General features: G+C 62.9%; 42 protein-coding genes and 5 pseudogenes (1 of these 47 cut by a window edge). 25 read left to right on the forward strand and 22 right to left on the reverse strand.

Going from position 1 to position 43,506, the window contains the following annotated elements; genetic code table 11:
• The 10 genes from SCLO_RS21135 to SCLO_RS21180 all read left to right on the forward strand — a co-directional run.
• On the forward strand, positions 1–434 hold the 3' portion of the coding sequence (locus tag SCLO_RS21135; protein WP_020818500.1) for a type-F conjugative transfer system protein TrbI. It extends 220 nt beyond the left edge of the window; 434 of the gene's 654 nt are visible here — the last part of the coding sequence; its start codon lies off the left edge, out of view; the stop codon is at positions 432–434.
• Entirely contained in the window at positions 415–951 is a 537-nt protein-coding gene (locus SCLO_RS21140) for a S26 family signal peptidase (protein WP_020818499.1), read from the forward strand. Before SCLO_RS21135 ends, SCLO_RS21140 begins: the two co-directional genes overlap by 20 nt.
• A 47-nt stretch (positions 952–998) precedes the next feature.
• On the forward strand, positions 999–1,604 hold the full coding sequence (traW, locus tag SCLO_RS21145; RefSeq protein ID WP_021223066.1) for a type-F conjugative transfer system protein TraW: 606 nt from the start codon (positions 999–1,001) through the stop codon (positions 1,602–1,604).
• Positions 1,604–1,873 (forward strand): hypothetical protein, encoded by a 270-nt coding sequence (locus SCLO_RS21150; protein ID WP_020818497.1) that lies wholly within the window; start codon positions 1,604–1,606, stop codon positions 1,871–1,873. Before traW ends, SCLO_RS21150 begins: the two co-directional genes overlap by 1 nt.
• Positions 1,870–2,892: a conjugal transfer pilus assembly protein TraU gene (gene traU, locus SCLO_RS21155; RefSeq protein WP_020818496.1), complete on the forward strand. Its 1,023-nt coding sequence runs from the start codon at positions 1,870–1,872 to the stop codon at positions 2,890–2,892. The genes SCLO_RS21150 and traU overlap by 4 nt, the downstream gene beginning before the upstream one ends.
• A gap of 11 nt (positions 2,893–2,903) precedes the next feature.
• Positions 2,904–3,650 carry a type-F conjugative transfer system pilin assembly protein TrbC gene (gene trbC, locus SCLO_RS21160; RefSeq protein WP_020818495.1) on the forward strand — a complete coding sequence of 249 codons (747 nt, stop codon included), beginning with the start codon at positions 2,904–2,906 and terminating at the stop codon, positions 3,648–3,650.
• Between the two features lie 17 nt (positions 3,651–3,667).
• Positions 3,668–5,482 (forward strand): conjugal transfer protein TraN, encoded by a 1,815-nt coding sequence (locus SCLO_RS21165; protein ID WP_029986356.1) that lies wholly within the window; start codon positions 3,668–3,670, stop codon positions 5,480–5,482.
• Between the two features lie 145 nt (positions 5,483–5,627).
• Entirely contained in the window at positions 5,628–6,449 is an 822-nt protein-coding gene (locus SCLO_RS21170; protein ID WP_025160430.1) for a conjugal transfer protein TraF, read from the forward strand.
• Positions 6,450–6,523: 74 nt separating this feature from the next.
• Positions 6,524–7,915 carry a conjugal transfer protein TraH gene (locus tag SCLO_RS21175; RefSeq protein WP_021223064.1) on the forward strand — a complete coding sequence of 464 codons (1,392 nt, stop codon included), beginning with the start codon at positions 6,524–6,526 and terminating at the stop codon, positions 7,913–7,915.
• Between the two features lie 16 nt (positions 7,916–7,931).
• Positions 7,932–10,733, forward strand: coding sequence for a conjugal transfer protein TraG N-terminal domain-containing protein (locus SCLO_RS21180; RefSeq protein ID WP_020818491.1), 2,802 nt, complete (start codon positions 7,932–7,934; stop codon positions 10,731–10,733).
• Between the two features lie 6 nt (positions 10,734–10,739).
• On the opposite strand, the gene SCLO_RS21185 is transcribed toward SCLO_RS21180, so the two are convergent.
• Positions 10,740–10,946, reverse strand: a complete 207-nt coding sequence (locus SCLO_RS21185; protein WP_020818490.1) for a hypothetical protein — start codon at positions 10,944–10,946, stop codon at positions 10,740–10,742.
• A gap of 99 nt (positions 10,947–11,045) precedes the next feature.
• Between SCLO_RS21185 and SCLO_RS21190 the strand changes: the two genes are divergently transcribed.
• Positions 11,046–11,510: a hypothetical protein gene (locus tag SCLO_RS21190; RefSeq protein WP_020818489.1), complete on the forward strand. Its 465-nt coding sequence runs from the start codon at positions 11,046–11,048 to the stop codon at positions 11,508–11,510.
• A gap of 46 nt (positions 11,511–11,556) precedes the next feature.
• On the opposite strand, the gene SCLO_RS21195 is transcribed toward SCLO_RS21190, so the two are convergent.
• From SCLO_RS21195 to groES, 3 genes are all read right to left on the reverse strand, one after another.
• Positions 11,557–11,943 (reverse strand): SpoIIAA family protein, encoded by a 387-nt coding sequence (locus SCLO_RS21195; protein ID WP_020818488.1) that lies wholly within the window; start codon positions 11,941–11,943, stop codon positions 11,557–11,559.
• Positions 11,944–12,101: 158 nt separating this feature from the next.
• Positions 12,102–13,721 carry a chaperonin GroEL gene (gene groL / locus SCLO_RS21200; protein WP_020818487.1) on the reverse strand — a complete coding sequence of 540 codons (1,620 nt, stop codon included), beginning with the start codon at positions 13,719–13,721 and terminating at the stop codon, positions 12,102–12,104.
• Positions 13,722–13,777: 56 nt separating this feature from the next.
• Complete coding sequence (groES, locus tag SCLO_RS21205; RefSeq protein ID WP_037485676.1) at positions 13,778–14,092, reverse strand: co-chaperone GroES; 315 nt, start codon at positions 14,090–14,092, stop codon at positions 13,778–13,780.
• Between the two features lie 272 nt (positions 14,093–14,364).
• Between groES and SCLO_RS24075 the strand changes: the two genes are divergently transcribed.
• From SCLO_RS24075 to SCLO_RS21220, 3 genes are read left to right on the forward strand one after another with little or no spacing between them, the layout of a single operon-like run.
• Positions 14,365–14,601 carry a hypothetical protein gene (locus SCLO_RS24075; RefSeq protein ID WP_021224284.1) on the forward strand — a complete coding sequence of 79 codons (237 nt, stop codon included), beginning with the start codon at positions 14,365–14,367 and terminating at the stop codon, positions 14,599–14,601.
• The gene (locus SCLO_RS21215; RefSeq protein WP_020818485.1) at positions 14,598–14,867 is read left to right on the forward strand and encodes an usg protein; all 270 of its coding nucleotides are present in this window, start codon (positions 14,598–14,600) and stop codon (positions 14,865–14,867) included. Before SCLO_RS24075 ends, SCLO_RS21215 begins: the two co-directional genes overlap by 4 nt.
• A gap of 8 nt (positions 14,868–14,875) precedes the next feature.
• A complete protein-coding gene (locus SCLO_RS21220; protein WP_223308157.1) occupies positions 14,876–15,247 on the forward strand; it encodes a hypothetical protein in 372 nt (123 codons plus the stop codon).
• Positions 15,248–15,370: 123 nt separating this feature from the next.
• Here SCLO_RS21220 and SCLO_RS21225 read toward each other — a convergent pair whose 3' ends face one another.
• The 3 genes from SCLO_RS21225 to SCLO_RS21235 form a co-directional block, all read right to left on the reverse strand.
• Positions 15,371–15,889, reverse strand: coding sequence for an Hsp20/alpha crystallin family protein (locus tag SCLO_RS21225; protein ID WP_025160432.1), 519 nt, complete (start codon positions 15,887–15,889; stop codon positions 15,371–15,373).
• A 104-nt stretch (positions 15,890–15,993) separates the two neighbouring features.
• The gene (locus SCLO_RS21230; RefSeq protein ID WP_020818482.1) at positions 15,994–16,467 is read right to left on the reverse strand and encodes an Hsp20 family protein; all 474 of its coding nucleotides are present in this window, start codon (positions 16,465–16,467) and stop codon (positions 15,994–15,996) included.
• 282 nt (positions 16,468–16,749) lie between these two features.
• Positions 16,750–17,676, reverse strand: coding sequence for a hypothetical protein (locus tag SCLO_RS21235; protein ID WP_021223061.1), 927 nt, complete (start codon positions 17,674–17,676; stop codon positions 16,750–16,752).
• A gap of 172 nt (positions 17,677–17,848) precedes the next feature.
• Here SCLO_RS21235 and SCLO_RS21240 point away from each other — a divergent pair, with 172 nt between their 5' ends.
• Positions 17,849–18,448: a hypothetical protein gene (locus SCLO_RS21240; RefSeq protein WP_020818480.1), complete on the forward strand. Its 600-nt coding sequence runs from the start codon at positions 17,849–17,851 to the stop codon at positions 18,446–18,448.
• A 20-nt stretch (positions 18,449–18,468) separates the two neighbouring features.
• On the opposite strand, the gene SCLO_RS21245 is transcribed toward SCLO_RS21240, so the two are convergent.
• On the reverse strand, positions 18,469–19,332 hold the full coding sequence (locus SCLO_RS21245; protein WP_020818479.1) for a nucleotidyl transferase AbiEii/AbiGii toxin family protein: 864 nt from the start codon (positions 19,330–19,332) through the stop codon (positions 18,469–18,471).
• Complete coding sequence (locus tag SCLO_RS21250) at positions 19,325–19,999, reverse strand: type IV toxin-antitoxin system AbiEi family antitoxin domain-containing protein (protein WP_020818478.1); 675 nt, start codon at positions 19,997–19,999, stop codon at positions 19,325–19,327. The genes SCLO_RS21245 and SCLO_RS21250 overlap by 8 nt, the downstream gene beginning before the upstream one ends.
• A 132-nt stretch (positions 20,000–20,131) precedes the next feature.
• On the opposite strand from SCLO_RS21250, the pseudogene SCLO_RS21255 reads away from it, so the two are divergent.
• Both SCLO_RS21255 and SCLO_RS21265 read left to right on the forward strand, forming a co-directional pair.
• Positions 20,132–20,433: pseudogene (locus SCLO_RS21255) on the forward strand (ribbon-helix-helix domain-containing protein).
• A 374-nt stretch (positions 20,434–20,807) separates the two neighbouring features.
• Positions 20,808–22,007: a tyrosine-type recombinase/integrase gene (locus SCLO_RS21265; protein ID WP_020818477.1), complete on the forward strand. Its 1,200-nt coding sequence runs from the start codon at positions 20,808–20,810 to the stop codon at positions 22,005–22,007.
• 20 nt (positions 22,008–22,027) lie between these two features.
• Here SCLO_RS21265 and SCLO_RS21270 read toward each other — a convergent pair whose 3' ends face one another.
• The 7 genes and pseudogenes from SCLO_RS21270 to SCLO_RS21300 all read right to left on the reverse strand — a co-directional run.
• Positions 22,028–22,681 (reverse strand): hypothetical protein, encoded by a 654-nt coding sequence (locus SCLO_RS21270; RefSeq protein WP_020818476.1) that lies wholly within the window; start codon positions 22,679–22,681, stop codon positions 22,028–22,030.
• Between the two features lie 71 nt (positions 22,682–22,752).
• Positions 22,753–22,953, reverse strand: a complete 201-nt coding sequence (locus tag SCLO_RS21275; RefSeq protein WP_020818475.1) for a hypothetical protein — start codon at positions 22,951–22,953, stop codon at positions 22,753–22,755.
• A 49-nt stretch (positions 22,954–23,002) separates the two neighbouring features.
• Positions 23,003–26,074: a MobF family relaxase gene (mobF, locus tag SCLO_RS21280; protein ID WP_020818474.1), complete on the reverse strand. Its 3,072-nt coding sequence runs from the start codon at positions 26,072–26,074 to the stop codon at positions 23,003–23,005.
• A pseudogene (locus SCLO_RS21285) lies at positions 26,074–27,408 on the reverse strand (type IV secretion system DNA-binding domain-containing protein); the annotation flags it as partial. The gene mobF and the pseudogene SCLO_RS21285, both read right to left, overlap by 1 nt.
• A 128-nt stretch (positions 27,409–27,536) precedes the next feature.
• A pseudogene (locus SCLO_RS21290) lies at positions 27,537–27,857 on the reverse strand (ATP-binding protein); the annotation flags it as partial.
• Between the two features lie 58 nt (positions 27,858–27,915).
• Positions 27,916–28,347 (reverse strand): annotated as a pseudogene (locus SCLO_RS24080) (reverse transcriptase domain-containing protein); the annotation flags it as partial.
• A gap of 612 nt (positions 28,348–28,959) precedes the next feature.
• Positions 28,960–29,229, reverse strand: a pseudogene (locus SCLO_RS21300) (DUF6927 domain-containing protein); the annotation flags it as partial.
• 164 nt (positions 29,230–29,393) lie between these two features.
• Here SCLO_RS21300 and SCLO_RS21305 point away from each other — a divergent pair.
• The gene (locus SCLO_RS21305; protein ID WP_066522189.1) at positions 29,394–30,320 is read left to right on the forward strand and encodes a PLP-dependent cysteine synthase family protein; all 927 of its coding nucleotides are present in this window, start codon (positions 29,394–29,396) and stop codon (positions 30,318–30,320) included.
• Here the strand turns inward: SCLO_RS21305 and SCLO_RS21310 are convergent.
• Both SCLO_RS21310 and SCLO_RS21315 read right to left on the reverse strand, forming a co-directional pair.
• A complete protein-coding gene (locus SCLO_RS21310) occupies positions 30,209–31,270 on the reverse strand; it encodes an ArdC family protein (protein ID WP_081796477.1) in 1,062 nt (353 codons plus the stop codon). The genes SCLO_RS21305 and SCLO_RS21310 overlap by 112 nt on opposite strands.
• An 81-nt stretch (positions 31,271–31,351) precedes the next feature.
• The gene (locus SCLO_RS21315) at positions 31,352–33,466 is read right to left on the reverse strand and encodes a ParB/RepB/Spo0J family partition protein (RefSeq protein ID WP_066522191.1); all 2,115 of its coding nucleotides are present in this window, start codon (positions 33,464–33,466) and stop codon (positions 31,352–31,354) included.
• A gap of 179 nt (positions 33,467–33,645) precedes the next feature.
• Here SCLO_RS21315 and SCLO_RS21320 point away from each other — a divergent pair, with 179 nt between their 5' ends.
• Positions 33,646–34,485, forward strand: coding sequence for an arginase family protein (locus SCLO_RS21320; protein ID WP_051146802.1), 840 nt, complete (start codon positions 33,646–33,648; stop codon positions 34,483–34,485).
• Positions 34,486–34,689: 204 nt separating this feature from the next.
• Here SCLO_RS21320 and SCLO_RS21325 read toward each other — a convergent pair whose 3' ends face one another.
• Entirely contained in the window at positions 34,690–35,301 is a 612-nt protein-coding gene (locus SCLO_RS21325; RefSeq protein ID WP_020819394.1) for a PAS domain-containing protein, read from the reverse strand.
• A gap of 33 nt (positions 35,302–35,334) precedes the next feature.
• Positions 35,335–35,688 carry an NAD(P)H-dependent oxidoreductase gene (locus tag SCLO_RS21330; RefSeq protein WP_079640273.1) on the reverse strand — a complete coding sequence of 118 codons (354 nt, stop codon included), beginning with the start codon at positions 35,686–35,688 and terminating at the stop codon, positions 35,335–35,337.
• 298 nt (positions 35,689–35,986) lie between these two features.
• Between SCLO_RS21330 and SCLO_RS21335 the strand changes: the two genes are divergently transcribed.
• The 5 genes from SCLO_RS21335 to SCLO_RS21350 all read left to right on the forward strand — a co-directional run bounded on the left by SCLO_RS21335 (position 35,987) and on the right by SCLO_RS21350 (position 41,617).
• Entirely contained in the window at positions 35,987–37,240 is a 1,254-nt protein-coding gene (locus SCLO_RS21335) for a metallophosphoesterase family protein (RefSeq protein ID WP_020819392.1), read from the forward strand.
• Positions 37,241–37,243: 3 nt separating this feature from the next.
• Positions 37,244–40,693, forward strand: coding sequence for an ATP-binding protein (locus tag SCLO_RS21340; RefSeq protein WP_020819391.1), 3,450 nt, complete (start codon positions 37,244–37,246; stop codon positions 40,691–40,693).
• Positions 40,694–40,820: 127 nt separating this feature from the next.
• Positions 40,821–40,946 carry a hypothetical protein gene (locus tag SCLO_RS24230; RefSeq protein ID WP_020819390.1) on the forward strand — a complete coding sequence of 42 codons (126 nt, stop codon included), beginning with the start codon at positions 40,821–40,823 and terminating at the stop codon, positions 40,944–40,946.
• 111 nt (positions 40,947–41,057) lie between these two features.
• Positions 41,058–41,327, forward strand: coding sequence for a CopG family ribbon-helix-helix protein (locus SCLO_RS21345; RefSeq protein ID WP_020819389.1), 270 nt, complete (start codon positions 41,058–41,060; stop codon positions 41,325–41,327).
• Positions 41,324–41,617, forward strand: coding sequence for a type II toxin-antitoxin system RelE/ParE family toxin (locus SCLO_RS21350; RefSeq protein WP_020819388.1), 294 nt, complete (start codon positions 41,324–41,326; stop codon positions 41,615–41,617). The genes SCLO_RS21345 and SCLO_RS21350 overlap by 4 nt, the downstream gene beginning before the upstream one ends.
• Positions 41,618–41,656: 39 nt before the next feature.
• On the opposite strand, the gene SCLO_RS21355 is transcribed toward SCLO_RS21350, so the two are convergent.
• On the reverse strand, positions 41,657–42,100 hold the full coding sequence (locus SCLO_RS21355; RefSeq protein WP_020819387.1) for a hypothetical protein: 444 nt from the start codon (positions 42,098–42,100) through the stop codon (positions 41,657–41,659).
• Positions 42,097–42,945, reverse strand: a complete 849-nt coding sequence (locus SCLO_RS21360) for a DUF7146 domain-containing protein (protein ID WP_066521295.1) — start codon at positions 42,943–42,945, stop codon at positions 42,097–42,099. The genes SCLO_RS21355 and SCLO_RS21360 overlap by 4 nt, the downstream gene beginning before the upstream one ends.
• A 171-nt stretch (positions 42,946–43,116) precedes the next feature.
• Between SCLO_RS21360 and SCLO_RS21365 the strand changes: the two genes are divergently transcribed.
• A complete protein-coding gene (locus SCLO_RS21365; RefSeq protein WP_020819384.1) occupies positions 43,117–43,299 on the forward strand; it encodes a hypothetical protein in 183 nt (60 codons plus the stop codon).
• Positions 43,300–43,506 lie beyond the last annotated feature (207 nt).

Here is a 43,506-nt window from a genome sequence, read left to right on the forward strand (position 1 = left end):
TCCAGGCACAAGCGCGCTCCACCTCTCCGCCGGCGCAAGTCGAGGCGGAGATGCGCAAGTTCATGGCATCGCTGGACAAGGAGCTCGAGCGGCGAAGCTCGGGCGGTGAGATCGTGCTCGTCGGGGAAGCCGTTCTCACGAAGAATGTCCCCGACATCACCGACAAGCTGAAGGAGGCGGTCTATGCATCCGGCGTTGCTCGGCCGAAGCAAGCATCGGCTCTGGAGCTTCAGCAGCTCGAGCAGCAGGCCATGCTCGCGGCACAGCCGCAGCAGCCCATGACGGCGCAGCCCGCGGCGCCGGTCGGATACCCGGATCCCATGGCACCGGCGCCTATGATGCCCGGGGCGCCGGCCGCGTCAGCGCCCCAGTACGAGCCGCCGGCTGCCACCGTTTCAACCTTTGGAGGTCCCGATGGCAGCGGCGGTCAATGACGCGGCGAAGCGGGGCTGGCGACCGAACCCGAAGCTTTGGCTTCTGCTTGGCGCCTTCGTCGGCGGAAGCGTTGCCCTGACAGGGCTGGCAGATTGGAGCGACGACCACCTTTTCCTCGTCAATACGACGGACTCCCTGCCGAACTGGGCCTTCCTCATCGAGCGGGGCCGCCTGCCTGCCAAGGGAGAGTTCATATTTTTCGATCCGCCGGCGAGCGCGCTGTTGCGCCGCCATTTTGGCGCCAGGCCAAGGATGTTTGGAAAGAAGGTCTATGCTGTCGCGGGAGACGTGATCGCGCATGACGGCATGACGGTAACGATCAACGGCGTTCCGACTGTTCGCATGAAGCCCTTCACCAAGGCGGGCGAACGCCTTGTGCCCGGTGCGACGGGGGTCGTGCCCCCAGGCTGCTATTTCGCGGCGACGCCGCACAAGGACGGCTTCGACAGTCGCTATGCCGAGATCGGCTTTGTTTGCGGCCGGCAAGTCATCGGAACCGGGGAGCCGATCCTGTGAAAGCTGTTCTGACAAGCGGTGCCGGCATCGCTTCATTCGCGGCGGCCATGCTCCTCATCGGCCCTATCCCTGGCGAAGCCAGGGATTATGGCCATGTCGGCCAGGTCTTTCCCATCATCGAGCCGGATCTGCTGGCGACGATCGAGGCGCGGCTGCGGCGGGCGGAGGGCAGCGGCGAGCTTGCCCGCATGAACGAGCAGTTTGCCAGAAGGGTCGAACAGAGAGTTCGCCGGCCCAAGCCTGTCGACGGGATCACTCCGGCGCGCATGGCGCGAAGCTGGGATTATGATCCGACCATCGCGATCGAGCGCGACATTCGGGACCAGAAGGGTAATCTGATTGCGGGTGCCGGTCATCGCATCAATCCGCTCGATTTCGTCGAGATAAAGCAGGACCTCGTCTTCGTCGACGGCGACGATGCGACGCAACTCGCGTGGGCGACCTCGCGCTATACGGATCTCAAGGCCAAGATCATCTTCGTCAACGGTTCGCCGATCGATGCGATGACGGCGAAGAAGCGGCGCTTCTATTTCGACCAGGAAGGCAAGCTCACTGCAACGTTCGGGATCGAGCATACGCCTGCGGTGGTCAGCCAAAACGGCAGGACGATGCGCGTTTCCGAGATCGTGCTGAAGCCAGGGAAGTCCGGCTGATGGCGCTGTGGCTCGACATGCTCCGAACGCCGATGGCGGCGCCCGAGACGGCGAGGCTAAGGACCATGCGCCTGTCCTGGCTCGCTCTCTGCGTCACCCTGGCCGGCGCAGTGACTCTTCTCGACCAGCTGCGCGGTCGCATCGGCCGAGCCGCGCCCTGTTTGATCGCCGTGCTGCTCGCCACAGCGCTCGTGGTCACGGTCCTTTACCTTCGGGCGAAGCGGCGCGCCGACGCGGCGTATCTCGATCAACTGGCGGAGAGAGAATGATGCGCGGACTTCGACCGATTTTCGGCACGTTTCTCGTCGTCCTGTTCGCCATCATGCTGGCGCCACGCGCCGAGGCTGCCGGTCCCACCTGCAATGGGAAGTTCGTCAACCCGATTACCGACGTCTGCTGGTCATGCCTGTTTCCGCTGTCGGTGGGCGGATTGAAGATCTGGCCGAGCGGCCGACCCGACACGAAGAACCCGGCGTCTCCCATATGCGCCTGTGCAGATCCTCTACCGCGCATCGGCATTTCCGTGGGCTTCTGGGAGCCTGCCCGCCTGGCGGACGTCACCATGAAGCCCTGGTGTTTTCCCAATCTTGGCGGAGTGCGCATCGCTCCGGGCTTCGATATCGGTCAGGGCTATCTGGCCGGCCCTTCGATGGTCGGCGGCAGGTCGCAGAGCACGGCCAAATGGCATGTGCATTGGTATGTCTATCCGCTGCTCTACTGGATGGAGATCCTTACGGATTTCGTCTGCTTCGAGCAGGCGAGCTTCGACATCGCCTATATGACCGAGGTCGATCCGCTCTGGCAGGATGACTCGCTTGCGGCGCTCATCAACCCCGAAGCGATCATTTTCGCAAATCCGCTCGCCAAGGCAGCCTGTGCGGGCGACTGCGTCGCCGGCACGGTGAACCTGCCGCTCGACCAGCTATTCTGGTGCGCAGGTTGTCAGGGGTCCATGTATCCCCTGAACGGGAACATCCCGGCGTCGATCGGCCATGTCCAGTCCTCGCGGCTCGCATTGTCGCGCTTTGCCTACAAGATGCACCGGCAGGCGCTCGCCTGGGGCACGATGGGCTCGGAAGGGCTGTGCAAGAAGTACCTCATGCCAGTCATGCGCAAACAGCAGTACCGGTTTCAGATGACCAATCCGATTCCGACGGTGAGCGGGCGCTTCGCCTGCTCGGCGATCGGAGCTTCGACAATGCCGCCGGATGCCGGTCGTGCCTATCCCGCGGGGGGCGAGGACATGGGCTATCTGGTCTGGCGCAAGCGCAACTGCTGCGTGCTGTGAAGGAGGGAGCGATGCGACTTCTCATCTTGGGCGCCGTTGGCCTCGTCGCAGCCGCCAGCATGACCGCTCTCCTGGCCCAGACCGTCGATGGCATCGATGTTCAGGCCATCAAGAAGCGATCGGCGGACCTTCAGGCGGATGCCGAGGCGTTCGTCGATCAGATCAAGGACCGCGGTGACGCGTTTCGGGAAGAGGCGGTTACCGTTCGTGACAGCGGCATGGAAAACATGCGGCGCGTCGCGGCGACGGATCTGCCGAAAGGACCTGCAGGGGCTGTCGACTTCGATGAAATCGTGCAGGGTGCTGCGACGAACGCCAAAGTCGGCGGCGGGGAGGCGCCGCAGCTCATCGCGTTCGCCAGCCTCTCGATGCCCCCCAAGGCGCTTCGCCAGCTTATCGAGGACACGGCGAGGGCAGGGGGCGTCGTCGTTTTCCGCGGCTTTCCGAACAATTCGATGAAGGAGTTCTCGCAGGCTCTGGGCAAGATCGTCGACCGGGAGGACGATTTCGCCAACATCGGCATCGACCCGAGACTGTTCCGCGCCTTCGACGTACAGGCGGTGCCGACCTACGTCGCGGTCTCATCGGATTTCGACCTTTGCGCCGGCTTTTCATGCCGAACCAAGGTCCCGCCTCACGACCGGATGATCGGCAATGTGACCGTCGAATATGCGCTGTCGTCGTTCGCCGAGGGCAACGGTCCGGGCGCGCGCGTGGCGGCGGTGGGTCTCTCCAATCTAAGGAGAGCGTTGCCGTGAGCGTCCGCTTCTCGCTGATGCTGCTTATCGCGGGTCTTGCCGCCGCCTCCCCCGCTTCTGCCCAGATGTCGGTCGAGGAGGCCCGCCAGGAAGGGCGCTCGCTCGCCAATGAGAAACGGCAGGATACGACGCTGGTGCCGACCGACAATGCCCGCGCGGAAGCGGTGCCGGGCTATGGCGGCACGGCGCTGCCGCAAGGCGCCTATTTCGACGATCCTGAAAGAATGGAAGCGGAAGCCGCGGCGACAAAGGCGTCGAACGAGCAGTATCGCATCACCACGGACGCGGACCGGACACGGCCGACGTTCAGCAATTCCGAGATCCTCGAGACAACCGCTCGCGCCACGACCGTCGAGAATGATCCATCGGCCTACCTCGCCGGGGAGAGCATGGGGGGCAGCTCCGGCTCGTGCGTCCCGCTCCCGCCGGGCTCAGGATCTGAGGGCTATTACGAGGCGACCTGCAACAGCGGCACCAAGGTCGAGGACAGGCCCGAGACCTGCACCATCCGCATGGTGCCCGAGGTGCAAACCGTCGATAGCTACAAATACTATGTGGTGCCCGACAGCGCATATGGAACCCCGTTCGCGCGCTATGCCGCCATTGCCCCTCATATTTCCTCAGGAGTCTGCAAGCCGACAGGCGTTCGGAAACAGGCCTGCGCTGCCCATCGCGACTATGGCTGGCCCTGGCCTGACAACAAATATTGCGATGATTATTATGCGACGGAATATGAATGCACGGCGGATTTGCCGGTCGCGCTCAGCGTCAGCCCGCTCACCGGGGCGTCGTGGCATGCAAAGGGCAGCACGAGCACTGTCGTAACAAGAAGGGTCGACAGCTGCGGCAGTCTTGCCGGCGATGAGATGTGTTCGTTGCAGCCTGGCGGGGATGTTTGCACGGAAGGACCTGAAACGCGGATCATCGACGGCGTTCCGGTGACGCAAGCCTGCTGGGCGTGGAAACGCGACTATGTGTGTCATCGCTTCACGCCGGCAAACGATTGCGGCGATCTAGAAGCGAACGGAAGCTGCTCCTTTCTGCGCACCGAATGCCTCGACGAGGAGCGGGATGGCGCCTGCAAGGTTGAGGAGCGGGTCTACCGCTGCCCGACACCCGGCAGCGCGGTGACCGATGCACCGCAATATATCTGCGGAGACGACGTCTATTGCATCAATGGCGACTGCGAGCCGATCGTGCGCGAGGCGTCGACCGAGTTCAAGGATGCGCTGGTCGCTCTTCACTCCATCGACCAGGCCGGCAAGGAGTTCGACGAGAACAACTTCACGGTTTTCCAGGGCACGCGAGAGACCTGCCACAAGCCGGTATTCGGGCTGATCAACTGCTGTGCCGGCAAGGTGTCCGGCTTGTTGAGCGTGGGCGCGGGCGCAGCCGCGCTTGCCGGCGGCCCAGGCGCGATCGCGGCCCTCGCCACGCCGTTCCTCGCGCTCTTCGCATGCTCTCAGGACGAGATGAAGCTCGACATCAAGGATCGTATGGGCTTCTGCCACAAGGTCGGCACTTACTGTTCGTCGAGCTTTCTCGGAATCTGCAAGACCCGGCGAACGGCCTATTGCTGCTTTGAAAGCAAGCTCAGCCGCATCCTGCAGGAGCAGGGACGAATTCAGCTCAGCAAGCCCTGGGGCGCTCCCAAGAAGGAGCAGTGCCTTGGCTTTACGATCGAGGAATTCGCCAGGCTCGACCTTTCCCTCATGGATTTCACCGAGGTCTATGCCGAGTTCGTCGATGCCGCGCGGCTTCCGGACGAAGTCGAGACGATGACCCAGATCCAGCTGAAAATTCAGGGGTACTATGACCTGCACGGCAAATAGCATGGTCAAGGACGCGATGCGCAGCGTTTCGGTGGAATCGACCGGCGCGGCGCCTACGGACGTCTCCGCCGCGGCCGACCTTTCCCGTTCCCTCCCGCGCATGAGGCTCGTGGGTGAGAGCATCTATCAGAAAGGAAGTTTGTCCATGCATCCAATCATGGCGGCGCCGCTTCTGGCGCTTTCGCTCGCTGGCCTGGCTGTTCCCGCGGCGGCCCAGCCGCGCGATGGAGCGTCGGATGGCGTCGAGCGGGCCGATGCCGGCGATGACTTTTACTGTGCAGAACGCAGGCTCGGTCAATGGTTCTATTGCAGCAAGCCGCGAGCGACGGAGCCGGAGAAGCAAGCCGTCCCGGTCCCGTCGAGCGCGGTCGAGCGCATGTCCGCCATCACCCGCCAGCTCGACGAGCTCAAGGCACGGGCGATCCTCGATCCGACCGAGGAAAATGTCATCGCTTACGTCCGATTTCAGCGCGAGCAGCTCGACCGTGCTTCGACCTTCTCAGACACCTGGCAGCGCGCGCTGTGGCAGAACCCCGATCTCGACTACACGCTGCAGCGGCCTGTTTCGACGGTGGGCAAGCGAGCCTGGCTCGATAACCGGCGCGCCGATCGCGATGCGGTTATGGCGAACCTTAGCCAACGCTACGGGCTCTTCTACTTTTATGCGCAGAGCTGCGGCGCATGCGACCTGTTTTCACCGATCCTGCGATCGGTGGCCGACAGTCACGGCATGGCGGTGATGGCGGTTTCGATGGACGGCGGGCCGAGCCGCGATTTTCCAAATTATGTCGTCGATGCGGGCCAGCGCGCGCGCATGGGCGTCCCGGGTAACGAGACGCCGGCGCTCGTACTGTTCGACACCGTCACCAAACGCACGATTCCGGTGGGATATGGGATTCTCAGCGCCGACGAGATCATGGATCGCATTTTCGCGCTGACGAACACCAAGGTGGGGAGCGACTTCTGATGGAACAGGTTCGCCGTCGCGGCTTGATCGGCCGTGTGCTTCGCTCGTCCGCTGCCTGGGCGGGAATATTGGCTATGGCCAATCTCGCGTGCACCGGGACCGCCCGGGCCGACGTCGCCTCCGAGATGAACAGCTTCTTTTCGGACGTGGGCGGCGCGGCGAACGTCACCGGCCCATCGGCGTTTCAGGGTCAATCGGCGGGCTATTACTCGCTGGGTAATGTCTGGACCCGCTTCCCGCAGAAAAGCGTCCAGCCGTTCAATCTTCAGCTTCCGAGCGCGCGTGCGGGATGTGGAGGTATCGACCTCTTCAGTGGGAGCTTCTCCTTCATCAATGCCAGCGAGATCATCGCGATGCTGAAGGCGACCGCCAACAATGCGCTCGGCTTTGCCTTCAAGCTCGCCATCGATTCTGTTTCGCCGGAGATCGGCAAGGTGATGGACGAGTTCAGCCAGAAGGCGCAGCTCCTCAATCAGATGAACATCTCGAGCTGCGAGACGGCGCAGGCGCTGGTCGGCGGAATCTGGCCGCAGATGGAGACCACGCGCGCGACGATCTGCGAAGCCGTCGGCAACAGCCAGGGCGTATTCTCGGACTGGGCGGCAGCCCGCCAGGGTTGCAACAACGGCAACAGGCGGGATTCGACCATCGCGGGAAACACAGACGCGTCGATGAAAGACCAGCTGGTCGGAGAACCGCATAACTACACATGGGAGGCCCTTAAGAAATCGGCGAAGTTCGGCGCATTCGACAAGACATTCTCCGAATATATCATGACGCTGGTGGGAACGGTCGTGACCACGCCGTCGACCGATCCGAGCGTGGGCGGGAAGGTCGTGATGTTCGGACCTGCCGAAGAAGCGGTCGTCACTGCGTTGCTCGATGGCACGGCCGACGCGCCGCCCGTCAAGATACTGAAGTGCAACGACGAGAATTGCTACGATGTGGGGGAGCAGACGCTCTCCGTCCCCGCTTCGTCCGCGCTGCGGCCGCGGATCGCCACGATGATCAGGTCGATGAGCGACAAGATCCGCTCCGATACTCCGCTGGACGCCGCCGAGAAGCAGCTCCTCAACCTCGCCACGGTTCCGATCTATAAGATCCTGGGAGTTCAGGCCTATGCGCATTATGCGTTGACGGAAGGCGAGATCGAGACGCTGTCCGAGATCGTCGCCGTCGACCTGCTTTCGGCGATGCTCGACAATATGCTCGACCGGGTCGAGCAGGCGAAGGTTCATTATCAGACCTTCGATCAAGAGACCGCGACGCAGTGGAAACAGCAAATCGCGTCTACCCGGGCGAAATTCAGCCAACGGGACGTCCGGCTGAACAACAAGCTCCAGGTGACGATGCAGATCATCAACCGAAGCATTATGCTGGAATCGACGCTCCAGAATTCCATGACGCCCGGTATGGCGGCCGCGCTGAACTTTTCGCGCGGCCTCAACGCACAGGGTCTGAACTAGGCGCGGGGGCAGACCGATGCTTGAGGTCTTCACGGTTGGTGGCGGCGAGTATCTCGTAAACATCTTCAACGCAGTCGCGGCGTGGTCGGGAGGCGGTGGCTATCGCTCGCTCATCCGCGTCGTCATGGTCATGGGCCTCATCTATTCGCTGCTCGTGGTGGCCTTCACGCTCAACTATAAGGCGTGGCTGAACTGGTTCCTGCAAGCGACGGCCATTTATCTTTGCCTGATGGTCCCGACGGTGGACATCAAGGTAACGGATCGCATCAACCCGGGCCTGACGCCATCGACGGTCGACAATGTACCGATGGGATTGGGGGTGCTTGCGAGCTTCACGACACAGGTGGGCGATTGGCTGACGCGGACGGCCGAGACCGTCTTCGTCATGCCGAGCGAGCTCAACTACTCGACGAACGGCATGGTGTATGGCGCGCGACTGTTCGATGCGACGCGCAACTTCATCATTCGCGATGCGGAGTTCTCGACCAACCTCGAAAACCATTTCAAGAACTGCCTGTTCGGCGATGTGATGCTTTATCAGAAGTCGCTGACCAATCTTGCGAAGGCGCCCGATCTCTGGGCTGCGGTCGGGCCGGGCTCGGAAGCCCGATCGCAGCAATGGCTTGAGCGACAAGGTGACGGAACGGTTAACAGCTTCATCATCACTTGCCGGCAGGCGTACCAGGCGCTCGACGCGCAATGGGGTCCAATGATCGAGGCCAACGCGCCTCTTTGGGGCAAGGAGGTCTATCCCAAGCTCAGCAACGCTCTGGCGGCGGACAAGCTCAAACACGACGTTCCCATCGTCAGTGCGGCCTTCACGGGCACGAGCAACAACTTTGCTGAGGTGATGCGCCAGAACACAGCAATCAATGCTTTCATGCAGGCCCGAAATTCGATGTCCGGCGGGACGGGCGCCGCAGAGATCGACACCTTCGCGCAGACCCGTGCCGACATTCAGGCGCGCAACACCTATAATTCGATCGCTCAGCAGGCGATGGCATGGGTTCCGATTTTGAACATCGTGCTGACGGTGGTCTTCTTCGCCATGTTCCCGGTCGTTTTCCCGCTCTTCCTGATGCCTCAGACGGGCGTCTCGACGCTGAAGGGCTATGTGACAGGGTTCTTCTATCTCGCCGCATGGGGGCCGCTTTACGTCATCCTTCACATGATCTGCATGACGCGGGCGACGTCGGCAGCGACAGGCGTCGCGGAAGGCGGCGTTACGCTCGCAAGCTATGCGGGGATCGGGGCGGTGAATGGCGAGACCGCCACGATCGCTGGCTTCATGCTTATGAGCGTGCCCTTTCTCGCGGCAGGCCTCGCGCGCGGCGCGATGTCGATTGCCGGGCATTCCATGTCCATGCTCGCGCCGGCGCAGAACGCTGCGGAAGCGGCGGCGCTGGAACAGACGACCGGCAACTATTCGTATGGCAACGTGAGCTGGGCGAATGCCACGTCGAACATGCGGCAGGCCGATCAATGGTCGACGGCGCCCACCTATATGGGCGGCGGCGCCAGCTTCGGGTGGCGTCAGGACAATGGCGCCATGGTGACGGGGTTCGGCAACGGCCAGGAGGTATATGATACATCCGCGGCCATCTCGCGCCTTGGGTTCACGCCGACGATGACATCGGGATCGGTCGCTGAATGGCGCGAAATGGCCAGCGAGGCGCATCGCCAGGCGCGTGCCTATGAGAATGCCGCCAACGAGATTCTGACCGCGACCCATGCGAACCGCAGCACGTTCGGAAGCTCAACCGAGCATACGCGGGGTTGGGAATCGAGCAGCGGCAATCAGGCGAATGCCTCTGTAGAGCAGTTCGATCGGCGCACGGGCAGCAGTACCCAGGGCCTGGAAGAGCGATCGACGATTTCGCAAAGCGAGCGCGTTTCGGGGCGGCACGATCGCCAAGCGCAGATATCCGATCAGATCGGTGGAGCACTTTCGGCCGGCCTTGGCGGCCGCCGCGGTGGCGGCAACGGAGGCTCGGGTGGGCGCGGGCTGCCGGGGCTCGGAATCAATGTGTCCAAGTCGGGTAGCCAGATGGACACCATGAATTGGACGACGGACGATTCTCGGAGCAGTGAGAGCGGCAACACCTCGTCAAGCGGGGTTCGTGACGAGCATGCGAACGGTAGCGGCGCTTCGACGTCGGAAGGCACCTATGCTCGGAGCGGTGTCTTCGCCCGTGGCTCAAGGACGGATTCGTCGTCGGTCAGCACCGAAGATTCCCTGGCTCTGGCGAAATCCTATTCGGAAACCGCGCGACGGCTCGATGAGCTGTCGCAGCAGCTCTCGCGCGACGCGAGCTATGCGGAGACGCATGGAATGCAATTGAGCGAGAACCTGAGTCAGGATCTCGCCCAATGGTATCGCCACCAGCAGGTCGCAAATCCGGGGCTCGACGCGCCGGAGCTCTGGGCGACCGACTTGACCGATCAGCAGCGAGCGGTTCGGCAGGAGATGATCACGCGCTGGATGGACGAAAAGCAGGCGTCGATCCGGTCCGAGATCGAGGGCAGGCTCCATGCGCCCGATCTCGTCGATGTGCACCATCCCTCCGTCGATAGCGCTGCCGACGTTCGGGCGGCCTACCAGCCTCGCGGGCTAGCCGGAGTGCCGGCCGGTCCCGGAGGCGGCCAGTCATCGACGGCAGCGGACATAATCGAAGAGGGCAGGGCGGATATCGACCTGACGCGTGAGGCTGCCCAATCCATGCGCGGTCAACGCATCCAAGGCGCGGTCGATGTTCAAAGCGAGGTAAACCGGGGCAGGGACCATGGCTTCTTCCATGATCCCAAGCTGCGAGAATGAGGAGCTTTAGACGAACAGGACGAAATAGCCGACGCAGCCAGCCATGAGCAGATAGGCCAATGCATAGCCGATGCGACCGCCGAGCGTAGGATTGCCATCGTGATCGACAGCCGTCCCTATTTCGCAATATTCCTCGTCAACATGCGTGCAGACCGGCGTGCCCGAAGCCTTGGTCCTATTATAGGTTTCGATGTCGAATTTCACGGTTCGCATGGTGAACTCCCAGGAAGTTCACTAGCATGTTCAATCTTTGTTCACAAGGGGCGGCACTGTCCGAACGGCCATACGGCGCGCCGCTTTGCCCGATTAGGAATGGTCAAACGCAAGGTTGCGCGGAGGGGGTTCGAGATGAAATGGATGGCAGTTGTCATTGCCGGTAGCGCCCTCCTGGCCCAAGGTGGCCTTGCGACGGCAAAGGAGAGTGCGCTGCCACCACGGGAGTGCGCCGCCAAGGCACAGGCGGCGGCGATGAAACTCCGGGATATGGCCTCTGCGATCGAAGCGGAGGCTGCTTATGCCGAGCGGCACGGCGGGGCGTTTTCGCCCGAGCTCACCCAGGAATTCGTTCAATGGTATCGCGCGCAGAGCGCGAAAGCCGGAAGCGAATTGCCGGATCTGGGAAAGACGGATCTCACAGTTGATGAGGCTCGGGCGCGGCAAGCGGCGGTTGACCGCTTTCAGCGGGAGAGAAGCGACCGCCAAAATGCCATGGTTGCCGCGATCCATCGCGAGGCTGCGAGGGGATGTCCGGTGCTTGATCGCCCCGCGTCAAGATAGCAGGGATCGTGGACCAAGCGGCCGATCTCAGTGCTGCAGCTCGTGTTCAGGCCCCGCTTTGCGTCTTCGCAGGGTCAACCCAGGCGAGTGCCTCGGCGCGCTGATCGGGCTCGAACACGCGGTAGCTGATGAACGGGAGAATTGCGCTTTCAAGGCGGCTGGCCAAGCGAATCCAGGCCTGATCTGCAACGATGGCAACGCGTCCGAAGCGGTTGAGCTTCCCGAAGAGGGGCATTGCCCGGGCGGTGTAAGCGGGCAAGCCCGACAATTCGATGCCGTCGATCGTCCGCGTCTCAACGAACATATGCACCTTTTCGTGTCGCGCCATCGCGCTGTCCAATCGGGTCATGATCGCGTCAAGATCCGAGCCGGTGATCTTGCCTGAGACTGCGAGGGCGAGCACGTCGTCCGAACTGTCGATAAACTCGTGCATTCTGATCTCCTGCCAGCACCATCCTACGAAATTTCTCGACCGAAGCTACCCTGATTCCGGTCCGGTCAGAAATGGGAGATAGTCGATGTAGCAGGCCCGCTTGCATTCGAGAGATGTGCGAGCAAGGGCGGGAAGGCCATGCCCTCCCGCCCAGGAGGTCAGTAATCCATCGCCGGCATCGGCGCGGCCTTATCTTCCTTTGGAAGCTCGGCCACGAGCGCCTCGGTAGTGATGAGCAGCGAGGCGACCGAGGCGGCGTCCTGGAGGGCGGTACGCACGACCTTGGCCGGATCGATGACGCCCGACTTCACCAGGTCTTCATATTCGCCGGTGGCGGCGTTGAAGCCCCAGTTGTAGTCGCTGCTTTCCAGAAGCTTGCCCACGATGAAGGCGCCGTCCTCGCCCGCATTGTCGGCGATCTGCCGCGCCGGCGAGCGCAGAGCCCGCCTGACGATGTCGATGCCGGACTGCTGGTCGTCGTTGGCCGCCTTGAGACCGTCGAGTGCCTTCAGCGCGCGGAGCAGAGCGATGCCGCCGCCCGGCAGGATGCCTTCCTCGACCGCGGCGCGAGTGGCGTGGAGCGCGTCATCGACACGATCCTTCTTTTCCTTGACCTCGACTTCGGTCGCACCGCCGACGCGAATGACCGCGACGCCGCCTGCTAGCTTGGCTACGCGCTCCTGCAGCTTTTCGCGGTCATAGTCGCTGGTCGTGGTCTCGATCTGAGCACGGATCTGCGCGACCCGGGCATCGATGTCCGAGCGTGCGCCTGCGCCATCGACGACGGTGGTGTTGTCCTTGTCGATGATGATCTTCTTGGCGCGGCCGAGCATCCCCAGCGTTACGTTTTCCAGCTTCGTGCCGAGTTCCTCGCTGACCACATTGCCGGCGGTGAGGATTGCGATATCCTCGAGCATCGCTTTGCGGCGATCGCCGAAGCCAGGCGCCTTGACGGCCGCGACCTTGAGCCCACCGCGGAGCTTGTTGACGACGAGCGTGGCCAGCGCCTCGCCTTCGACGTCCTCGGCGATAATGAGAAGCGGCCGGCCCGACTGAACCACCTGCTCCAGCAGCGGAATGAGGGCCTGCAGGTTGGACAGCTTCTTCTCGTGGATGAGAATATAGGGGTCCTCGAGCTCGACCTTGAGCTTCTCGGCGTTGGTCACGAAATAGGGCGAGAGATAGCCGCGATCGAACTGCATGCCCTCGACCGTTTCGAGCTCGGTCGCGAGGCTCTTCGCCTCCTCGACTGTGATGACGCCCTCATTGCCGACCTTCTCCATGGCTTCAGCGAGAATGCGGCCGACTTCAGCATCGCCATTGGCCGATATGGTGGCGACCTGGGCGATCTCGCTGTTGGCGCTGACCTTCTTGGCATGCGCAGCGAGATCCTGGACCACGGCGCCGACCGCCAGATCGATGCCGCGCTTCAGGTCCATCGGGTTCATGCCGGCGGCCACCGCCTTCGAGCCCTCGCGCACGATCGACTGGGCGAGCACAGTGGCCGTGGTGGTTCCGTCACCCGCCTTGTCGTTCTGCTTCGAGGCCACTTCGCGCAGCATCTGCGCGCCCATGTTCTCGAACTTGTCCTTGAGCTCGATCTCCTTGGCGACGGTGACGCCGTCCTTGGTAATGCGCGGAGCGCCGAAGCTCTTCTCGATCACGACATTGCGGCCCTTGGGACCGAGCGTGACCTTTACTGCATTCGCAAGCGTATCCACGCCGCGCAGCATGCGATCACGCGCGTCCGACGCAAATTTCACTTCCTTGGCAGCCATCTTGGCTTAACTCCTTTCCTTGTTCCTTCCTGAATGCTTGAGGAATGGCGGTCCTGCTAGGCCGCCTGCTTGAGCGGGACGACATTGTCGATCACGCCGAGGATGTCGCTTTCCTTCATGATGAGCAGGTCCTCGCCGTCGATCTTGACCTCGGTCCCCGACCATTTGCCGAAAAGGACCCGGTCGCCGGCTTTCACGGCGAGTTCGATGAGATTGCCGTTGTCATCGCGCGCGCCGGGACCGACGGCGACGACTTCGCCTTCCTGCGGCTTTTCCTTGGCGGTGTCGGGGATGATGATGCCGCCCGAGGTTTTTTCCTCGGCTTCAATGCGGCGGACGACCACACGGTCGTGCAAGGGGCGGAAATGCATGCATAACCTCCGGATGCAAAACAATATGTGATGGCCCTCTCGTTCATCTGAACGACAGGCTTTCCGAAGCTAGGAAAGGAGATTTTTCCGTTCAAGGGGTGCAACGAAAAATATTGGCACTCTGCGCGAGTGAGTGCCAATTGCCCTGATTTCAGTGCCTTGGTCATCGCGAATGCCCTCTTGACGCGACTCACGCGCGCACCAAGATTTGCAGCGGTGGACGTGGCGCCACGAACAACAATGGAGCGACGAGAAGGAAAGGAGGCACAGCAATGTCGCAACCATTTTCCCGTTTTCTTCATCCCTTTGAAGTTGCCCGGCATCCGAGCCTGGAACCGGAAGTGAAGCGCGCAATTCTGGCGTCCTGGGCGTCCGACAGGTCCGCGGTCAGAAACCAGCCTGGCTTGCGCAAGCCCCCTGGAGCAAGGCGTCCCATCCCAGTCGACGAAATTCTTGCGGCGATGCACACGCTTGATCAGGGCCATGAGCGGCCGCAGCCGTCGCCGTGATCGACCGGGGATTTATTGCGCAGCTGCGCGGCTATGGCCTGACGACTGCGGAAATCCACTATTATCGTCCGGACGCGCCTTCGCTTCTCCAGCTATTCGTCTGGCAGGAATATGATCTCGCTCCAGACTTTCCCGTGCTGTTCGATTTTCTCGACCACTGGCGTCGCGAGATCGAGGCGGCGCTCCATTCTGTGCGCATAGCCCATGAAGGGCTGATACGCCCTACGGAATGGAACGCCGTCGACGGCGTGATTTCGATTCAGTGAATCAAGGGGTGTTCAAGCGGATGCGACGCGGCCGCAAGGATGGTGCGCGCGTGCGCCTGCCGTTCGACGATATCATGGAGTTCGCGATCGCGTTGCTATCCATCAGTCCGCAGGAGCTCGAGGCGCTGCGCTGGACTTTTGCCGATCGTAAGCGGCTGCTCGATCATCTGCTTGCATCGGGCCGAGCCGCACAGGGTGTCGATCCCGAACGGTTGGGCATGCTACCGATCGAGATTAGCATTCCCAGAGACGATCTGACGAAGATGCAGCAATTCGCCGTTCGCGAACTTCCAAAGGCCGCGAGCAAAGCAGCAGTGATCGACCGTGTTCTCACCGCCCTCGACCTGGCAGCGCACCGCCAGGACCGTGAAGCCAGGTGACGGTCTGGTAACCAGACCCGTTTCCGCCCGCTAATCGAGAAATTGGCTCATGGTGCTTCCTGAAATTCCGGGGCAGGAGCTTCGGAGCGCCGGTGGCCGGGAGCAGAGCGCCCCCGGCCTATCTCATGACGCCGCACCGCCATTGATCGGAATTCGGCGCACACTCTCGTCGGGCTTATCGGAGCGTGGCACTGTCACAGTCAGGACGCCGTTCTTGAACGTTGCGCTCGCCCTGTCGTGTTCGACACCGTTCGGAAGGCTGATCCGACGTTCGAAGCGGCCATAGCTTCGTTCAGAATAGCCGCGGTCCTTGTCCTCGACCTCGGCCTTCTTCTCGCCGCGAAGAGTGAGCGCGCCGTCCTCGACCAGCACCTCCACATTCTTCTCATCCAGGCCGGGAAGTTCGGCCGTTACACGGATTTCCTTGTCCGTCTCGCCGAGCTCTAGGTGAGGCCAGCCGGCGCGCCGATCAAACCCGGCAAAGGCGGGCATGTTGAAGCCACGCAAGACGTCGTCGAAGAGACGGTTCACCTCGCGGTGAAGCGATTGCAGCGGATGAGTGTCCCGGTCCTGTTCGGCGCTGACCGAGACAGGCAGCCGGTTTTCCTGCCGGCTCCAGGGAATGAGATCACGAAAAGCCATGATAAGCATCTCCTTTCTGGCTGGATCCTGTCGATACCTGCCGGCACCTGCCGGCCGCCGCTGGCGGGAGGGACGAAAGCGGCGCCGGCAGGCCGGCGGCGGGATCAGGCAACTTCGCTCGCCTTCTCCTTCGCCTCGCCGATTTGGCGACCGTCCGGGGCTCCGCCGCCGATTTCGATTCGGCGCGGCTTCATTGCTTCAGGAACGACACGCCGGAGTTCGATCGAGAGCAGTCCATGTTCGAAGCTCGCCGCTCCGACCTCGATGAAGTCGGCAAGCTGGAAGCGTCGCTCGAACGATCGAGACGCGATGCCTCGGTGGAGATACTCTCCCTTGTCCGCATCATCGGCGCGCTTGCCGGTCACGGTGAGCTGGTTCTGCTGCGCCACGATCTCGATGTCGTCGGGTCTGAACCCTGCGATCGCCAAGGTGATGCGGAAGCTGTCATCGCCAAGCTTCACAATATCGAAGAGCGGATAGCCGTCGTCCTCGCGTGCTCCCGCCTCAAGCAGGTTGAAAAGACGGTCAAAGCCGACCGTTGATCGCCTGTACGGCGTAAAGTCGAAGTTGGTTCTCATTTCCAAATCCTCCAACGAAGCAATTTGGGCATGAGAAGCGTCGGTATGCGAGAGCCGACGCCCTCTATGTCCATCCGGACCCGGATGGCGTCCGGTATTGCAGAGCTAGTGAGGCCAAAGTTCGATTCAAGAGCCTGATCGCACGTTGGCGGTACCTCTGATCGAACCGCGCTGGCTTCCACGAAAAAGCGGATATTGAACCCGCTGCAGGCGGAGACGGAACCGCATCGCGATGGGGTAGCGAGGATAGTGACGCGAGCCTGCCTCTCGCGATGGGCCTGGTTATGCAATTGCGGGGATTGTTCGACCGTCAGCTATTACCGTTTGCGCGAGCCAAGCGATGAAGCTGCCGTCCCTCCAGTTCCGGTGCGTTACCACGAACCCGGGAGATGTACGCTCGGCCTGGCACCGCGTGGCCTCACGCGTCGCATCGATCGCCAGCCGCATGCGCCGGCCACCTACCGCGTTCGAGATGACCAATTCAATCAGGGTTCGTTCGTCGTCTGCACCCGGTCGGACGCGGTGGATCGCACATTCGACGCCGTGGGCATCCAGCGCCGCTTGAAGATGCTCGAGAGCGCGGAGCACATCCCGATCGAGTTCCGAACGAACGAGGATGAACCGTCGAGCATGGAAGATCGGGGCTGCGTACGCTTCGATCGCTGCGGCGCGACCGTCCGGCTCGCCTTCGAAGGCAACGAGCGCGAGGTAAGGACCCTCGATGTCGCTTTCGGTGCCGATCGTTCCTGTCACACGCAGCGGCGACATATTGGGGCCATAGAGCAATGGCGGCCGGACATCGGTGGCATAGAGGACGGCGAAACCGTGTATGGAATGCCCGTTGCGTGCGGTGCGCAGAAGGGAGGCGGCGGCCTCGCCATTATGTAGAGCGACCGGGTGCGTCCAGAAGTGTTCGGCAAGGCCCACGCCGGGAGCCACTTCGAAGCCGGCAGCGGCCGTCTTCAACGCTCCGAACAGGTCAACGATAGAGGGCTGATCGGGTGCGCGGGCGGGGGCTGGAATTTCATTGCAGCCCGCAGCGTCGATGAGTTCCTCCAGCAGGTTCGCCATGGAGTGGCGCGAGGATGCGGCCGCATGCCCGGGCAGCGGCGGCAGGTCGAGATCCGTTGTGAGCCGGAACAATGGGCGAGCGACCGGCGCGGCTATGGAGGCAGCGGAGGAGCGAAACTGGTCCAGATCCATCGCCACGCTCTAGCACAGCTTCATCCGCGCGTGAGAGAGGGAAGCGCCGAACAATGACAACTACGTCACTTTACCTTGCCCAGCGGTAAAGTGACACTGGTGGCAAAATCGCCAAATGACCGTCTTTGTGAGTAATTGGGGGATTCACATGAGTCTAACTTTGTGCTTGATTCGTTCCATGTTTCAGCAGGACCTTTTCGCACCTCCGCCCGCCCGCCGGACAATCGGAATACCCGATATCGTCCGCACGATCGCCGAACATTCAGCGCGTCCGCGCTACACCTTCATGGTGCTCGACCTTATTTCGCGGGTCGCCCGGGCGAATGGGCAGGCCGGGCCGCTCGTGCGCGATGGCGAGGCTCTGGTACCGATCCGTGAATGGCTGGCGACCGCGATCGCGCCGAGCGGGGCGCGGTACCATCAGCGTCGCGCGACCGCCGGCAAGGTGCGGGCGGCGCTCGCCGCGAAGGGCGAGCTGCCGGCCGACACGGCTGAAGCTGAACGGATCGTGGAAGCGCAAGTCAGCGAGCGCATTCGGGATACGGGCATGACGGCGATCAGCCGGGCCGTGTCCGAGCTGGTGCGGGCGGGTCTTATCGAACGCCACTATCAGGGTTTCCTGGTGGATCATGAGAACCGCGGGGCGCAGCGACATGCGGTCTATACGATAACGCCCGCCGTCCGGGCCGCGCTGCATCCCAACGTCGCCACGAGTGAGCATCAGCGAGACTTCTACATTCGCGGAATGCACGGCCAGCCTCGCGCGGCGGTGTCATGATAGCGCTGGAGGTTTGCCGCTCAAGCGTGACCAGAAGTCGACGTCAGTTTTTCCAGTTTGGCGAGGAAAAAGCGCTCACTCCACAGATCAAGCGACCTGAGTTCGGCCGGCCGCAGGAAACGCCGCACGTCGTCAGCGGCGGCCTTCCAGTCGATCTTCGCAATCGTGCTGCCCAGCGCTTCGTTCAGCCAGGGCATGTCGACGGCGATGTGATTATCTCCCGCCCAGGGACCGGCCTGGATGAGGGCATTGCGCAGGAGGGCCAGATTGAGCGTTACTCCCTTGGCGACATACCAGGAGAAATCGAACCAGTCCCGACCCTTGAGGAAACCCCGGCATAGCAAGGCATGAATCTTGAGAGCGAAATTGGACGGCAGATCCTGGTGCCGAACTTCGTGGTCCGCTGGAAAATCGAGATAGCTGGACGCCTCGCCCGAACCCGCAGGTGGGTTGACGTCGATCTCTAGCTTGATCCGGATCGTCTTTGGCTTACCAGCGCCCGCAAAAGACAGGTCGAGTTGGCTCGCGATGGAATCGTTCTTGATCAGCGCCTGGCGGATAGCCGTGTCCATCTTCGCCCTGGGCAGAGCATCGAGCTTCAGCCCGAACTGGCCGAACACCTCGATCAGGGTCTTGAGATAAGGCGTCCAGTCGAAGTCTGGGTCGGCCTGGCGCAGCAGGAAGTCGAGATCTTCCGAGAAGCGCGGTAGGCTGTTCAGGATGCGCAGGGACGTGCCGCCCTGGAATAGCGCGACGTCGAAGAAGTCGCCGCGCCAAAGGGCATAGAGCGCGATTTCCTGGAGGATTTCCTTGACCGCATTCTCTTCCTCTAGCGCATTGGCGGGATCGTAGCGGCGCAGTTTCTCCTGGATGATGTCAATCATGTGCTGAGCGGACCTTCCTGGCCATGACAGTGCTTTCGAGCGCGGCGAGGAAGCTGTTCACGGCCTTGTGCTTGTAGACCGGTTTCAGCTTGGCGAAATCCTTCCGTCGGAGCCCGAGGAGCATGTCCTCGTCGATCCGCATGCCATGGGTCAGCCACTCGATGCCCGCCCACTGCTGCTTGCGCAGGGCAACGAGGTCCAACAAGGCCCGCAGCGGCTGTGCGACGAAGGCGATGAGCTTGCCCATCTGCACGCGATCGACGCCGGCCAGGAACTGATAATCCGCGATAGCGAGCGGATGAAAGCTGAACGTGCCGAAGTCTGTCGTTTCAAAGCGGAGCGTTTTGCGGCCAGGCGTCACTCCCGCGGTCACAAAGACCGCTTCGGGGATCCAGCCATGATGGGCGAGCGCGCTTTCGAAAGAGACATAGCTACCCGGCATCAGACCTTGCGCAATGGCGAAGGGATGGATGGTTTCGGCCCGATAGCGCTTAGCCAGCAGGTAGGTGCCGCGCTTCACGCGGAGCAGGGAACCATCCTTGAGCGCCCGATTGACCAGGCCGTAGCGCCGGGCGTCTCCGCCGCCCAGCAGATTGCCGAGCTGGCGTTCGCTGAGGATATGATCGGCCAGACCCGCTGCCGTGATCTGTTGCGCCAGGGAGGACATGAAATTCCCGATACTTCCAATGTATGAAAGTTTCCAGAATTTTCTGACGAAGGGCGGGAAGCAGCGGAGGCACCCAGCATTGCTTAGTCTGCCCTTGATCCTGTCCAGAATATCAAACAGGAGGTTATCGCCATGAGCAAGCCTGTTACGCTCAATGTTCGGATCAGGGGCGCACTAGGCGATTTCGTCATGGCACATGTCGGCGCCGAAGGCTCCTACGAAAATGTCAGCGAATATGTCCGCGACCTCATCCGCCGGGACAAGGAACGGCTCAAGCCGAGCAGTTTGGTCGCCTCAAGGCAGAGCTTACGCAGGCATTCAATGCGCCGGAGGGCGGCTGGGCGAAATTTATGCCTGTACGCGACCGCTGGGGCGAGGCCCAAGGCGGATGCCTACATTCGCGGCCTCTTCGACTGCTTCGATCGGATCGCTAGGCGCGAAACGCGATGGCGCGCCATTCCGGCAGAATTCGGGGTCGAGGGCTTTTTCGGCCGCCATGAGCATCACTATGTCTTTTGGCGTTTCTGTCGGATGGATCCGTCGGGCATCGTGACCGTCCTGCACGCGCGTCGATATCGCGCTCTGATCAGCATTATCGGAAAAGCTTGTAAAACAGCCCCAAAAACCGCCCTCCCCGCGCGATCTGTCACTTACCATAATTGATCGTTATGGTAAGAACAAGTGCGCGGAAACAGCAGGGAAGGGCCAAAATGACGATCGCGAAAATGGCAGCGAAATCACGCGGCACAAATGTGCCGCGCCTTGTGCCGCATGAGCACAATGCCCGGCGCAAGGGCGCGTAGCAACGATGGCCGAAAAACCCGCCAGCCGTTCCGACGCCGAAATCGTGGTGGTCCGGACCAACGATGCCGCGCTGCCGACGCGATCGCCAAACGCGGATCCCGAGACCGTCGACATGCGGCTGCTGCGCACGATCGCCAGCATCGTTCCAGCGGATCTGCCGCCGATCAGCCAACTCGGACTCGAGACGACGCTGGCGGCCATGGCCGACGCGACAAAGGCGGCGATCGCCGCCGATCTCGACTGCTGGAGCGGCTGGTGCGGTGAGGAAGGCCGCTCACCGCTGCCCGCCGATCCCGAAGATCTGGTTCGCTATGTGAATGCGCTCGATGGCAGGGGCAAGAAGCCCGCGACGCTCGCGCGCCGGATCGCTAGCCTCGGCACGGTCCACCGCATGATGGGATTGGCGGGCGAAGCCGCGCCTACCGACGCACCGATGGTGCGCGCGGCGCTCAAGGCCGTCCGCAGGCGCAGAGGAGCCTTGCAGCGCCAGGCAGCGCCATTGCGGCTCGGCAAGGCACTGGACAGCCATGTCACCAAGGGATTCACCCTCGCTGCGCTTCTCGATGCCTGCGGCGGCGACCTGCAGGGGCTGCGCGACGCTGCCCTGCTATCGCTCGGATATGACGCGGGGCTGCGCGTAAGCGAACTCACGGTGGTCGAAGCTGTGCATATCGATCCCCAGCAGGATGGTTCGGCGACGCTGTTCATCCCCTTCTCCAAGACCGACCAGGAAGGCGAAGGCGCCTGGGCATGGCTGTCGGCCGAGACCATGCGGCGGGTCGGCGCCTGGCTGGAAGCGAGCGGTATCGAGGAAGGCCCCCTGTTCCGCAGGGTCGGAGTCGATCGGCGGCGCGTACGCGCCAGCGATTCTGAAACGGCGCTCGCCCGAACGACCTATTCCATCGGAACGGCGCCGCTGACACGCCAGGGCGTCAACGGCATCTACCGACGCGTCGCGCTTGCAGCATTCGAACTGGGATTGGTGAGTCTCCCCGCCAGCGAGTTGACCGCCGCGGTGCAGGCATTGTCCACTCACTCCCTTCGCGTCGGCCTGACCCAGGACCTTTTTGCTGCCGGAGAGGACGGCGCGGGAATAGCCCAGGCGCTGCGCTGGAGCTCGCCCGCTACGGCATTACGCTATGGCCGCAAGCTCGCGGTTCGCAGCAATGTCGCCGCCCGGGTCCTATCGCGCGTGCGCCGCTGACCACACTTACGCGTCCGGAATCACAGAGCTTCGGGGCGCGACAACATCATACGCGTTTTGAGATTGCCATCGGGCCTCCGATGAAGGTCAATGATGTGGCCGGCCCGAGGTGCAAAGATCATGAGTTCAGCGGCTGTCTCGTAGGATGTATTCGACCCGAAATAGCGCACCGGTCCGTGCCACTTCTGACCTTCGATGAGCCGGAGCCGGAATGTGCCCTGCGGCACCGGCACGCGAATCCGGTCATTTTTCGAGACATAGATCGAAATGGCGTGTCGGCCGGTGGTCGGGTCGATGAGCTGCACGACGGCATTGCTGTCCGCCGTCTCGACGGTGAGGAAGCTGCTAACGGGTTCGTGCATCGCCCAACTCGCCACAGTTACCGACCCTGATTCCGGAAATGGCATCGCCGCCTCGCGATCCGGCAGCCAGCCCGCCCGTTGAGCTTCGCCGTAGAGGGGGATCAGAATGAGGAGGAGGCTCAGGGCAAAGGGAATATATCGAACAGGGCTGGAACGCCTGGAGCCCCGCCAGCGTCCGCGTTGATAGTCGAAGCTTCGAATGGCCGGGTCGAACCAGGCGCCCTCCACGCGCCCGGCTCGGTCATTCCAGCGCGTGCTTCCGCTCCGCGCGCGCTGCCGCTCGCGCATATAGTCTCGATCGTCGATGCCCATGCGCGGTTATCCTCCGATTGCCCGAGGGGGCGCGTCGCCGCGGCGCTGAGTGAATTCCATGACCGCCTCCTTCAGCCCCACCCATCCCGCCGGCCTTCGCCATTGTCGCGCAGGTTGCGCCCGTCGAGCGCCGATCGGCGGATGCTGAGCTCCACTTCCCCGCCTTTGCGGGTGATCTGCACATCGCGCGGATCGAGATTGTTGCGCCTGGCATAATCGTCAGCCGCCTTCTCGCTGCCGAACTTGCCGGCCTGCTCAAATTCCCATGCCATCGTTTCGTCTCCTTCCTTTCGCCCCCGGCGCCGCGCCGGCGGCTTCATGCTACAAATCGAGGCCGAGGCTGCGCTCGGGCAGCGGCGGCAATTGTTCCGCCCGGTCGGGCTTCGGTTCGGGCTTCGCTGCCTGGTCCTTTCCGACCGGCGCTGCGGCGCCGGCGTCAGGGAGCGGGGGCAGGTCGTCAGGCAGCGGCGGGAGATCGGACAGGTCGACGCCGTCGATCGGGCCGGGATTGAAATCCTCGCGCGCCTTCGCGCCCTTGGCCATGTTCCCATCTATGTCGAGGCGGCCGACGGTTTCGAGCGAAGAGGTCTTGTTGCCCGGGTTCATGTCGAGCTGCCGTGCCAGCTTCTCCTTGTCGTCAACGATCATCGTCAGGCCGTCGCGCACGCGCGTCACGAGGACATTGAACAGGCGCTGGTTGGACAGGAAACGCTCGAATGAGGACATGACGCCGATCGCCCTGTCGGTTGTGATGCCTTGCGCCATATGCATGTTCAGCGAGTAGGCGAGGTCGAGGCGCGAGAGCATCGGATCGCCCATCGGCAGGGTCAGTTGCTCCTTGCCCGCCGTCTCTACCGTGACGCCGGAGCCGTCGACGCTCACCACCCGGGCGAGGGTGGCGTTGTGAAGCCCGCGGCCCTTGTCGTTCGCGGTCCAGCGGATGCGGTCGCCCTCGTGGATATCGAGCGGCTTTTTCTCGGAGAGCTGGAGCCGGTCCCGCTGCTCTGCCGGCGACAGCTTCTGCGGATCGAAGCGGATCCTGCGCCGTCCGTCTGCGAGGTCGACCTTGCCACTGGCATGGACCTTGAGGACATCGTATCGCCCGGCCTGGATGCCGACATCCTGCGCCCCGCCCCGACCCACCTCGAGGGTCTGGCCGGGGCGATAGGTCGACGCATAGCGCAATTCCTCGCGCGTCGTATTCACTCGATCATAGACTGTGAGCTGGAGCGCCTCGCCCTTGACGCTTCCTTCGGCGATCAATCCGGCTTGAATGCGCTTGTTGATAGTCTCGCGCGCGTCTCTGCCTGATGCGAATACGGCGGTCGCCTCACGCTCTTCCGGTGAAAGGCCGAGCCAACTATCGGCCGCGGCGGCGGCCGGATCCTTCTCTTCCACGATATGCTCGCCGAGCACCTTCATGGCGGCGCCCGCCTTTCCCACGTTCGCGAGTTCGGCGACAACCTTCAGCTTCTGCTGCTCTTCGGTTAGCGGCTGGCCCGGCTTCCCGATGCGGATATTCTGGGTCATCCGCACCATCGTCGCGCCGGCAGCCTGGATCATGGCGAAGGCCTTGCCCCAGTCGATCGAGGAGAGCTGCTGCCTGTCGCCGACGAGGACGAGCTTGTCGACGCCCATCGCCGCGCTGATCTGGTGAAGCTTCAGCATATCGCTTGCCGAGACCATCGAGGTCTCGTCCACGAGGAGCATGGTGCCGGCGAGCCTTTCCCGCGCCGCTTCATAGCGCGGCGTGTTCCGTTCGGCGATGAAGCGCTCGTGGGCGAGGACAAAGGAGGCGATCGTCTGGGCCTGGATGCCGGCGCCCTCGGCGAGATCGCCGACCATTTTGTTCTGGAACGCGAGACCCCGGATCGTACGGCCTTCGGCCTCCGCGACGCGCGAGACCGCCTGCAGCATCGTGGACTTGCCCGTGCCCGCCTTTCCCTGGATCGTGATCGTGCGATCGTCAGAGGAGAGGATCAGGGTCGCGGCGGCAAGCTGCCCGGGATTGAGTGGATGCTCCGCGACTGCCTGAAGGCGCGCGGGCGCGTCGGCAGCAGACAGGACGGGATTTGCGGCGCCATTGCCTTCCTTCACCAGGTCGAGGATCTTCTCCTCGATGCGCAGCGCCTCCTGGGTCGTCACCATCTTGCCGTCGCGGTCCGTGGCATGGGCAGTTCCCATCACGATCTGCCGATTCTGGACGAGCTGATCGATCCGGCGCTCGACGCTTTCGACGGTGACGCCTTTGAGACCGAGATCGAGCGCAGTCTTCGACACCATATGAAGCGGCCAGGCCGCCTCGCGTTCGGACAGGATGCGGACGGCCGATGCGACCGCGAGTTGCGTGCGGGCCTCTTCGGGTGACTTGACCGCGCGCGCGAGCGCATGGTCGACTAACGGGTCGTGTGGGCGAAGGAAATCGCCGAGCCGGCTGCGCGCGAGATCGATGGCATCGACGATCGCGCGATAGCCGCGCTCGAGCGGCCCGACCGCGGTCATCATGCCAGCACGCGCTTCCGCGGCCGCGCGCAGGTCCTTTCCGTCGAAACCGAGCGCAGCGGCCCGCTCGATCCAGCTTTGCCTGAGCGCGCCGCGATCCTCGACGTCGAGCTTGGGATCGCGGGTATTGATCGTGATCTGGTCGCGGCCCTTGTGGGATGTTATGCCGGTTTCGGCCGCCTTGTTGAGAATGTCCTCGCGCCGTTGGCTGAACTCCTCACGCGCGGCCTTTGGCACGCCGACGATCTCGAAGGTTCCGTGCTTGCCGCGAAGCTCTACAGTGTAGCCGATCTTCTCGAGCGCCGTCCGCAGGTAGCTGTGGTAAATCGCGCCGATGATGCTGTTGTGGCTCCAGATCTTGTCGGCGTGAAGGGCTTGCCACTTGCCATCGGGCATCTGCGTCATGTTGCCGATCACAGCGTGAATATGGCCCTGCGGATCGAGCGCCCGGCTGGTATCGTGCTGGAAGAGCGCATAGACGAGATTGCCGGTCTGGACCGGAACCTTGCGGCCGTCGACGTCGCGCCGGCCTTCGGCAAGGTTCTTTTCGACCCAGGCCATCGTCTGCTTGACGGCCGCCATGTTGGCGGAGAGCACGCGCTTGTCGCCGGCGACATAGGCCATCACCGACGCGGACTTCGGCATCGAAAAGGTAAGGTCGAGGCCGTGCCGGCGGTTCTCGACCTGGGCGACCCCTTCCCCGCTCGGCAGGAACCCGTTTAGAATCCCTTCGAAGGCGTCCTTCGACACCTCGCCAGAGAGACCAGCGATGTCGGCCCCTTCCCCTGCCCAGGCGCTGACCTCGGACGAATCCTCGACGGTGTAATAGTCGTCCTTCGCGAAATAATTCGCGGACCCGGCGGCCGAGCGGATCGGGGCGACGGAGAGCATCAGATGCCCATATCGAGATCGTTGTCGTCACGGCCGGCCGAGAAGTCCTGACGCAGTTCGGCGAGCGTCTGATCCTCGACCTGGGGCGTCCCCTGACCCTGCCGATGGCCATCGCTCCGATCGTCGCGATCCCGCGCCGCAACAGCCTGCTCGTCTGATCGGGCCGGTGCCGCGGGCGCCTTTTCGGCGCTTTCACCCTTTACCGATCCCTGATCACCGCGGTCGTCCGTGCCCTGCGCCGCCCGTGCCGCCGCGTTCCCCTCTTCTTCTGCTTCCGCCGACAATATCCCGGCGGCCAAATCCCGCGCGAGATTGGGAGATTCCAGAATCTCGTCGATCACCAGCAACGAGCCGTCCCGCCCGCCGGCTTCCCCTGCCCCATCCTCCTCGAACGCCCCTTCTCCGCGCCTTGATCGAACGGGTTGAACATTGGCGCGAGGCATGAAGCCCTCGGCGACAACGGGGTATCGTTTCCATTCGAGCTTGATCCGTCCTGCGGGGAATCCGTCCGGATATTTGACATATCCGTGAAGCGCCGGAAGGTTGGTGATGTCGTCGGGAAGGACAAGCGGTTCGACCTGCTTTCGCGGAGTCAGCGTCGAAGCGTCGCGCGTGTTGTTATAGCCGTAAGAATAGGCCTCATCCATCTGGCGAACCTCACGGTTTCCGATGTAGAGGGAGCATTCTTCGGCGGTCTTATATTCGCCGGTGGCGAGGATCAGCTTGGTGCGTGCTAGCGAAGCAAGATTTCGAGCGCCTTCTTCGCCGTAGACCTCGACGAGCTTCGGAAAGCTGTGGAGGCCGAGGAGCATTGCTCCGCCAAAATTGCGTGCGGTCTGAAGTCCCTTCTCGATGGCCGGCAGACGGTGGAGCGCGGCGAGTTCGTCGAACACGAACCAGGTGCGCAGACTGTTCGTCCGCGGCATCGACATGAGGCTCGTGATGGACAGGTTCGTCCAGAGCGTCAGGAGCGGACGGTTCAGCTCCAGGTCCTCATAATCGGAGGTGATGAAGAGGATGGCGCCGGGCCTTTTGTCGGCCGTCATCCACCTGCGAATGGAGTAAGGCTCGCCCTCGTCGGGGAGGAACCGCAGGACCTGCGCATTGGTATTGAAGACAGCCCGGATCGATTCCGCCATCCGTGCAGCTTCCGGGGCGGTCAGCGGGTCCGCGATTGTGTTGGCCAGATAGCGGTGCACGCGCTTCAGGTCGGCCGTCATCAGATTGTCGGAGAGAGCGAGATTGGTCGTTTGGCCGCGCTCGCGGAGCTTGATGCACATTTCGATTGTCAAACGGCGTTCAAAAGGGACCCCCGATCGGCGTCGAAGAGGGACCCCCTTTTTCGGATATGATGTTGGTTTGTTGAAGATGGCCTTGCGCTGCGTGCGGCGGAGGGCGGGCGTAGCCCGACCGGAGGCGCGCGCAGCGCAAGATAGATTTTTGAAGGCGCCGAAGGTAGCGGTCAGCTGCGGTTTTTGAAGCGCCAGCTGTCGTTGCCCGTCTCGATGATATCGCAGTGGTGGGTGACGCGGTCGAGCAGCGCCGTAGTCATCTTGGGATCCCCGAAGACGGTAGGCCACTCGCCGAAGGCAAGGTTGGTGGTGATGATGACGCTGGTGCGCTCATAAAGCTTGCTGATGAGGTGGAACAGCAACTGCCCTCCCGAGCGTGCGAACGGCAGATATCCAAGCTCGTCGAGCACGATCAGATCGAGCCGCGACAGCTGCGCCGCCAGGGTCCCGCCTTTGCCGATCCGGGTCTCCTCTTCGAGGCGTGTCACCAAAGAACCCCGCGACATCCACATCTACGAGCCATTTCACCCCCGTCCATACGGCTTTGACGTGTTCAAGCGCCGTATGACACGACCGGCCCGGCCGGAATCCATGGGAGGCGTTCGAGAACACCGGTTCATAGATCCGTTCGAGCAGTTGCCGCGCCACTTCCTGAACGAGGCGGTCGTCGCGCGTGGGAATGCCCAGCGGACGCCGTTTGCCCTTGCCTTTCGGGATAAACACCCGACGCACTGGTTTGGGATCATAGGTCCCTGCCGTCACGCTGGCGATAATCGGGTCGAGGTCTTCCGGTCCGAAGTCCGCGAAGGTCTCGCCGTCAATACCCGGCGTCATCGCACCCTTGTTGGATCCGATCTTCTGGAGCCCCTCCTCCCAAAGGAGGCGAGACCCCATCAGACGATAGAGTCCATTCACCCTTTTGCCCGACGCAACGAGCGCCGGAATGGCCTCCAACCGGCCTTTCACAGTTTCTGGCAGCATCAGCACACCCCATGATCGGTGGTTGAAGAATCACAGCTGCCGCCCTTCCCCCGGTCTTCCCCGCTTTCGGCCCGATCGCTCGAGACCTTATACAGTTGCACCGCCGCCTCCGAAGAGGTCGATGTCCCGGGCATTACCCCGGGCATTTGAGTAATATGGCGGCTCCGTACCCATGCAGGCCGGCAGAAGCCGCCTGTTTAGGGCATCCCGTAGTTACGCTGAATGGAGATGCGGCGCGGTTAGGTGTCCCGTTCGTCCACTAAACCCCTCGACGAGAGGCGCACCGGATGGGCTGAGAAACAGGCGGCCAAGACATGAGACCGCTGTCATCATCCGGACCTGGCGTGACAGTCGCTTTCGCCAGTATCGCTATATAGATTGCTGCAGACTGGGATTTAAGCAGTGTAGCCTTCACCATACGCACCTTGCCCTGACCGTCATCGCCTCCATTTGCGACTAAGACGCATCTGGCCTTTTCCGAACATGCTATTGTTCCCCGTCCCTTTCGGGATTTCAGACCTTGTGAGGCCCGAGGTTAGTCCGGCGAGCAGAGGCATTCTCAACTTACCTCATCATCACTGATACTCCATTTCAGCGCCGCAACGGCGCACTATCCTTGTACCCGAACTGGTGGCCATCGCGCGAGCGTGGATTCCAGCGCACCAGGCACACTACCGCGAAAACGTTGCCGGCAATGCCGTCCACGATTTCCTGGGCTGCGGCGTAATAGGTCCGATTTCCCGGACAGGAGGACGCGAGCACCCTGAGGCCGCGTTTCGTGCCGTCCTCGAGCGTGTTTTCGTAGGTAAGCTGCGCGTCGAGATAGGATTTGGCGGTCTTGTGGCCGCCCATCGACGTAAAGGGCATGAAGAGCCATCCCATGATGAGTCCTTTCTTGAGGAAGGAAACCGGCCGCTGGCCGTTTCCGGTTTGAGGATCGTCGGGCCGCGAGCGCTGGTCAGCAGGCGAACGCCCGCGTATCAAAGTCGCAGTATTTTCATGTCGTGCGGATGTGACCTTCCGCACCCGTCATTGTCGGAGAAGTCATGCTCGCCGCGTCGGCCATTGAGATAATCGGCGGCACGCCTTTGATCGCACTGGATCGCATCTACACGGGTCCTGGTCGCATCATCGCCAAGGCCGAGTTCCTGCTGCCCGGGGGAAGTGTGAAGGACCGTGCCGCCAAGGCGATCCTGCTTGCCGCAAGAGAGGATGGCCGGCTGAAGCCGGGAATGCCGGTCGTGGAAATGACGAGCGGAAACATGGGCGCCGGACTGGCGGTGGCATGCGCCGCGCTCGGCCATCCCCTCGTCGTCACGATGTCGGCAGGCAACAGTCCGGCGCGAGCGAAGATGCTCGAAGGACTCGGCGCCGAAGTGGTGCTCATCGCCCAGGTGGATGGAAGCCCGGGCCAGGTGACGGGTTCCGATGTCAATGCTGCCGCACAGGCGGCTTGCGCGATCGCCCGGGCGCGTGACGGTTTCTACGTCGATCAGTTCAACGCTGCAGAGGGGATCGCAGCGCACGAGACCACGACAGGCCCGGAGATCCTGGCGCAGTTCGGTGGCCCGGTCGACGGATGGGTTGCAGCGGTCGGCACGGGCTGCACCTTCGTGGGCGTTGCAAAGGCGTTGAAGCGCGCCAATCCCGGTACGGTCTGCGCCGCTGTCGGACCGCTGAACGCGCGGCCGCTTGCCGGAGAACCGGTGCTCGACGCCCGGCATAAACTCCAGGGCATCGGTTATGGCACGGTTCCGCCGCACTGGGATCCGTCGCTGATGGATATGAGTGTCGGCATCAGCGATGATGAAGCTGAAGAGTGGCGGCGTACTCTGGCCCATCGCGAGGGCCTGTACGTCGGCTATTCTGCCGCTGCGAACGTCTGCGCCGCGGCAAAGCTGCTGGCATCGGGGCGGTTGACGGCTGATGCCGTCGTGGCAACGGTGCTTTGTGATACCGGCCTGAAATACTGAACCTCGGCGTGGGGGTGGCCCCGATGGACGTGCATCCGGTCGGCTGCCGGCTGCGCCTTGCTCGCCGCGCCGAAGCTTTTGAGATACGCGAAAGCCTGTTCAGCCTTGGCGGCAGCGTGGATGATCGCGGTCTTGTCGCCGCGGAGGATACCGAGCCAATGCGCCACATAGCTCGCATGACTGTCATGGAGGACGTTGGGCAGACCAAGGTCAGCACAGCAGAGCCCCGCCCCGATCTCGGCGACCAGTTCTTCGAACGCATAGGCCTTGTCGCCGAAGCGCTTGCCGAAGGTCCGTGCGAGTCGGCTGGAATGGCCCGACCAGTGAACCGTCTCGTGGCAACGCGTGGACGCATAGTGATCCATGCTGCGGAAGGCCGTTCGGTTCGGCAGCTGGATATGATCGAAGGTCGGTGTGAAGTAGGCTTGGTTTCCGCCATGGCGAACGTCGGCAGGGATTCCCGTGAAGAAGGCGTCGATCGCCGCCTGCCGCTCGGACGGGATCAGAGGCTGCTCCGGTTCGTCAGAGGGGTAGAAATAGGCTGGAAGACCGTCGATCTGATCGGCGTTGAACACGATGTAATGGCGCAGGAACCGGATGCTCCGCTCCACTTGCTTGCCGGTTTCGGGGTGCTCCTCACGCTTCTTGAACGAGGAATAATAAACCGAAAGCGCGCCGGTTTGACCCTTGCGGACGTGCCCGCCTAGCGTTTCCGCCTGGCGCCAGGTCATCCAGTAACGCGAACGATAACCCTGGGCATCGCCGAGCGCCCAGAGATAAAGCGTATTGATGCCCTGATACGGCGTGCCGCAATGACGCAGCGGGCGTCCGCCCGCCCCGTTCAGCCGCCAGGGCCTCGACCAGGGCGGAACACCCTCCTCGAGCTTGCGGATGATGAGGTCGGTGATTTCGGCGGCGACATCGCGGCTCGTGCGTTTCGCAAGGGACATGGCGCTTCTCCGTGCGGAAGGGGAAAAGGCCGCCGGCACGGGACCACGCGCCGGCGGCAAGGCATCCAGGAGAAAGCGGCGTCAGGCCGCGAGAGCGTCCTGATCGGGCGATTCCGCTTCGATTTCGCAGGCACCGGACACTGTCTCGTCGACGCCAGCCACGCCAACCTCTTCGGCATCCTCGGGCTCGACGATCGCCTGCTCTTCAGGATCGCCTTCGGCGGGTTCGAGATCGTCCGCCTCGGTCTTGTCGAGGAAGCGCATGGCGTCGGGCACCCAGGCAAGCGCCGCGTCCCGGACCTCGGGCTCGACGATCGCTTCGCCCGCGAAGAGCTTCGCGCACGATTCCGAGATCTCCGACTTCTTCATCGTCGCGTGGCGCGCGGTCAGCGCCACGCCGCCGACATCGGCGAGCAGCGTCAGGATCGAGCCCTTGCTGATGCGGTCGAAGAAGTTCTCGGATGTCGGCCGCCACCAGCTTGCGACATCGACATCCATGATCGTCGCCAACCGGTTGTGGAGCGGACACTGCTCGGCGCGGTAGCTCGCCTTCGCTTCGAGCGACATCGCCACGATGTAGGCGAGCCAGGCCGCCTTGCTGTCGTCGTCGAGCGCCCGGAACGCCTCGAACCGGTCGACCTCGGACTTGTGCTCCAGCCAACTCGCATCGAGCCCGTCATGGGCTTCGGCGAGATAGCCCCGCGCGCGGGTCGTCGGCTGGTCGCCACTCACCGGATCCTGCGGCGAGCGAGCGCGAATGGTCGAGCCATAGGCGCTGAACGTGCTGGCGCGATCGTCAATCATGACGAAGAGCGCATAGTCGAGCGCCAGGGCCGGATGGCTGAGCAGGGTCGCTGCGAGCACGTCGCGCCGCTGCATCGCCAGCTCATCGTAGAGCCGGGCGCTGAGCGGCTTGCCGCCCGGGGCGATCGCTTCGGGCGGCGGAGCAGGCGGCGTGTAGCTGCCGCCCGGGCCGGTCGAACCGCCACCGCCGGCACCATCGCCGTGGTCGTCCTCGCCGTTTTCATCAGCGCCGCCGATGCTGACCGGTTCCTCGCTATAATATTCGGTGTCGAGGACCATCTCGCCTCTGGGCGTCAGCTTGAGAAACGCGCCGACGAGCGGCTTGATCTCGTCAGGCAGCACCGGCGGGATGTTGTGGAGCGCGTGTTCTTCCTCGGACAGGGCATCATATTCCTGGTCGAGCGCCTTGTAGGCATCCTCATCGATGGTCTCGTCATCCATCTCCTCGGCGATGGCTTCCTGCCGCTGTGCAATCGCATCGAGGCGGGCCAGCTGCGCCTCGGTGAAATCAGGCTGCGGCAGGATCACCCGGTAGAGGCCGGTCGCCGCGCTATGCGTGTAGTTCGACGCAATCGGCCGGATCCAGGCGAGACCGAGTTCCTCGCCGATCCGCTTGGCTTCCGCTTCCATGATGTCCGCGGCGAGCCGCTGCGCGATCTCGGGGTTCACCCACTTGTCGCCGCTGTCGCTGAAAAGGTCGCGGTCGATCTTGCCGCCAGCCTCGGCATAGCGGTCCTCGCCGACCAGGATCGCGACCGGATCGGTCGACTTCATCGTTTCGTTGGCGATGACGCGGCGGATAGTGTCGGCATTGGCATAGCTGGTGCCGTAGCTGTTCCAGACGAGAAGCTGCTTCTCCTGGTTTTCGGTCGAGGCATAGGCCTTGGCGACGTCCAGCGTGATGGTGCCTTCGCTCAGCGCCTCGAAGATGGGCTCGGCCAGGGTCGCGAGCCGCAGGCGGCCCTCGACGAACCGACGGGTGAGGCCGAAGCGCTTGGCGACACCGTCGATATCATTATTGAGACCGATGAAATACTGGAACGCGCGGCATTCCTCGGCAGGCGTCATCTTGAGCTGATGGAAGTTGGCCGCGGTCGAGGTCTCGGACAGGGTCGCCTCGTCGCCGACGAGAACCTTGACGGGAACATCGTAGGTTTCAGGGTCGATGGTGCCGCGCTCGGCGAGCATGAGCAGACCGCGCAGGCGGCGACCGCCATCGAAGACCTCGAAAGTGCCGCGCGGCTTTTTCACAGGCGTGACGAGCAGGTTCTGGAGTACGCCGCGAGCTTCGAGATCGGCGGCCATCTGCGGTATTTCCAGCAGGTCGTCGGGCCGCCTGCGGACATTGATGGGAGAAAGCGTAAGCTTCGAGAGCTTAACGGTCGTGGTCATCGGAGGAACTCCTTCTGGCATCCGGATCAGCCCGGACACCAGCATCACTCCCCCTTCCCTCTCGAACCCCGGGGCGCCCCGTGGGCGTGGCTTTTTTCCGCCGGACAACCTACATTGTCTTCTCTTCCGGCCTCGAAAGAATATGATCTGCGGTGACCTCCACGACGCTCCGTTTGAACATGCCGCAATGGCAGGGTGGCGATGAACCCGCCTATAGCTTTGGTTCCGAATTGTTGCGCTGGCTTGCCCCGCCGCATGACGGCCCCGAGGAAACCGTGGCGGTTCCGGAACCGGACGGAAGCTCCCCGCCGGTTAGCCGTGGCATCAAGTGGTGCGCCGCCCTCTTGTCTCAAGCAAGAGCGGCGCGCGAAGCCATCGAGCGGCATGCGCCCGATCGGATCGTGACGCTTGGCGGCGACTGCCTGGTCGATCTTGCGCCGATGGCGTATCTAAGCCGCAGATATGGTGAAAAGCTGGGCGTTCTCTGGCTCGATGCCCATCCCGACGTGATGAGCGCTGCCGAGTTTTCGCACGCCCATGCCCATGTGCTTGCCCTGCTGCTTGGCCGGGGCGACGAGGCTTTCACGGCAGAAGTGCCCCGCAAGCTGGACGCCCGGCGTGTGATGATCGCCGGCATGCAGGGATGGAACGCGGATGAAGACCTGATCCTGAAGGAACTGGGCATCCGGCATATCCCGCCAGCCGTCCTTGCTGACAGCAGCCGGCCGATCCTCGACTGGATCGAGACCGAGGGAATCACGCATCTTGCGGTACATTTCGACCTCGATGTCCTCGATCCGGCTCATTTTTCTCCGCTGCTGTTCAACAGGCCGGGCATGCCGGAGGGGGCCTTCGATGGAATAGAGCAAGGCCGTATGCAGCTGGACCAGGTGGTGCGCCTGTTGAAAGAGATCGGCGCGGCAGTGGATATGGTTGGCCTTGCCATCGCCGAACATCTGCCATGGGACATGCTGCGCCTGAGAAACAGCCTTGCCGAGTTACCCATCATGAAATCATGAAACTCACTGTGGGCTGAAACCGCCCCGAGTTTCGGAATACCAATGGCGCACCACTCGCGAAGCTATCCTCGCCGCTTTGGACACGCCCTCCCCCCGATCTCGAGGTAAACGTCGTCACCGCTACGCGATGCTTCACAATCTGAATGTGACGGACTTCTCCTGTGAGAGCGGCGCTGACCGCCGATGAGACGTCATTAGAGGGTGTCAATGACCAACGAAACCCGCAGTGCCGACTGTTTCGGTGACATCTCGTGCTTGATGCAGAATGCACACCAGCTGCGCTTCGTCATTCAGGATCGGAACGGACACCGTCTGCCAATAGCGCTCGAGAAACCGGCCATCGGAACCCCGCAGGTCATAGCGCTGTGCTTTCATGGCATGCTGGCGCCGTCCCTGTGCCGCGATGCGGATGGAATCAAACAAGCCTGCGACGCCGGTTGCATCCTCAAGATCCGGATTATCCGGAAAGACGTCAAAGAGCCTTTCTCCGGCCACTCTGCTGCGCTCGGTATAGGTGATGGCAGTATGCGCATCGTTGACGTCGAGGATTCGCATACCAGCCCTCGGATCGATGATCATCGTAGGCTGGGTAGAGGTCTCCGTCAGGCGTTGAAAAAGGCTCCGATCACATGATGATAGCGCGCCAAATTCAATAGGATATCTCTGCACGCCAAGTGCGGCGGCGTTGAGCAATGCAAGCTCGCGTTGAATTGAACGGATCTGCTGCAGCAGATAGCTGCGCTCGGTGTCGGCAACGTCTGCGCCCAGGCAGGCCCTGAATTTCTTCAAGTTTTCGTGCAGGATGAAGCGTTGCACATTACCCCCTAAGGTTTCAATTGTGCCTCGGATCTATGAACTTCTCCGGTCCCGAGAAGTTTCCCCGACTCGCTGGCATCTGCAACGCAATAAATACACTGAATGACCTCTGAGCACAGGAACGTCTCCGAGCCATAGTGGGTAAAGGATGACCACATGATTCGCCCAGCGAATGTCTGTCTGGGCCTTGTGAATGGCGGCGGCGGGCGCATTGTCCCGCCACTCCCCGGCCGATCGCAAGATAGGGAAATCAAGTTCTGCAATCTCGATCCGGCGCACTTCATGGCCTGCCGCCTCGCCGCCCGCCGCATAGGCATCCGCAAGCGCATGAACGTACCGGGTCCCGTTTGGGTCGGGATGCCCATCGATAATCGTGATGCGGGTCATGACATCTCCTGAATCCGCCATCCACGCATCGTCGTGCAATTGGGATTATCCCGGAGTGTCGGTGGCGACAGGCACCGGCCAGCCGAGATGAAATCACTTGAGCTATGAGGGGGAGCGTTTCTTCCTCGCAAGAGTCGGGAAACTGGCGGAGGAACCCTGATTACAATACATGCGACTGTGCGGAACGCATGGCCAATAGCTCTGCGGCCATGTTGGGGGTGTTCTCCCATGGGGCACTACACAAACGGAGGATCGCGGTGACCCAGAGAATATCGCCGCTTTCGAGGGGGGAAGAGTTTTGAGCGATTTTCGTTTCCTGCATGCCGCCGACATTCATCTCGACAGCCCGCTCCATGGCCTGTCGAGATATGAAGGTCTGCCCGAGGACGACATAAGAGGAGCCACCCGCGCGGCTTTCGACAATCTGGTACAACGCGCCATCGACGAAGATGTCGATTTCGTCGTGATCGCTGGCGACCTCTTCGACGGTGAGTGGAAGGACATGAGCACCGGCCTCTATTTCGCCCGCGCCATGGGCCGCCTGGATCGGGCCGAAATCCCGGTGTTCCTTCTCGCCGGCAACCATGATGCCGCCTCCGTCATCACCCGCAGCATTCCCTGGCCGCCCAATGTCCGCCTGTTCAGCGCGCGCCGACCGGAAACCCATCTGCTTGCCGAGCTCCAGGTCGCGGTCCACGGACAGAGCTTCTCGACACCGGCTGTCACCGACAATCTCGTTCCGTCCTATCCCGCCGCTGCGGAGCATCACTTCAATATCGGGATGCTGCACACCGCGCTGGCAGGCCGGAAGGGCCACGCCGATTACGCGCCCTGCAGCCTGGATGATCTCAAAGCCAAGCAATACGACTACTGGGCGCTCGGCCATGTCCATCAACACGAGATCGTGTGCGAGGCGCCTCATGTCGTCTTCCCGGGCAACATCCAGGGTCGCACGATCCGCGAGACGGGCCCCAAGGGCGCGGTGATCGTCACCGTGGAGGATGGTCAGGTTTCCTCCATCGATCGATTGGATCTGGATGTGATCCGCTGGCTCGCGGTCGATATCGACTGTACCGACGTGCCGGCCGATAGCATTGCGGAACGCATGCGCTCGGCGCTTCTTGAAGCGTGGCAGCACGGCGGCGATGGATTGCCGCTCGTTACGCGGCTTGTGCTGACGGGCGAGACCGACAGCGCCGGCGCGCTCATCGACAGCGCCGCGGACCTGCGCGACGTCGCGCGCGCCGTGGCCGCTTCGATCTCGCCCAATCTCTTCATCGAGAAAGTGAAGCTGCTCGTGACGAAGCCCGCCGCCGCCGGTGAGGTGATTGTCGGCGACGATCTCGCTGCCTTGATCGATCGGGCCGCCACCGATCCTCAACTGCACGAACTGCTGGCCGCGGACCTTGCGCCCTTCCTGCTCGCGGCGCAGAGCCTGCTCCCCGATGCCGACGAAGCGGACCTTCGCCGCTATGCCGGCGACGGCAAGTGGGACGCGGTCATCGGAACCGCCGCCCAGGCGCTCCGCTCGCGTTTGACGAAGGGGGACTGAGCGATGCGGTTCGCCACCCTGTCACTCGAGCGTTATGGTCGTTTCGAGGATTGCGAGCTTTCCTTTCGCCAAGGCGAGCCCGATCTTCACGTGGTGTACGGCGCCAACGAAGCGGGAAAATCGACCTCGCTTGCGGCGGTCTCCGATCTGTTGTTCGGTTTCCCGGCACGGTCTCCCTACAACTTCGTCTACGACTACGCCCTGCTGCGCGTTGGGGCCGTGCTCGAGGACGAGGGGCACAGCTTCGCTTGTCGCCGCAAGAAGGGGACGGCCGGGACACTGATCGATGCCGAGGATCGTCTCCTCGACGAAGCTATGCTGCTCGCCATGCTGCGGGGGCAGACGCGCGAGACATTCGCACTCTCCTTCAGCCTCGACCAGGATGGCCTGCGAGCGGGCGGGCGGGCCATGGTCGAGGCCCGCAACGACCTGGGCCGAGCCCTCTTTGCCGCAGGCTCCGGGCTCACGGGTGTTGCGGACGAATTGGCTCGCCTCGAGAGCGAAGCCGATGCGATCTGGGGACAACGCGCCGCGGCGAGGCGGAGCTTCACGCAGGCCCAACGCGATTTCGAAGCGCAGACCCGAGCAGTCCGGGACCAGGCCCTCAAGCCGAAGGCTTGGCTCGATGCCAAAGGCGCGGTCGCGGACGCCCAGCAGATGCTCGAAGAGGTTCAGCGGCGGCGCGACGAAGTTCTTGCCGAGGTCAGCCGCCTCGAGCGCATCCGCCGGATTGCGCCTGCCGTCCGTCTTCGCAGCGACCATCTCGCGGCGCTTGCCGCCCACATGGATACGATTGATATCGGGCCGCAGCGCGAGCACGCCGCCGAAGCGGCAATGGCCGAGATGGAGGCCGCTTCGCGTGCAAGGGCCGCCGCGCAGAATCTGGTGAACGAAGCCCGGGCACAGATCGAGGCGCTTTCTCCTGATCCGTCGGTCCTCGCCCACGACGCCGAAATCGACGCGCTGATCGCTTCGTCGGGCGCGGTGACAAAGGGTCAACAGGACTTAGCGCGTCTGAGCGAGGAGCGATCCGCATCGGGAGGTCTTGTCGCCCGGCTCCGCGCCGAAGCCGGCGCGCTCGCCTCCGATCCCCCCACCCGGATCGTAAGTTCCAGACTGCGCGAAATCGCGCTCGGTCATGCCGAGGATCTCGCGGCGCTCCGGCAGATCGACGAGAGTGAGCAGGACCTGGCTGAAAGGCGTGTCGCGATCGAGCGGAAGATTGCGGATCGCCCCCAAACAGGAAATCTGACCGCGATCGTAACGGCGATCGACCTTGCCAGGACCCTCGGGGCCGATGCGGACGCGCGCTGCGAACTGGCGCAGCGCAAAGCCGACCGGGCCGCGGCCAGCCTGGACGTGGCGCTCGCTCGGCTCACGCCCTGGAGCGGGGACGCATCGGCCCTGGCCGCGCTTCCCAGACTGGCACGGCACGAAATCGAAGACGTGCGATCCGTCCTTGCCGAGGCCGAGACCGATCTGCAGCGGGCAACAGACGCCGCTTCGCGCGCCCGCGAAGAGGCCGAGGCGCTCTCGCTCGAAATGGAGCAGCTCTCGTCGGGCGCTGCGGTGGCTGACGAGGAGATCACCGCGGTTCGAAGCGAGCGCGACGCGTTCTGGCGACCGCTGCGCGCGCACATGCGGCAAGGCATGGCCCTCCCCTCCCCTGATGAAGCTGTCGATGCTTATGAGACGGCAGTCGCTCGAGCAGATGAACGCGGAGATGCCCGCTACGCCGCCGCCGACGAGTCGAGCCGTCTGACGGTCATGGGTCAACGCCGGACCAGGCTCCTTCTGGCCGCTGACCAGGCGGACACGCGCGCGCAGGCGGCAAGCGATCGTCGCGAAAGCGCGCTGACGGGCTGGGCACGAAAGTTGGCGGAGGCGGGCTTTCCGGCGTTGGAGCCCAATCGGTTCCTCGGTTGGGTGTCCGAGCGGGAAACGGCTGAAGCAGCACATCAGGAGGCAATCGATGCCCACGACGATGCCAGGGCGATCGTTGCGCGGCGCAATGAATTGCGTGCCAGCCTGGTCGCCGCCCTCGCAGACGAGTCGGTGCCCAAGGGAGAAGACCTCCTGCCGCTGCTCGCCTTCGCCACACGGATTCGGCAAGCCGGCGAGGCGGCCGCCGAGCAGCACAGACTCGACGAGGCCGCACTCGTACAAATCGGGCAGGATGCGGAAGGTCTGCAGCGCCGCCGCACGCGTGTCGATGAGAGTATGGCGACGCGGATGGAGGCCTGGCGCGCGCTGCTGGTCGAAGCGGACATCGATCTCGACATAGCCAGCGCTCCGGCAACTCTCGACGTCCTGGACGAGCTCAGAGCCGCGATTGCCGCGCAGCGAGACCTGCAGACACGCATCGACGGCATAGCGAGAGACGCGCGTGAACATGACGAAAGCGTTGCGGCCCTAACCGAAAGGCTGGGGATTGCCGCCTCGGGCGGCGGAGTGACGCTACTCGAAGGGATGCGGGCCCGGCTCTCGGCGGCGCGCTCGACCGCAAGCGTCCTGGAGGCACTCGAGGAAAGCATTGCCGGCCGAAGCGCTGAGATGGCGGCCGAAGACGCACGGCATGCTGCGGCCTGGGCTTCGCTGACCGCGCTTCTGGAGGAGACGGGCGCTACCGACCTGCAGGGCCTGGGTGCGGCCATCGAGCGTTCGCGAGCAGCGCGCGCCCTGCGCCACGCGGTCAGCGAAGCGGAAGCCGCGATCGTCGCGGCGGGCGACGGCAAGGGACTGGATGAGCTTGTCGCGTCCCTGGAAGACGTCGATGCTGACGGTCTGGCCGTCCGAATCCAGTCGCTCTCGGGGCAGCTGACCCAGCTCAACGATGAGGTTGCCACTGCCGCAAGCGCCCACGGCGATGCCAGGAGAGTCTTTGCCGGTCTGGAGGCGCAAAGCGGCTCGTCCGCCGACGCGGCCTCGGATGCCGAGCAGGCCCGGGCCGAGCTCGCTGTTCTTGCCGAAGATTTTATCCTGAAGCGAACCGAGGCCGTCACGCTACGCTGGGCGATTGAACAATATCGCGAGCGCCATCAGGATCCCATGCTGCTGCGCGCAAGCGAGATCTTCCGCCGGCTGACGATCGGGCGGTATGCGGCGCTGCGGATCGACAGCGACGGACCCAATTCACGGCTCCTGGGGTTGCGCGACGATGGCAGGACCGTGGTGGACGTCGGGGCGATGAGCGAGGGAACCACGGACCAGCTCTTTCTCGCGCTTCGCCTCGCAGCTGTCGAGCAATCCATCGCGGCCGGTGTTCGCCTGCCCTTCCTCGCGGACGACTTGTTCGTCAATTTCGACGATGAGCGTTCCGAGGCCGGTTTCAGGGTGCTGGCGGAACTCGCGCGATCGACGCAGGTGCTGTTCTTCACCCATCACCCCCATCTGGCGGCGATCGCCCGATCTGTCGTCGGCGAAGACCTTCACTCGGAATGCTCCCTGGCCTGAGACAGCCGAGCGACCTTCAGATCAAGCCGCCCTGGACTGGCTGTTCGAATCCGGAACGCGCTGCTCCGACACTCTTTCGGCGCTTTGTGTACGCAACCTGCAGCGGCACCTGTCCTCGTCCCATTCGATGCGCGCCAGCGAATATCGGTGCCGCTGGCAATTGCCCGACGGCTTCGATCTAAGGCCGCATGACGTGGCGGAGGCTGCGGAAATGCGGCAGCGGGTCAAGGACGCCTTGAAGGACGGCAAATAGCGGAGCGCGGCCTCCAGCGCCTTCGCCCGGTTCTCGACTCCACGGCTCCCCAACTTGCGTTTTCTCGTCAGTATGATTATATTTTAATCGGACTGATAACAGGTGATAAACATGGCGACCGAGACGAAGGTATTGACCGCGCATGTCCCTCTGGGGCTCGCGGAAAAGGTTGAAGCAATGGCCTCGCGACTCGAACGCTCGCGCGGCTGGGTGGTGAAGCAAGCGCTCGCCGCCTGGGTCGATCAGGAGGAGGAGCGTCACCGGATGACGCTCGAAGCCCTGGAGGATGTCGATGCCGGACGGGTGATCGACCACCAGGCGATCACGGCATGGGCCGACAGCCTTGGGACGGACAAGCCGCTACCCTCGCCGGTCAAATGAAGATCCAGTGGACCAGCAAGGCGTCGTCGGACCTTGTGCGACTGCACGAGCATCTGGGTCCGGTCGCCCCCGAAGCGGCGGCGCGCGTGGTCCAGCAACTCGCCCACGCACCGGATCGGCTGATCGATTATCCGAGGATCGGCGAGAAGCTGGAAGCCTATGAGCCGCGCGAGGTCCGCCGGATCATCGTCGGCAACTACGAGATGCGCTACGAGATCGCGGCCGGAACGATCTTCATACTGCGCCTCTGGCATTGCCGCGAAAACCGCAACTTCGAATCGGAGCAGTAGCGAGGATGCGATCGACCACCGCCGCAGTCGCTTCTATCCTCAGACCAGACCGAAATCCTGAAATTCAACCTGCCGCAGTCGGCCGGACAGCCATTTCAGAGTAGCTCTCACGGGTTCCGCCAGTCCCGGTTGACCGACGATGGCACCAGGAATGTGGTCGGCTTCGATCCGCTGAAAAACTTGCACTTCGGCTTCACGGTCGGTGGGAAAATGGGGTGCGAGGTCTCGCCTCTCCTCTTCGCCGCCAGCGAACCTCGGCTCGCTCACGCACAAAATCGAAACAGAGACGGCGTCTTTGTTTCCGTCCAATCGGCCGTAATCACTGGCGTATGCCAAATGATCGGCTGCTGCCAGATCGCGGCGCGGCCATAAGCCATGCTTCACGACCCCAGTGAGATTCGCAGCTTGGGTGAAATGCAGCAGGAACCGCACGTCGCGGTCCAGGGCGATCGAGCGGATATGCGTCCTGCGGGCCTCGTTCATCGCAATGATCCCATAGACGCCTCCAATACCTCCGCCCAGTCTTTGACGCCGCGCGGCGCCATCCACGTTATCTCAAGACCGGGCCGAGCATATCGCAACGCCGCGCGTGCCGCCGCCAGTTCACCTTCGGCGTCATTGTCGACGGCGAGGATCAAGGATGTCAGACCTTGCGGCAGCAGGATCTGATCGAGACGCCGTGCACCCAAGCTCGCCCAGCAGGGAGCTCCTTGAATGAGGGTGAAGGCCCGCGCGGTTTCGAAGCCCTCGGCAAGCGCCAGGCAAGAAGCCGCCCGCCCTCCCCCTTGCCATGCCCCCTGCCCTGGCCGCCCCAGCATGAGCTTCATGCGGTACTTGCCGGTTTCCCGGTCGAGGAAGATGCGCTGGATGGCAGTCAGTCGCCGCCCTTCGCGCACGGCCACGAGCAAGGCGGGATGGAACGTGGTCCAGGGCTTGGGACGATAAGGACAGCGTGGATGAAATCGGAGATCATCGGTAGGCGGCTCGAGATGCCGCAGCGTCAGGTAACGCTCAGCGAGAGTGCCCGGGATCGGAAGCCCCTCCTCCCAGAGCCGTGCGGCATTGCCCGAAGCGCGCGCGGGCATGTCCCGGTAGGAGTAGTGTTGCCGGATCGGTATCCGGCGCAATTCGCGCAGGACATCTTCGCGATCACAACCGGCAAAGCAAGTGACAAGAATACCGCGATCGCCCTGACGGATCGAGAGGCTTGGTGTGCTATCAGCATGCGCCGGGCACAGGCACATGGCGGTGCGGCCATGCCAGGTGCCACCGAGAGCACCTACGAGATCGATGAGTTCCTGGGATGGTCGTCGGGCTGTAAGCGGCATGGCATTCCTCCTGCTTGCATGCCCCTGCCCCTCTCCCTCTTTCTCCCGGCCATCAGATCGCGGTCTATCTGTGCTCCGGGCTGCGTGCGCGGATCGAGGAAGCGCGAATAGCCACCGGGGTGCACGGCCGGTTTGCGGATGGGATTTCCTGCGAGCGGAATGAATGCCTCGATGGCGGTGGGCCTTGTCGCCGCCTATTCGAGCGCCAGGAGAACATCGTCAGCGGCAGTTCTGGCCCTGTCCGATTCGTGGACCACCGCCAACTCGGATGCCGCCGGGAAGGAATTTGAGTTCCATTCTCGAAGCGGCGACAAGACCGATCTATGCTTGCCGCCAATTCTGGCGATCACTTGATTCGCATGGAAACCGGAGCTTGTCCGTTCGCCCGGAATGATCCCGGACTCTCCATCTGAGAGCAGCGTTGTCCTTGCATGATGGCGCCAGCTGCTACCAATTTGACTAACCACCATCCTTTTGGCATAGCTGTCCGGGATAAGGGGTCTTTTTTCGACCTTTTTCACGAACCAAGGCCAATTTGGGTTGAGAAGGGGGACAACGCCC

It is taken from the genome of Sphingobium cloacae (assembly GCF_002355855.1).
GTDB lineage: Bacteria > Pseudomonadota > Alphaproteobacteria > Sphingomonadales > Sphingomonadaceae > Sphingobium > Sphingobium cloacae.

Bases quoted from the DNA above. Each gene is read 5' to 3' on its own strand.
- SCLO_RS21250 (WP_020818478.1), bottom strand. From the start codon at position 19,999: ATGTCCTCCCTGGCGCAACAGATCACGGCAGCGGGTCTGGCCGATCAT.
- SCLO_RS21310 (WP_081796477.1), bottom strand. From the start codon at position 31,270: ATGTCCCTTGCGAAACGCACGAGCCGCGATGTCGCCGCCGAAATCACC.
- SCLO_RS21270 (WP_020818476.1), bottom strand. From the start codon at position 22,681: ATGGGCATCGACGATCGAGACTATATGCGCGAGCGGCAGCGCGCGCGG.
- SCLO_RS21225 (WP_025160432.1), bottom strand. From the start codon at position 15,889: ATGGCTTTTCGTGATCTCATTCCCTGGAGCCGGCAGGAAAACCGGCTG.
- SCLO_RS21330 (WP_079640273.1), bottom strand. From the start codon at position 35,688: ATGACCCGCATCACGATTATCGATGGGCATCCCGACCCAAACGGGACC.
- SCLO_RS21320 (WP_051146802.1), top strand. From the start codon at position 33,646: ATGCCGCAATGGCAGGGTGGCGATGAACCCGCCTATAGCTTTGGTTCC.
- SCLO_RS21355 (WP_020819387.1), bottom strand. From the start codon at position 42,100: ATGAACGAGGCCCGCAGGACGCATATCCGCTCGATCGCCCTGGACCGC.
- SCLO_RS21180 (WP_020818491.1), top strand. From the start codon at position 7,932: ATGCTTGAGGTCTTCACGGTTGGTGGCGGCGAGTATCTCGTAAACATC.
- SCLO_RS21230 (WP_020818482.1), bottom strand. From the start codon at position 16,467: ATGAGAACCAACTTCGACTTTACGCCGTACAGGCGATCAACGGTCGGC.
- SCLO_RS21170 (WP_025160430.1), top strand. From the start codon at position 5,628: ATGCATCCAATCATGGCGGCGCCGCTTCTGGCGCTTTCGCTCGCTGGC.
- SCLO_RS24075 (WP_021224284.1), top strand. From the start codon at position 14,365: ATGTCGCAACCATTTTCCCGTTTTCTTCATCCCTTTGAAGTTGCCCGG.
- SCLO_RS21240 (WP_020818480.1), top strand. From the start codon at position 17,849: ATGTTTCAGCAGGACCTTTTCGCACCTCCGCCCGCCCGCCGGACAATC.
- traW (WP_021223066.1), top strand. From the start codon at position 999: ATGCTCCTCATCGGCCCTATCCCTGGCGAAGCCAGGGATTATGGCCAT.
- SCLO_RS21265 (WP_020818477.1), top strand. From the start codon at position 20,808: ATGGCCGAAAAACCCGCCAGCCGTTCCGACGCCGAAATCGTGGTGGTC.
- SCLO_RS21305 (WP_066522189.1), top strand. From the start codon at position 29,394: ATGCTCGCCGCGTCGGCCATTGAGATAATCGGCGGCACGCCTTTGATC.
- SCLO_RS21315 (WP_066522191.1), bottom strand. From the start codon at position 33,466: ATGACCACGACCGTTAAGCTCTCGAAGCTTACGCTTTCTCCCATCAAT.
- SCLO_RS24230 (WP_020819390.1), top strand. From the start codon at position 40,821: ATGCGCGCCAGCGAATATCGGTGCCGCTGGCAATTGCCCGACGGCTTC.
- traU (WP_020818496.1), top strand. From the start codon at position 1,870: ATGATGCGCGGACTTCGACCGATTTTCGGCACGTTTCTCGTCGTCCTG.
- SCLO_RS21185 (WP_020818490.1), bottom strand. From the start codon at position 10,946: ATGCGAACCGTGAAATTCGACATCGAAACCTATAATAGGACCAAGGCT.
- SCLO_RS21350 (WP_020819388.1), top strand. From the start codon at position 41,324: ATGAAGATCCAGTGGACCAGCAAGGCGTCGTCGGACCTTGTGCGACTG.
- SCLO_RS21345 (WP_020819389.1), top strand. From the start codon at position 41,058: ATGGCGACCGAGACGAAGGTATTGACCGCGCATGTCCCTCTGGGGCTC.
- SCLO_RS21190 (WP_020818489.1), top strand. From the start codon at position 11,046: ATGGTCAAACGCAAGGTTGCGCGGAGGGGGTTCGAGATGAAATGGATG.
- SCLO_RS21175 (WP_021223064.1), top strand. From the start codon at position 6,524: ATGGCCAATCTCGCGTGCACCGGGACCGCCCGGGCCGACGTCGCCTCC.
- SCLO_RS21360 (WP_066521295.1), bottom strand. From the start codon at position 42,945: ATGCCGCTTACAGCCCGACGACCATCCCAGGAACTCATCGATCTCGTA.
- groES (WP_037485676.1), bottom strand. From the start codon at position 14,092: ATGCATTTCCGCCCCTTGCACGACCGTGTGGTCGTCCGCCGCATTGAA.
- SCLO_RS21195 (WP_020818488.1), bottom strand. From the start codon at position 11,943: ATGCACGAGTTTATCGACAGTTCGGACGACGTGCTCGCCCTCGCAGTC.
- SCLO_RS21365 (WP_020819384.1), top strand. From the start codon at position 43,117: ATGGCGGTGGGCCTTGTCGCCGCCTATTCGAGCGCCAGGAGAACATCG.
- groL (WP_020818487.1), bottom strand. From the start codon at position 13,721: ATGGCTGCCAAGGAAGTGAAATTTGCGTCGGACGCGCGTGATCGCATG.
- SCLO_RS21140 (WP_020818499.1), top strand. From the start codon at position 415: ATGGCAGCGGCGGTCAATGACGCGGCGAAGCGGGGCTGGCGACCGAAC.
- SCLO_RS21150 (WP_020818497.1), top strand. From the start codon at position 1,604: ATGGCGCTGTGGCTCGACATGCTCCGAACGCCGATGGCGGCGCCCGAG.
- SCLO_RS21245 (WP_020818479.1), bottom strand. From the start codon at position 19,332: ATGATTGACATCATCCAGGAGAAACTGCGCCGCTACGATCCCGCCAAT.
- SCLO_RS21340 (WP_020819391.1), top strand. From the start codon at position 37,244: ATGCGGTTCGCCACCCTGTCACTCGAGCGTTATGGTCGTTTCGAGGAT.
- SCLO_RS21165 (WP_029986356.1), top strand. From the start codon at position 3,668: ATGCTGCTTATCGCGGGTCTTGCCGCCGCCTCCCCCGCTTCTGCCCAG.
- mobF (WP_020818474.1), bottom strand. From the start codon at position 26,074: ATGCTCTCCGTCGCCCCGATCCGCTCGGCCGCCGGGTCCGCGAATTAT.
- SCLO_RS21275 (WP_020818475.1), bottom strand. From the start codon at position 22,953: ATGGCATGGGAATTTGAGCAGGCCGGCAAGTTCGGCAGCGAGAAGGCG.
- trbC (WP_020818495.1), top strand. From the start codon at position 2,904: ATGCGACTTCTCATCTTGGGCGCCGTTGGCCTCGTCGCAGCCGCCAGC.